Here is a 52989-nt window from a genome sequence, read left to right as displayed (position 1 = left end):
CCGGGTGCCGGTGTCGCTGAAGGTGTTCCTGACCGCCCTGGCGATCATCGACGACGTCGCCGCCGTGGTGATCATCGCCCTGTTCTACACCGGCGACCTCTCGCTGCCCTTCCTGGCCTGGGCCGCCGCCGGCGTGGCCGTGCTGGGCCTGTTCAACTGGCTTCGGGTGCAGGCGCTGTGGCCCTACCTCGTGGTCGGCGCCGTGGTCTGGCTGTTCGTGCTGAAATCCGGCCTGCACGCCACGCTGGCCGGGGTGGTGCTGGCCTTCCTGGTGCCGCTCGACCGCACCGCGGAGGACGAGGACGAGCCGCCGCTGCTGCGGCTGGAGCACAGCCTGCACGATTTCGTCGCCTTCCTGGTGGTGCCGGTCTTCGGCTTCGCCAATGCCGGCGTCTCCTTCGCCGGCGCCAGCCTGTCCTCGTTCCTGGAGCCGGTGCCGCTCGGCATCGCCGCCGGTCTGGTGCTCGGCAAGTCGCTCGGCGTCGGCGTCGCCGCCTGGGCGTCGATCCGCCTCGGGGTCGCGGCGCTGCCGGCCGGGGCGACCACGGCCCAGCTCGGCGGCGTCGCGCTGCTGGCCGGGATCGGCTTCACCATGAGCCTGTTCATCGGCGCGCTGGCCTTCGAGGATCCGGCGCTGCAGGCGGCGACCAAGATGGGCGTGCTGGCCGGCTCGCTGGTCTCGGCGGTGCTGGGCAGCCTGTGGCTGCTGGCGGTCAGCCCCCGGCAGCCGGCGCCGATGCCGGGGACGTGACCGGAGGCGTATAGACCCGGATCGCCTTCGGCAGCACCCGGAACCGCGCCGGGGTCTGGGTCGTCACCTCGCCGTCGGTGTTGACGTCGCGCGGCCGGCGGGTGCGGATCTCGACCTCGCGGCAGCGGAAGGCATGGACCTCGTCCCAGCGGCCGTGCCGCCCGGCGCGGAAGGACGGGTACATCAGCGCCAGCCACATCCAGTGGTCGACCTCGATCGAATAGACGTCGAGCAGCCCGTCATCCGGCGCCGCCTCCGTGGCGATGGTCATGCCGCCGCCGTAGAAGCGGCCGTTGCCGACCGCGACCTGGATGGTCTTGCCGCGGATCACCCGCCCGTCATCGGCCCGGATCTCGGCCGAGAAGCGCTCCAGCCGCCGCACCAGCCGCAGCGCCGCCAGGCCGTAGCCGAGGCGGCCCCAGCGCTTCTTGGTGCCGCCGTCCAGCGACTTCGCCAGCTCCACGCTCATGCCCAGGCTGGCGACGTTGAAGAAGGGCCGGCCGTTGACCTCGCCCAGATCGATGCTGCGCAGCCGGCCATCGACGATCACCTGCGCCGCGGCCGCCGGGTCGGCCGGCAGCTCCAGCGTCCGCGCCAGGTCGTTGGCGGTGCCGAGCGGCAGGATGCCGAGTGGCAGGCCGGTGTCCATCAGCGCCCGCGCGGCATGGTTCAGCGTGCCGTCGCCGCCGCCGATGATGACGCAGTCGACCGCGGCGGCATGGCGCCGGATCAGCGTATCGACATCATCGTGCAGCGGCCGCACCGGCTCGACCCCGCCTTCGGTCAGGGTGCGGATCACGGCGTCGAGGCCGGTCTCGGCCCGGCTGGCCTTCGGATTGACCAGGAACAGCGCCCGGCGCGCGATCATCGCATCGCGGCAACCGCTGCGCGGCGCTCCGGCGCGCCGGCCAGCTCGTCGATGATCGGGCAGTCCGGGTCATGGTCGCCGGGGCACTGGCGCACCAGCCTGCCCAGGCTCTCGCGGAGCGCCCCCAGCTCGCGGATCTTGGCGTCGATCTCGCCGATTCGGGCCGCGGCCACCGCCTTCACCTCGGAGGAGCAGCGCGTCGGGTCCTCGTACAGCGACAGCAGGGCGCGGCACTGCTCGATCGAGAAGCCGAACTCGCGCGACCGGCGCAGGAAGCGCAGCACCTCCACCGTATGGGGGCAGTAGTCGCGGTAATTGTTGTCGCGCCGGTCCGGCCGGACCAGCCCGATCTCCTCGTAATAGCGGATGGTCTTCGCCGGCAGGCCCGAACGCCGCGCCGCCTCGCCGATGTTCATCGCCGTCGTCTCTCCCTCGTCCCGCGCAGTGGATCAAATCGGGCGCCCGCTGCCAAGCGCCCGATCTCGCATGTCGAGGGTTCAGAACAGATTCCTGCGCAGCTTGTTCCGGGCGGCCCGGATCAGGACAGCCCTTCGCTCTGTGCCAGGACCGGCTGTTCCGCCATCGGCGCATCGGGCCGCAGCGCCATCACCTTCTTCCGCGCCAGCGCCCAGCCCACGGCGAGGCCGAGGCCGATCAGCGGCAGCGCCGCGACGGTGAAGGACCCGACCGGATAGTCCAGCGCCATCAGCACCAGAACGCCCAGGAGGAAGGCCAGGGTCAGCCAGGTGCTGACCGGAGCGCCCGGCATGCGGAAGGCGACCGGGTCGGCCTCGCCTTGCCGGATCGCGCGGCGCAGCATCAGCTGGCAGACCAGGATGAAGGCCCAGGTGCTGATGATGCCGAGCGAGGCGATGTTCAGCACGATCTCGAACACCTGCGACGGCACGATGTAGTTCAGGACCACGCCGACGGCGTAGATCGCGACCGTCACCAGGATGCCGGCATAGGGCACCTTCCTGGCGTTCATCCGCGCCACGAAGTCCGGCGCCGAGCCGCCCATCGCCAGCGAGCGCAGCACCCGTCCGGTGGAATAGAGGCCGGAGTTCAGGCTGGACAGCGCCGCGGTCAGCACGACGATGTTCATGATCGTGCCGATCCCGGGCACGCCGAGCGCGCCGAAGAAGGTGACGAACGGGCTGGTGCCGGCCCGGTACTCGGTCCAGGGCAGCAGAAGCACCAGCAGGACGACCGAGCCGACATAGAACAGCGCGATGCGCCAGATCACGCTGTTGATCGCCCGCGGCAGGATGTTGCGCGCCTCCTCGGCCTCGCCCGCGGCGGTGCCGATCAGCTCGATCCCGGCATAGGCGAAGACCACGCCCTGGATGATCACCACGGCGGGCAGGATGCCGTGCGGGAAGATGCCGCCGTTCTCGGAGACGAGCTGCAGCCCGGGCGCATGGCCGGCCACCTCCATGCCGCTGCCGAGGATGATGGTCCCGATCACCAGGAACAGCACCAGCGCCGCGACCTTGATCAGCGAGAACCAGAATTCCAGCTCGCCGAACCACCGCACCCCGACCAGGTTCATCACCGTGACGATGCCCAGCGCGCCCAGCGCGAACAGCCATTGCGGCACGTCGCCGAACGCCGGCCAGTACTTCATGTACAGGGCGACGGCGGTGATATCGACGATGCCGGTCATCGCCCAGTTCAGGAAGAACATCCAGCCGGCGACGAAGGAGGCCTGCTCGCCCAGGAACTCCCGCGCATAGGAGACGAAGCTGCCGGAGGTCGGGCGGTGCATCACCAGCTCGCCCAGCGCGCGCAGGATCAGGAAGGAAAAGAAGCCACAGACCAGATAGACCAGGGCCAGGGCGGGGCCGGCCAGCTGCAGCCGGCCGCCGGCGCCGAGGAACAGCCCGGTGCCGATGGCGCCGCCGATGGCGATCATCTGCACCTGCCGGGATTTCAGGCCTTTGTGATAGCCCTGTTCGTGGGAGTCGAGCCAGGCTCGCTTGTCTTGGGCGGGGTGGCGGGCGGCGGCGGATGCCGGCGGGGTGATCTTGGTCACTCTGTTGTCCGCTCTTGTTTCTGGGATTTTGTTCTTGCTTGTGCCGCGGGGGCCGCGGAGGGGAGCGGGACGCTAGGTGGATCCGGATGGGCTGTCAATGTACCCGGACAATATCGGCCCGGTCATTGCCGGAAATCTCAGAAATCCGGCCGGCCTTCCGAACGGAAGATCAATTTTGCGTCGAAACCGCCGGACACGAATCGGCACTGATCTTGTTCCGATCTGGACTCATCGATTGGATCCATCTGGATCTAACGGTTTCGGTCCAACGACTGCTAAATCCTTCTTATTGCGCTGCTGCTTCGGATGAAGAGCAGTGCCGGCCGGAGGACTCTGTCCGGCTATCTTCAATTTGAGAGAAATATCTTCGAATCGGCCTTGCGGCGATCCTTTAAGGAGGCGTGTTCTCCGTCTCTGCAGTTTCCGCCCAGGCAGGAGGTGGGCATGCATTCGGATCAAGATGCGAAGGACGCTTGCGTCTCTTTCGCCGGTGCGGCGGAACTGCAGCTCGAGACTGCGGGCGATCAGCCTGCGCAGGCGGGCTCCGCATCCGGCAGCGGCATCATCGCGGTCATCGACGGCCGGACGCTTGGACGGGAGGTCCTGGCCCGGGCGCTCGAAATGGCCGATGGGCGCCGCACGATCCGCTCCTTCTCCGATATCGACGAGTGGTCGATCGACGAGGCACGGTACGAGACCGCGGCGATCCTGCTCGGGATCGGCGGCGCGGCCGGCGATGATCCGAATGTCATGGACGATCTGCGCCGTCTGGCGCAGCGCCACCCCGACATCCCGGTGATCGTGACGGGCGACGGGGAAGAAGCCGTCCAGATGCTCGCAATCCTGTCGTGTGGCGCCCGCGGCTATGTCCCGACCAGCGTCAGCCTGAGCGTGGCGGTCGGAGCCCTGTCGCTCGTCATGGCCGGAGGCGTGTTCGTGCCGGCGAGCACGCTCCCGGGCACCGGCGGTCCGGACCGGAGGCGATCCGCGGATCCTGGAATACGGTTCGGTCTCACCGAGCGGCAGTGGGTGATCGCGGAGGGAATCTCCCGCGGGAAGCCGAACAAGATCATCGCCTATGAGCTGAACCTGTGCGAGAGCACGGTGAAGGTGCATATCCGCAGCATCATGAAGAAGCTGCAGGCCCGGAACCGCACCGAGGTCGCTTTCAGGCTGCATGCGGCCCGGCCGTGACCGGGCGCGCCCGTCGCATCGACATTGTGCGGCGAGCCTCCAGGCGGGATCGGCGCTAGGGCTTGAGCGATTCGGTGAGCCAGTTCCGGAACCGGGCGACGTCGGGCCGGCGCCAGCGGGCGGGGGTGGAGACCAGCCAGTAGCCGAGGCCGGCCTCGATGGTGCCGGGCAGGGCCCGGACCAACCGGCCGGACTGCAGCGCGTCCTCCACCACCAGTGGCCAGGCCATCCAGACGCCGTGGCCGGCCAGGGCGGCCTCGACCGCCAGCGACGCGTCGGGGAAGCGCCGGCGCGGATGGGCGGCCAGGGCGCCGGGGCCGCCGGCGGCCAGCCAGTCGTCCCAGCCGAACAGGCTCTGCTCGTCCTCGATCAGCGGCACCGCGGCCGCCCGGTCCGGGTCGTCCAGGGTCGCGGCGACCGAAGGGGCCGCGACCGCCAGCAGCGGCTGCGGCGCCAGCAACTCCGCCTTCAGGCCGGGCCAGCGGCCGCGGCCGAAGCGGATGCCGAGATCGACATCCTCGCGGTCGAACTCGACGAGCCGGCTGGTGGTGACCAGCCGCACCTCCAGATCGGGGTGGCGGGCGGCCAGCCCGACCAGCCGGGGCACCAGCCATTTCGCGGCGAAGGCCAGGCCGCAGGTGACGGTCACGGTGCCGCGTTCCCGCGCCGTCGCCTCCTCGACCGCCGCGGCGATGCGCTGGAAGCCCTCGCTGAGCCCCGGCAGCAGGCGGCGGCCGGCCGCGGTCGGCGCCAGCCCCGCCTCGCCGCGCTCGAACAGGCCGAGGCCGAGCTGCCGCTCCAGGGCTCGCAGCCGATGGCTGACCGCGCTCGGGGTCACGCCCAGCGCCGCGGCGGCGCGGGACAGCGAACCGAGCCGGCCCACCGCCTCGGCCGCCTGCAGCGCGTTCAGGGAAGGCAGGGCCATCGCGGCCTCCTGAGATTTCCTCAACAGCGATTGAAGACATCTCGATTGGATAGGGGCGGGCTGCAACCGAATTATGCCTCGACACTGCTGAAGTCAGCTCAACCGGACCCACCGATGACCGCTCCGCGCACCCTGCTCTTCACCCTGGTCGATGTCTTCGCCGAGGAACCCCTGGCCGGCAATCCGCTGGCCGTGGTGCCGGAGGCGGACGGGCTGGACGAGGCCCTGCTGCGCCGGATCGCGCGCGAGCTGAACCAGTCCGAAACGACCTTCCTGCTGCCGCCGACGACGCCCGGCGCCGCTTCCCGGCTGCGCTCCTTCACCCCGGCGGGGGCCGAGGTCTCCGGCGCCGGCCACAATTCGCTCGGCGCCTGGTGGTGGCTGGCGGAATCGGGCCGGCTCGGCCCGCTCGGCGACGGGCTGGCTCTGGCGCAGCAGCTCGGCGGCCGGGTGCTGCCGGTGGCGGTGGCGGCGCGGGCGGGGCGGCTGGAGGCGATCGGCCTGATCCAGGGCGACCCGCAGGCCCTGGCGGAGCATCCCGACCCGGCCGCCCTGGCGGCGGCGCTGGGCCTGCGCGGCGAGGATCTGCGTCCCGGGGCCTGCGTGGTCTCGACCGGCGCGCCGCATCTGCTGGTCCAGGCCCGCGACCGCGGCGCGGTGGCGGCGGCCAATCCCGATGCCGCCCGTCTGCTGGCGGAGCTGCGCCGGGTCGCGGCCCAGGGCTGCTACTTCTACAGCCTCGACCCGATCGATCCCGCGGCCGTCGCCCATGCCCGCTTCTTCAACCCGACCGTCGGGCTGTGGGAGGATCCGGCGACCGGCAGCGCCGCCGGCCCGCTGGCCTGGCTGCTCGCCGAACGCGGCGTGGCGCCGGCTTCGGGCGAAGTGATCATCGAGCAGGGCCACGCACTCGGCCGGCCCAGCCGCATCGCCGTCCGGCTCGGGGAGGGCCGGGTCGAGCTGCGCGGCCGCTGCGTCACCGTCGGCGGCGGCACGCTGCGCCTCTGACGCCTATCGGAAAGGACGAACCATGATCGGAACGCGCATCTTCACCGGCTCGCCATATGAGGACCGGGCCGGCTACGCCCGCGCCGTGGTGGCGGACGGCTGGGTCTTCGTCTCCGGCACCACCGGCTTCGACCCGGCGGATTTCTCCTTCCCGGAGGATGTCGAGAGCCAGTGCGAGAACTGCTTCCGCAACATCGCCTGGGCGCTCGGCCGGGCCGGGGCCGGGCTCGAGCACCTGGTGCGGGTGGTGATCTATGTCGCCAGCCAGGCGGAGTTCGAGCGCATCGTGCCGATCATCCGCCGCCACTGCGACGCGGCGCGGCCGGCCAACACCACGATCTTCGCCCAGATGGTGCAGCCGCGTATGCGGGTCGAGATCGAGGCGACGGCGCGGCTGCCGCAGGCGGAGGGCGGCTGACCTCTCAGCCTCGAGGGGCGTGCTTGTTCAGGATCCGCTGCAGCGTGCGGCGGTGCATCTTCAGCCGCCGCGCCGTCTCGGACACGTTGCGGTCGCACTGCTCGAACACGCGCTGGATGTGCTCCCACCGCACCCGGTCGGCCGACATCGGGTTCTCCGGCGGCGGCGGCAGCTTCTCGCCGGGGTTCAACAGGGCCGCCTCGATCTGGTCGGCGTCGGTCGGCTTGGCGAGGTAGTCGACGGCGCCGGCCTTCACCGCGGCCACCGCGGTGGCGATGTTGCCGTAACCCGTCAGCATGATCACCCGGCTGTCCGGCCGCGCCTCGTGCAGCACCGGCACGATGTCGAGCCCGTTGCCGTCGCCCAGCCTGAGGTCCAGCACCGCGAAGGCGGGGGCGACGCGGCGGGCCAGGTCGATGCCGGTGGCCAGGCCGTCGGCCGTCACCACCTCGAAGCCCCGCTTCTCCATGGCGCGGGCCAGGCGGGTGCGGAAGGCGACGTCGTCATCGACGATCAAGAGGCTCTTGGCCGCATCGCGCGCCGGCAGCGGCGCCGGCTGGTCGGGGGTCGAGGTGGCAGGGGAGATGGTCATGCCCAGGTCCTTTCTTTCCTCTCAAATTTGTGTCGCGGCCACGCAACTGCAATAACCGCGCCCCCTTGCGGGCCATTCGAGAAGGACAATTGGGCCCCGCTGTGCTCCAGCAGCGTGGCCGCGATGAAGATGCCGAGCCCCATATGGTCGCTGTCCTCGCCGCGACCGGAGACATAGGGCTCGCCGAGCCGGCCCAGCAGGGCCTGCGGGAAGCCCGGACCGTCGTCGACGATCCGCAGCACCACCGTCTTCGGCCCGTATTCGGCGCTGATCTCGACCTTGCTGCGGGCGAATTGCAGCGCGTTCTGGATCAGGTTGCCCAGGCCGTGGATCAGCTCCGGCGTCCGCCGCAGCATCAGCGGCTGGCCCGGCGGGCCTTCGGCGGCGGTGATGGCGAGGCGGCGGTTGTCGGCGTGCAGATAGGTCTCGGCCGCCGCCCCCGCAAGCGCCGGCAGGGTCATCAGCCGGAACGGGTCCCCGTCGTCCGGCTCCGGCCGCCGCGCCAGCTCGGTGAGGATGTCGCGGCAGCGGTTCACCTCCTGCTCCAGGAGGGCGATGTCCTCGGCCATCGGGCTGTCGGCCGGCACGTCGCGCCGCATCTCCCGCGCGATCAGGGTGATGGTGCCGAGCGGCGTGCCCAGCTGATGCGCCGCCGCCGCCGCCAGGCCGCCCAGCAGCGAGATCCGCTGCTCGCGCTCCAGCGCCATCTGGGTGGCGGCCAGGGCGTCCGACACCTGCCGGGCGTCGGCGGCGACCTGCCAGACGTAATGGGCGATGAAGATGATGGCGATGCCCATCGCCAGGCCGACGCCGAGATGGTAGGGCGAGCCGCTGGAGGGCATGCCGCCCGGCAGCGGATAGTGCCAGAAGGCCAGCAGCACCACGCCGGCAATGGCCAGGCCGGTCAGCGTCACCGTGCTGCGGTAGCTCAGCAGGGTGGCCGAGACCGTCAGCGGCGCCAGCATCAGCACCACGAAGGGATTCAGCAGCCCGCCGGTGAGGAACAGCAGCGCCACCAGCTGGCACATGTCGTAGCCGAGATAGAGCGCCGCGTCCCGCTCCACCAGGCGCATCCGCCACTTGCCCTGGACCATGGCGGCGACGTTCAGCGCCACCGAGATGGCGACGATCGCCAGCGCCGGCCACAGCGGCAGGGCGTAGCCCAGCCAGTAGTGCACGAACAGGATGGTGGCGGCCTGGCCGGCGACGGCGACCCAGCGGATCTTGATCAGGGTGATCTGGCTGATGCGGGCGCGCAGGCGCCGGCCGGGCACCGCATCCGGCGCCTCCGGCAGCGGCCGCGTCAGGGCGTCGGCTTCCGCAGCCGGGCCGGTGCCGGCCCGCTGATCGCTTCCAGGCCTCTGGTCAATTTTGGACTGGCCGTCCATTCTCGCTCCATGCTCTCCGACGGCGTCATCATAGCGGAGCGCCTGACCAAGCGCTTCCATCGCGGTGCCGCGCCCGCGGTCGACGGCATCTCCTTCGCGGTGCCGCGCGGCGCCACCGTGGCCCTGCTCGGCGGCAACGGGGCGGGCAAGACCACCACGATCTCGATGCTGCTCGGCCTGCTGCTGCCGTCCGGCGGCCGCATCACCGTGCTGGGCCACGACATGGCACGGGATCGCTGGGCCGTCCTGCCCCGGATGAACTTCTCGAGTCCCTATGTCGATCTGCCGCACCGGCTGACGGTGCGCGAGAACCTGGCGGTCTATGCCCGGCTCTACGGCGTGCGCGACCGACGCCGCCGCATCGGCGAGCTGGCGGAGATGCTGGACCTGGCCGGATTCATCGACCGACCGTCCGGTAAATTGTCCGCCGGGCAGAAGACCCGGGTGGCGTTGGCCAAGGCGCTGGTCAACACGCCCGAGCTGCTGCTGCTCGACGAGCCGACCGCCTCGCTCGACCCCGACACCGGCGACTGGGTGCGCGGCATGCTCGAGCGTTACCGGGCCGAGCGCGGGGCGACCATCCTGCTGGCCAGCCACAACATGGCCGAGGTCGAGCGGCTGTGCGACCAGGTGCTGATGATGAAGGCCGGGAAGATCGTCGACCAGGGCTCGCCGGACCACCTCATCGCCAAATACGGCCGCACCGATCTGGAGGAGGTGTTCCTCGACATCGCCCGCAGCCGCGGCGCGCTGGGCCAGGCGGCGCAATGACCGGAACCCCCGCCTCTCCGCCCGCCGTGCACGGCTCGGCCGCGGGCCGCATCGCCGCGGTGATGCTGCGCCATCTCTACATCCTGCGCGGATCGGTGCCGCGGGTGATCGAGCTGATCTACTGGCCGACGGTGCAGATGGTGGTCTGGGGCCTGATCACCGAGAGCCTGGCGCCGGCGATGAACTGGCAGGCCCAGGCCGCGGGGGTGCTGATCTCGGCGGTGCTGCTGTGGGACCTCCTGTTCCGGGCCCAGCTCGGCATGTCGATCTCCTTCCTCGAGGAGATGTGGAGCCGCAATCTCGGCCACCTCTTCGTCAGCCCGCTGCGGCCGTGGGAATGGGTGGCGTCGCTGATGGCGATGAGCCTGATCCGCACCCTGATCGGGGTGGTGCCGGCGGCGCTGCTGGCGATCCTGCTCTATCACTGGAACATCTTCTCGCTCGGCCTGCCGCCGCTGGCCTTCTTCGTCAACCTGATCGTCACCGGCTGGGCCATCGCGCTCGTCGTGCTGGCGCTGATCCTGCGCTACGGCATGGGGGCCGAGGGGCTGGCCTGGGCCATCGTCTTCGCCATCTCGCCGATCAGCGCGATCTACTACCCGGTCTCGGTGCTGCCCGGCTGGCTGCAGGGCGTGGCCCTGGCGCTGCCCCCGGCCCATGTGTTCGAGGGCATGCGCGGCCTCTTGCACGGCCAGGGCTTCGCCATGGGCCATTTCCTGGCCGCGATCGGCCTCAACGTGGTCTGGCTCGCGCTCGGCTGCGCCGCCTTCCTCTGGGGCTTCCGCACCGCCCGCAGCCGCGGCTCGCTGCTGCAGCAGGGGGAGTAAGGGGGCGATCGGCCGGGCGCGCTACACCGCCAGCCCGAGGCCGGCCCTGGCGATCCGGCAGGCGTCGTCGCCCGGCGCGCAGTCGCGGCAGACCACCGGCCGGTCGGCATAGACCGCACAACGGGTGGAGCGGCCGATCTCGCCTTCCAGGGCGGTGCAGCGGTCGCCGTCGCAGCGCATCCGGGCATCGTCGCGGTAGCGGCGGGGAACGCGCTCGATCTCGGCCGCGCTTTCGGTCCAGAATCGCGGCCAATCGCGGGAGAAGGCGCAGCAGGCGCCGCAGGCCCGGCAGTCGAACGCCGCGGCCCCGGCGCGGGACGTCTCGCCCATCCCGACCCCGATCAGGCGCTGCGCCGCTTGCGCGGGGTGCGCTCCAGGGTGTCGGCGCCGCGCGGCACGTCGGAGAGATCGGCCTCGGGCACCATGCGTTCCTCGGTCCCGAGCACGCTGCGCACCCGGTACAGCCGGCCGGAGGATTCGCTCGGGTAATGCGCCACCACCGTATAGGCGCCGGCGATCGCGGAGCTGGGGCTGGGCCGCCGCCAGATGTAGACGGTGCTGCCCACGGCATATCGGTTGTCGGTCATTCCTGCATTTCTGCGCCCGGCGGGGGCGCGGTGAGGGTCGGCCCGTCCATCGCGCCGCGGCCGGAACCGACGGAACGCGTGTGACCGCAGGTGCGCTCCGTCACTACGGGCACTCTGCGCATCGGGCGCTCAATAAATCCTGAGGAAAGGCAGCATAAGGCGAATTCCGGCTTTTGTCTGCAAAAATCGTCCTGCGCAGTGCCTTCAGGTATATCTCAAGATGCCGTCACCGGCTGCAGCATTTTGATTTTTTCGCCATGCCCTGGAAATTTGCATCTGCAGGACCATGGATGATCATTTCGAAATATTGTCTGGCCAAGCTGGGACGGCCGGGCCATGCTGGTGCTCGAACCGATAAGGACATCTCGACATGACGGCAGGTGAAATCCGCCTCTCGGCGCTGGGCAAGGATGCGGGGTCCGCGAAGGTGGCGGAGCGCCAGGCCCGCGAGGCGCGCGAGGATGCCGAACGCTATGCGCGGCGCGGCAACATGACCATGCACGCGATCTCGCTGCAGGCCGCCAAGGAGCTCGAGGCGGCGGTCGCGGCCCATCGCGCCCCGGCGCCGAAGGAGCGCGGCTGACGGACGGGAAGGGGCCGGCCGCCGCGGCCGGCCGAAGGAGACGGATGGCGTTCTACAAGCTGTATCCGCGCGACTGGAGCGATGAGAGCTGGCGCGGCGAGACCCGGTCGGTGCTGATCGTCCGGGCCGGAAGCGAGGCGGAGGCGCGCGCCACGGCCAGCGCCTGGGACCGGCCCTCCGACCATGCCGAGCAGGCGCGGTGGGCGCAGCGCTGGATCTCGCCCGAGGTGACCCGCTGCAGGGAGCTGGCCGGGGATGGCGAGCCGGAGGTCCTCCTGGCCGGGCGGCGACGCCGGCCGTGACCTCCCGGACGCGTCCCTAACCCTCCGCCAGCACCCTCCGGGCCACCGCCAGGTCGATGTTGCCGCCGGTCAGGATCAGGCCGACGCGCCTGCCCTGCATCCGTTCGCGCTCCTGCAGCAGCGCCGCCAGGGCGGCCGCGCCCGCGCCCTCGGCCAGGTTGTGGGTGTCGGTCCAGTAGGCGCGCAGGGCGGCGGCGACCTCCTCGTCGGTCACCCGGACGATCCGGTCGGCGCCGGCGCGGACGATGGCGAAGGCCTCCGGGTCCGGCACCCGGCAGGCCATGCCGTCGGCGAAGGTGCGGGCGGTCTCGGTCGTCACCACCCGTCCGGCCTCGACCGACAGCGCCACCGCCGGCGCCTCGGTCGAGACCACGCCCACGATCCGGGTGCTCAGCCCCAGCAGGTCGCGGGTGCGGATCAGGCCGCAGATGCCCGACCCCATGCCGATCGGCACATAGACGGTGTCGAGATCCGCCACCGCCCGGAACAGCTCCAGCGCATAGGTGGCGGCGCCGCGCATCAGGTCGGGATGGAAGGCGGGCGCCATCTCCAGCCCGCGCTCTTCGGCCAGGTGCCTGGCATGGGCATAGGCCTCGTCGAAATCGCGGCCGTGCTCCACCAGCTCCGCCCCGAAGGCGCGCATGGCGGCGTTCTTCTCGACCGAGTTGCCGTGCGGCACCACCACGGTGACGGCGATGCCGGTGCCGCGCGCGGCGAAGGGCAGGCTCTGGCCGTGATTGCCGCGCGTCGCCGTGACGATGCCGCGGATCTCCGGCCGGCGGCGGCGCAGCGAGTCGATGAAGACCAGCCCGTTGCGCGCCTTGTAGGCGCCGATCGGGGTGTGGTTCTCGTGCTTGACCCAGACCTCGCAGCCGGCGCGCGCGGCCAGCAGCGGCCAGGCGAATTGCGGGGTCGGCGGCATGGCCGCGTGCACCACGCGGGCGGCGGCCTCGAGGTCGGTCAGGTCGAACATGGTCGGCGCTCCGGATCGGGGCAGGATTGACGCCAGCATCGGCGGCGCCGATTGTGTGGGTCAACGAAGACATTGTGTGGCAGACAAGAATGTGGGTCCCGAGCCTGGAGAGGCGCGGCCCGGTCCGCTACCTCGCCATCGTCGAGGCGCTGGCCGAGGCCATCGCCACCGGCGACCTGCGCCCCGGCGAAAGGCTGCCGACGCATCGCGACCTGGCCTGGCGGCTCGGCCTCAATGTCAGCACGGTGACGCAGGCCTATCGCGAGGCGGCGCGGCGGCACCTGGTCTCGGGCGAGGTCGGGCGCGGCACCTATGTCCTGGCGGCCAGCCGCGAGGCGGCGCTGTTCGGCCTCAAGGCGGCCGGCATGGCAGAAGGCGGGCCGCAGCCGATCGATCTGTCGACCAATGTCCCGGCGGCCCACCCGGACAGCGCCGACCTCGCCGTCGCCCTGGCCGCGGTCGCCGCCGAGGGCCGGGCCGATGCGGGGCTGGCCTATCATCCGCCGGCGCTGCTGCAGCGGGCGCGGATCGCCGGCGCCGCCTGGCTGGCGGCCCGCGGCCTGCATCTGCGTCCGGCCGAGGTGGCGCCCTGCGCCGGGGCGCAGGCGGCGCTGACCGCGGTGCTGCTGCAGCTCCGCGCCTCCGGCGACCCCGTGCTGGTGGAGGAGCTGGCCTTCCCCGGCCTCAAGGCGGCGGCGCGCTGGCTGCGCCTGCCGCTGCACGGCGTCGCCATGGACGGCGAGGGTGTGCTGCCCGACGCGCTCGACCGCGCCGCCCGCGCCACCGGCGCCCGGGTCGTTGTGCTGGTGCCGAACCTGCAGAACCCGACCGGCGCGGTGATGGGCCCGGCGCGGCAGGCGGAGGTGGCGGAGGTCGTCCGCCGCCACGGCCTGTGGCTGGTCGAGGACGACGCCTATGGCGCCCTGGCCGGCCGGCCGCCTTTGGCGGCGCTGGTGCCGGAACGCGGCATTCTGGTCACCAGCCTGTCCAAGACCGTGGCGCCCGGCCTGCGCTTCGGCCTGGTCGCCGGCGCCTGCGAGCCCGCGCGCAGCCTGGCGGACCAGATCCATGCCACCAGCTGGCCGCTGGCGCCGCTGATGGGCGAGGTCGCCTGCCGCTGGATCGAGGACGGCACCGCCGCCCGCCGCCTGGCCTGGCAGCGGGCCGAGACGGCGGCCCGGCACGCCCAGGCGCGCCGCGCCCTGCCCGGGCTGGTCCCGCCGAACCGCGCCCCGAGCCCGCATCTCTGGCTGCCGCTGTCCGGCGACGCCGGCGCGGCCGCCGCCCGCTGCCTCGCGGCCGGGGTGGAGGTGGTCGCCGCCGAGGTCTTCGCGGTGACGCGGGAGGCGCCGCGGGGCCTGCGCCTCAGCCTCGGCGCCGCCCGCAGCCGGGCCGCGCTGGCGGAGGCGCTGGTCCGGCTGCGGGCGGCGCTGGGTCCTCAGAAGGGCAGCAGCGAATCCCTCAACGTGTCCCGGAGCGAGAACACCGTGCCCTCGTCGCGATAGGGGATCTGGCGGCCGGCGCTCAGGAACACGCCCTCGACCCGCCATTTCAGCTCGCCGCGGCGGCCGATCGTGGCCAGCTGATCGACCAGGCCGAGGCCGGAGCCGCGCAGCGGCACCGCGACCTCGCGCTCGCCATGGGCCGTCAGCGCGAAGGGGCGGTCGCTGCGGCCGTTGCCGAACTCGCGCCCGTTCAGCTCGATCGCCGCGGTCATGGCGTCGACCTGCATCCCGGTGCCGGCCTCCTCCTCGACCCGCAGCAGCGCCTCCCAGCGCTGCTCGAACATCGTGGCGTCCACGGGCCGCAGATCGACGATGCGGACCCGGGGCGGCGGCGGCCCGAGCAGCGGCGCGGCGCAGGCGGCCAGCACTCCGGCCGGCAGGAGGGCGAGGAGGCGTCGGCGGGATTGGTGTCGGCTCATGGTCTCCGAGGCTCGGTGGCGAATCTGTCAGCGACATGGCATCGGCAGCGGGGCTCGGCTAGCCTCGGCCGAGCTTGGTTTCGCTTGGGGGGAGGCATCATGGCACCGACGGACCGTCCGTCCTGCATCGCGCATTGGACCGAGATCGAAGGGCCGGACAACCACACCTACCGCGGCGACGACGAGCGGCTCAGCATCGGCGCGCCGTTCGGCCGGCATTTCGGCCTGACCCGCATCGGCATCCATCACGAGCGGCTGCCGCCCGGGCGCCGCACCTCCTACCCGCATGCCGAGAGCCATGAGGAGGAGTTCGTCTACGTCATCGAGGGCACGCCCGACGTCTGGCTCGACGGCGTTCTGCACCGCCTCGGGCCCGGCGACGCGGTCGGCTTCCCGGCCGGCACCGGCCTATGCCACACCTTCATCAACAACACCGAAGCCGAGGTGCGGCTGCTGGTGGTCGGCGAGACGCCGAAGCGCGAGAACCGCATCTACTATCCGCGCAACCCGGAGCAGCGGGCGACCCGGCCCGACTGGTGGCACGACGTGCCGCCGCGCCCGATGGGCGGCCATGATGGCCTGCCGGACAAGGTCCGCGACTGGAAGGCGAGCAAGGAGTAGGCTGACAGTTTCGATTCACGGTACGGCGACGTTCACCGTGTGGATCGCGTTGCGCGCCCCCTCTTGCGGCTGCGTCGTCCCGTCGACGTCGAAGGCGCGGGCGCAAAGCTGTATGGCGCCGCGATCGGCCGGCCGCCACGGCAGCGAAAAGCGCTGCCAGGCCCAGCCGTGCCGTGGCTCGAGGATTGCCCGCCGGTAGCTCGCGCCGCCGTCGACGCTGACCTCGACACGCTCGATGCCGCGGAAGGACCAGCTCCAGCCCCAGATCTCGGTGGATTCGCCCGCCGCAATCACCGCGTCGGGCGCCGGCGCCACGATGACCGCCTCCGGCGCGATCGCCCAGACCGGACGCTGCGCCGGCATGCCGGCGGCGATCTCGGCCGTGTCGCTCGCGTCGCTGTAGAGGGTGGTCGTGAAAAGGCCGTCCGCCCGATGCTCGGCGAGGTGCAGCCGCCACAGCCATTTGACGCTGTTGGTGCCATAGTAGCCGGGGACGACGAGCCGCGCCGGAAACCCGTGCTCGGCCGGCAGCGGCGCGTCGTTGAGCTCGTAGGCGATGAGGACGCCGCCGGCCCACAGCCGCTCGAGCGGCAGGTCCTTGAGATACCAGTCGCAGGCGGCTCCCGCGAAATCGCCGCCGTCGAGCCCGCAGGACCAGAGGAAGCGCGCCCTTCGATCGATGCCGATCTCGTCGAGCAGCGCGGCGAGATAGACGCCGCCCCAGCGCACATTGGCGACGCGGCGGGTCGGCACCCGCGGCTCGAAGGGGCTGCCGCAGCATTGATGCACCGCCTCCACCACCGTCTTCGGTCGGGCCTTCAGATCGTCCAGGCCGAGCGTAAGGGACCGGCCGACCAGCCCGTCGATTCGGAGCGACCATGACTCGGGCTCGATGCGGGGAATGCCGAGATGGGCGATGACGGCAAGGTCGGCCGTGGCGGTCACGGGCGCCGTCATCTCATGCGGCCGGAGCTTGATCCGGCGGACGCCCTCCGCAGGCTCCATCGGCGGCCGCGCCGGCGCGGCGACATGGCTCGAAGGGGTGTGATCGCGGTTCAGGGGCATGGCTCGCCTGCTTCAGATGATGCGAGTTGCCCGAATTGTACTCTGCGATCGGCGAACCCGGTGTGACCTCGGTCTCTCGGGCGGTCGCCGCGGCGTCCGCTCACCCCATCGGCGGCTGCTCGCGCACCTCGATGCTGCCCATTGCCGCCATCGGCGACGTCGTTGCGATCGCGACCGCCTCGTCCATGTCGCGGGCCTCGATCAGGATGAAGCCGCCGAGATGCTCCTTGGTCTCGGCATAGGGGCCGTCGGTGACCGAGGTCGTGTCGCCGCGGCGCCGCACGATCCGGCCGGTCTCCGGCTCGGCCAGCGGGCCGCAGGCGATGAGGTGGCCGCTGCGGCGGAGCTCGTCGTCATAAACCATGCAGCGGCGCGTCAGGTCGCGGCTCTCCTTGGGCGACAGCGGGCCGATCAGGGCGGGGTCGACATGGACGATCAGCAGATAGCGCATCCCGGGCCTCCATTGCTTCGCTGCCTGGTCGTCCGGCCGGCGCAGAAATCGACGCCGCCTATTCCGGCAGCCCCGCCCGGCGCAGCGCGTCGAGGTAGCGCGCCATCACCTCCGGCGGCTTCCAGGGCACGCCGGCGCGGGTGTTGGCGATGGTGGTGCCGGGCGCCACGGCCAGCAGGCCGGCCAGCGCCGCCTTCGCCTGGTCGGCCCGGCCCAGCGCCGACAGGGCGGCCGTCAGCAGCCGGTGGGCCACCGGGGAGCCTGGGTACAGGTGGATCGCCCGGCGCGCCTCCTCGGCCGCCGTCTCGTCGTCGCCCTCGGCGAAGGCGGCGAGGCCGAGAAAGGCGTGGCACCAGTGGTTGGCGGGGTCGCGCGGGCTCAGCCGCAGCGCCGTGTGCAGCGCCTGCCGCGCCTTTCCGCTGTCGCCCGACAGGGCGTAGTGGCCGCCGCCCAGCATATAGGCGAAGGCCAAGTTGGGGTTGACCGCCAGCGCCGTCTCCAGCCGCCGCCCGGCCTCGTCGAAGCGGCGCAGGAACAGGGCGACCATGCCCAGCACCGTCTGCGCCTCGGCATCGCGCGGGTCCAGGTCCACCGCCTGGCGCGCCATCGCGTCGGCCGCGGCCAGCGACCGGCCGGGATCGGCGCTGCGCCCGAACAGAACATCCCAGACGTCGCACATGGCCTGGATGGAGCGGGCCCGGGCCAGGCCGGGGTCGAGGGCGATCGCCTGGGCGGCGAAGGTGCGGGCCTGGGCGCCGTCCTCCGGCGTCAGGCGCCAGGTGTGCCAGGCGGCGCGCATGACGCAGTCCCAGGCGTCCATCGCGGCCGGGTCCAGCCGCCGGGCGCGGCGCATCTCGGCGCCGATCAGCTCCGGCGCCACCACGCCGACGATGCTGTCGGTGATCTCGTCCTGCACCGCGAACAGGTCGTCGATCCGGCGGTCGTAGCGCTCGGCCCAGACATGGGCGCCGGTCGCGGCATCGATCAGTTGGGCGGTGATCCGCATCCGGTCGCCGCCCTTGCGCACGCTGCCCTCCAGCACGTAGCGGACGCCCAGCTCCGCCCCTACCTGCTTCACGTCGACCGCCCGGCCCTTGTAGGTGAAGGAGGAGTTGCGGGCGATCACCAGGAAGCCGTGGTGCCGCGACAGGCCGGTGATGATGTCCTCGGCGATGCCGTCGGCGAAGTATTCCTGGTCGCGCTCGGCGCTCATGTCCTGGAACGGCAGCACCGCGATCGACGGCCTGGCCGGGGCGCCGGCGGCCCCGGGCGCCATCTCGGCGCCGCCCGCCGGTTCCAGCCGCACCCGGTACACCCGCACCGGCTTCTGGATGTTCTTCAGGTGCTGCTGGCCCAGGTCGTCGAAGGCCAGGTCCAGCTTGCCGATCACCTGGTCGAACACGCTGGCGGTGATCGAGATGCCGCCGGGCTCGGCCATGCCCTCCAGCCGGGCGGCGATGTTGACGCCGTCGCCCAGGATGTCGTCGCCGTCGATGACGATGTCGCCCAGATTGATCCCGGCGCGGTACTGGATGCGGCGCTCCGGCGGCTGCCCGGCCTCGGCCTCGGCGACCTCGCGCTGGATCCGGACCGCGCTCTCCAGCGCGTCGACGACGCTGCCGAACTCGACCAGCATGCCGTCGCCGGTGGTCTTGACCACGCGGCCGCCATGGCTGCGCAGCGCCGGCTCGATCAGGTCACGGCGATGCGCCTTCTGCCGGGCGATGGTGCCGGCCTCGTCGGCCTCGACATGCCGGGAATATCCCACCATGTCGATCGCCAGGACGGCGGCAAGCCTGCGGGTCACGCGATCGGTGCTCAAGACGGTCTCAGCCTGGTGCGCGCCGCCCGAACCTTACCGCCCGGCCCCCTAATCCGCCACCCCGTCCCGGCCTTCGATCGCCATCAGGGTGGCGGTGAGAAGCGCGACCAGCTTCTCGCTGCCCGCCGTCTCGGCGAAGACCTCCGTCTGCGCCACGGTCAGCGTCCGGCCGGCCTTGACGACGCGCCCGCGCGCCAGGATGCGCTCGCCGGCCGCAGGGGCCAGGAGGTTGATCTTGAACTCGGTGGTCAGCACCCCCGCCCCCGGCGGCATGAGGGTGAGCGCGGCGTAGCCCGCGGCGGTGTCGGCGATGGCCGACACCGCGCCGGCATGGACGAAACCGTGCTGCTGCGACACCGAAGGGCTCGCCGGCAGCGCGATCTCGACCGCCCCCGGTGCGATGTTCCGGATCGACGCGCCGAGGGTGCGCATCAGCCCCTGCTTGTCGAAGCTCGCCTGAATGCGGACCTGGAAGGCCGGGTCCTTCGGGATCGGAGGGCTCAAGACGGTTCTGCCTTTCAGCTCTTGTCGCTGACCCCCGCCTCGGCGAAGGTCGCCATGCCCTCGTGGCAGGCCAGGGCGCCGCGCACCAGGCCGATCGCCAGCGCCGCGCCGGATCCCTCGCCGAGCCGCATGCCGAGGTCCAGCAGCGCGCTGCGGCCCAGCTTCTCCAGCAGCTTCCGGTGCCCCGGCTCGGCCGAGACATGGGCGATCTGGCAATGGTCCAGCGCATGGCGGTCGGCGGCCCACAGCACCGCCGCGGCGGCGGTGCAGGCGTAGCCGTCCAGCAGCACCGGGATTCGCGCCATCCGCGCCGCCAGCACCGCGCCGGTGATCGCCGCCAGCTCCAGTCCGCCGAGATGGCGCAGCATCTCGAACGGGTCGGTCATGGCGGCGCGGTGGGCGGCGACGCCCTTGGCCACCACCTCGGCCTTGCGCCTCAGGCCGGCGGCATCGACCCCGGTGCCGGGGCCGACCCACTCCGCCGGGTCGCCGCCGAACAGGGCGCAGGCCAGGGCGGCGCCGGAGGTCGTGTTGCCGATCCCCATCTCGCCCAGGCACAGCAGGTCGATGCCCGGCTCCACCGCCATCATGCCGTAGGCCATGGCGCGGACGCAGTCGGCCTCGCTCATCGCCGGGGCGATGGTGAAGTCGGCGGTCGGGTGCTCCAGGTCCAGCTCATAGACCCGCAGGTCGCTGTCGGCGACCTGGCACAGCTGGTTCACCGCGGCGCCGCCGGCGATGAAGTTCTTCACCATCTGCGCCGTCACCGCGACCGGGTAGGCGGAGACGCCCTGGGCGACGGCGACGCCGTGATTGCCGGCGAACACCGCGACGCGCGGCCGCCGCAGCTGCGGCGGGTGGCGGCCCTGCCACACCGCCACCCATTCCGCCAGATCCTCCAGCCGGCCCAGCGACCCGGGCGGCTTGGTCAGCTGGCGGTCGCGCTCGCGCACCGCCGTCCCGGCCTCGAGGTCCGGGCCCGGCAGATGGCGCAGCAGGGCGCGGATCTCGTCGAGGGTGTCGGGCAGGGGCGTCTGGGTCTGGGGCATGGCCGGCGTCCGTTTGCGGAAGCGCGGACCCTGCCATCAAAGCGGTGCGGCGTCAAAACCCGGGCCGCTCACTCCGCCGCCCTGGGCGCCTGCAGCCGCCTGACGAATCCGGCGACCAGGTCCCGCAGGCCGGCATCGTCCAGCAGGTCCAGCGCCTCCTCGGGGCCGCACCACCGGGTCTCACGCTCGTGGCGCTCGGGCCAGGACCTGTGCTGCCGCTCGACCTTCAGGGGGAAGACGCCGACCTCGCAGGGCACGCTCACCCCCTCCTCCAGCCACTTGTCGTAGACGAAGCTGCCGATCGGCTTCGGCCCGACCGCGCCGCGCACCCCAGCCTCCTCATAGGCCTCGCGGGCGGCGGATTTGGACGGCTTCAGGCCTTTGATCGGCCAGCCCTTCGGGATGATCCAGCGCCGCGTCTCGCGCGAGGTGACGAGCAGGATCTCGACCCCGCCGTCCGGCCCGACCCGGTAGGGCAGGGCCCCGTGCTGCACGCGGACGGCTTTCCTCTTGCCCGGCATCGCCTTCCTCCGCACCGCGCCCGGCCTTGATCGGCCCGGCCAAATCGGGAACCATCCGAATGTTCCCGCCGTTCCGATCATCCGGCCTCGACGCGGCCCGCCCGATCCAAGCCTATGTGAAGACAAGAACGGAGGCGATTGCCTTTCGAGGCCCGAGGATGGTCCGAGGATGAGCTTTCCCGTCACCCTGATCGACCTGGCCGGCTACATCGCCCTGCTGCTGTGGGGCACGCATATGGTGCAGACGGGGATCCAGCGCACCTTCGGCCCGAAGCTGCACGCCATCCTGGGCAGCGCGTTGAAGAACCGGTTCCGGGCCTTCCTCGCCGGCATCGGCGTCACCGCGGTGCTGCAGAGCAGCACGGCCACCGGGCTGATGGTGGCGGGCTTCGCCGCCGGCGGCCTGGTCGAGCTGATGCCGGCCCTGGCGGTGATGCTGGGCGCCAATGTCGGCACCACGCTGATCGTGCAGGTCCTGTCCTTCGACGTGGCCGCCGCCGCGCCGGCCCTGATCCTGATCGGCTTCCTGCTGTTCCGCCGCGACAGCAGCACCCCGACGCACGATCTCGGCCGGGTCTTCATCGGCCTCGGCCTGATGCTGATCGCGCTGCACCAGCTCCTGACGCTGGTGGCGCCCTATGAGGACGCGCCCGGCCTGCGCCAGCTGCTGGGCGCGATCTCGAGCGAGCCCGTGCTCGACGTGCTGCTGGCCGCCGCCTTCACCTGGGCCGTGCATTCCTCCGTCGCCACCGTGCTCCTGGTGATGTCGCTCGCGGCCAACGGCGCGGTGCCGCCGGAAGCGGCCTTCGCCCTGGTCCTGGGGGCCAATCTCGGCACCGCGATCAACCCGGTGCTCGAAGGGGTGTCGGGCGACGATCCCGCCGCCCGGCGGCTGCCGATGGGCAACCTCGTCAACCGCGCCATCGGCGTGGTCGTGGCGCTGGCCCTTCTCGGGCCGATCGGCCGGCTGATGGCGATGATCGACACCGACCCCGCCCGCGCCGTGGCCGATTTCCACACGCTGTTCAACCTGGCGCTGGCGGTCGTCTTCTTCCCGCTGCTCACGCCCTATGCGGCGCTGCTGCAGCGCCTGCTGCCGCGCCGCGTCGACCCGGCCGACCCGTCGCGGCCGCTCTATCTCGACGCAGCGGCACGGGAGACGCCGATCGTCGCCCTGGGCGGCGCGGCGCGCGAGGCGCTGCGCCTGGCCGACGTGCTGGAGTCGATGCTGCACGGCGCCCGCGACGCGCTGCACAAGGGCGACCGCAGGCTGATCGCCGAGACGCGGCGGATGGACGACGTGCTCGACCACCTCAACACCGCGATCAAGACCTATCTCACCTCGCTCGATCCTGACTCGCTCAGCGAGTCCGATCACCGCCGGCTCGACGAGATCCTGAACTTCGCGATGAACATGGAGCAGGCGGGCGACGTGGTTGACAGCAACCTGCTGCCGCATGCGGCGAAGCGGCTGAAGCGCGGCCTGATGTTCTCGCCCGAGGGGGAGGCGGAGCTGCTGGCGATGATGGAGCGCCTCGTCACCAATCTGCGCACCGCCGCCTCGCTGTTCATGACCGACGACCGCCGCGCCGCGCGCCTCCTGGTCGACGAGAAGGTGGCGTTCCGCGACCTCGAGGCGGCGGCGACGCAATCGCATTTCGAGCGGCTGCGCGCCGGCCGCCGCGACACGGCCGAGACCAGCGCCCTGCATCTCGACGTGCTGCGCGACCTGAAGCGGATCAACGGCCACATCGTGGCGGCGGCGGCCTATCCGGTGCTGGAGCGCGCGGGCGAGCTGCTGCCCAGCCGGGTCGCGAACGGCAACGGCGACGGCGCCTGATGGCGGCCGATGGGGGTTCTGATACCGGCCATCCTCGACTACCCGACGGCATCGCCCGAATCCCTTTCACCCTCCCGCCGCTTTCGGCGTCGGGCCCCTCCCTCTCCCCGAGGAGAGGGGAATCGACGCGCCGTCTGACTTGCGGCCTGTGGGAGAGCCCACGGCCCGGCACCAGGCCTCCAGCTCCGCCGCCACGGCCTGGGGCAGCCGGCGGCCGCGCTCGAAGCCCCACCACAGCAGGGCGCCCTGCCATTGCGCCGCCATCAGCCGGCCGAGATCCGGCCGCGGGCCGGAGCCGTCGGCCAGGCGCCGGCCCAGCGCGTCCGCCAGCGCCTCGCCCCAGGTGGCGCCGCGGCGGCGCAGCGCCGGGTCGCGCAGGTCCTCGCGCAGCACCAGCAGCCCCTCGGCATAGTCGTCGCCCTCGCCGTAGTCGCCGGACAGCGCCACCAGCAGCTCGACCGCCCCGGCCGGGCCTGGCGGCGCCGCGGCGTCGGCGGCTTCGGTGCGGGCGTCCAGCAGGTCCCAGGCGCGCAGCAGCGCCGCCTGGATCATCGCCGCCTTGCTGCCGAAGCGCTGCACCAGCGTCGCGGCCGACAGTCCGGTCTCGGTCGCCACCGCGGCGAAGGTCACGCCCTCCGGCCCGGCCCGGCGGATGACCGCAAGGACGCCGTCGAGCAGGGCTTCGTCGGGGATGGTGCGGGGCCGGGGCATGGACTCGTCTTCGTAAGTGAACGGCTGTTTATATAAGCGCAGAGCTCGACCTCGCCGAAGCCCGATCACGATGATTTTTACCCGGGCGGAATTGACGATCCATTTTCACCCGGGTATAAAGCGGCGTTCCATCATCCGCAGGGAGGGGCGCCGTGACCCCGAACACCGATCCCTCCATCCCGACCTGCACCGCCTTCCAGGGCGTCCGCCGCATCGCCTCGGGGCCGCTGGCCGAGGTGGCCCTGGCGGCGAAGCGGGCTGCCGAGCAGGATGACGCCGCTCCGGTCCTGGTCTTCGACGACGCCACCAGCCGGCCGGTCGAGCTCGACCTGCGCGGCAGCGAGGCCGAGGTGCTGGCCCGCCTGCCGCGGGTGGAGGAGGCTGCGGCGGAGCGCGAAGCTCCGCGCGGCCCCGGCCGGCCGAAGCTCGGCGTCGTCGCCCGCGAGGTGACGCTGCTGCCGCGGCACTGGGACTGGCTGGCCCGCCAGCCCGGCGGCGCCTCGGTGACGCTGCGCCGCCTGGTGGAGGAGGCGCGGCGGGCCGGCGAGGGGCAGGACCGCGTCCGCCGGGCGCAGGAATCGGCCTATCGTTTCATGGCGGCGATGGCCGGCGACCGGCCCGGCTTCGAGGAGGCGGCGCGCGCCCTGTTCGCGCCGGACCGCGACCGCTTCGCTGTGCTGACCGAGGCCTGGCCGACCGACATCCGCGACCATGCGCGGCGCCTGGCCGCCGCCGCTTTCGACGCCGGGAAGACGGCCTGAAGGGGATCATCATGTCGGACGCGATCGAGCGCGGTGCGGATGCCGCTGCGGCCCCGCCGCCCCTGTGGAAGGCGTTCCTGCTGTTCCTCGGGCCGATGATGCTCAGCAACGTGCTGCAGGGGCTGTCCGGCACGGTCAACAACATCTATCTCGGCCAGATGATCGGGGTCGGCGCGCTCGCCGCCGTCTCGGCGTTCTTCCCGATCCTGTTCTTCTTCATCTCCTTCATCATCGGCCTCGGCGCCGGCGCCTCGGTGCTGATCGGCCAGGCCTGGGGCGCGCGGGAGCCGGAGAAGGTCAAGGCGGTGGCCGGCACTGCGCTCACGGTCACCATCCTGGCCGGCCTCGTCGTCGCGCTGTTCGGCGGCGCCTTCACCCGGTCGCTGCTGGCCGCGGTCGGCACGCCGGCCGACATCCTGGCCGACGCCACCGAATATGCCCGGATCATGCTGATCGCCATGCCGGGGCTGTTCGTCTTCATCCTGATGACCTCGATGATGCGCGGCGTCGGCGACACGGTGACGCCGCTCCTGGTCCTGGCGCTGCAGACCGTGATCGGCCTCATCCTGACCCCGGCGCTGATCCGCGGCTGGGCCGGGCTGCCGCAGGTCGGGGTGCTCAGCGGCGCCTACGCGTCGATCGTCTCCTTCCTCGCCGCCCTCGTCTGGCTCGGCTTCCATCTCCGCCGTCGCGGCCATGCCCTGGCGCCGGACGCGGTGTTGCTGCGCCATCTCTGGATCGACCGCCGCATCCTCGCCGGCGTGCTGCGCATCGGCCTGCCCTCGGGCGTGCAGCTGGTGCTGGTGTCGCTGGCCGAGGTCGCGGTGCTGTCCTTCGTCAACGGCTTCGGCTCCGACGCCACCGCCGCCTATGGCGCGGTCAACCAGGTGGTCAGCTACGTCCAGTTCCCGGCGATCTCGATCGCCATCACCGCCTCGATCTTCGGCGCCCAGGCGATCGGCGGCGGCCATGTCGACCGGCTCGGCGCCATCACCCGCACCGGTCTGCTGCTGAACCTCGCCGTCACCGGCGGGCTGGTGGCGCTCTGCTACCTGTTCTCGCGCACGCTGATGGGCCTGTTCCTGACCAGCCCGCCGGTGATCGACCTGGCGCAGGACCTGCTGCACATCACGCTGTGGAGCTACATCGTCTTCGGCGTCGCCGGCGTGGTCGCCGCGGTGATGCGGGCCAGCGGCACGGTGCTGGCGCCGACGGCGATCTCGCTCTTCGCCATCCTCGGCGTCGAGGTGCCGGTGGCCTGGCTGCTCAGCCATCAGATCGGCATCGACGGCATCTGGATCGCCTATCCGGTCGCCTTCATCGTGATGGCGCTGGGCCAGATCGTCTTCTACCGCCTGGTGTGGCGGAAGCGGGCGATCCGGCGGCTGATCTGACGGCCGCTTGCCCGGCGCCGCGCGACCCGCTAACCGGTTCGCATGGACGACCTCCAGCGCGACCTGCGCATCGCCGCCTGCTTCCTGACCCGGCTGCCTGTCCGCTGGCCGCAGGACGCGCCGGCCGACGCGCTGGCCCGGTCGATGCGGATCTTCCCGCTGGCCGGGGCGGGCATCGGCGCCGCCGCCGGCCTGGTCTGGGCGCTGGCGCTCTGGCTCGGCGCGCCGCCGCTGGTCGCGGCGCTGCTGGCGCTGGCGGCGCAGATGCTGCTGACCGGGGCGCTGCACGAGGACGGGCTGGCCGACGTCGCCGACGGCTTCGGCGCCGGGCGCGACCGCGAGCGCACGCTGGAGATCATGCGCGACAGCCGCATCGGCAGCTACGGCACCCTGGCCCTGGTGCTGTCGGTCGGGCTGCGCGCTGTGGCCCTGGCGGCGGTCGTGGCACCCTGGGCCGGCGTGGCGGCCCTGGCCGCGGCCGGGGCGGTGTCGCGGGCCACGGCCCCGGCGCTGCTGGCCTGGCTGCCGCCGGCCCGGACCGACGGGCTCGGCGCCGGCGCCGGCCGGCCGCCGCCGGAAGCGGTCTTCACCGCCCTCGGCCTCGCCTTCTGCTTCGCCCTGCTGCTGCTCGGGCTGCGGCACGGGCTGGCAGCGCTGGCCCTGGCGGCGCTGGCCGCCTGGGCGCTGGCCGGGCTGGCGCGGCGGCGCATCGGCGGCCAGACCGGCGACGTGCTCGGCGCCGCGCAGCAGCTGGCGGAGGTCGTGGTGCTGTGCGCCGCGGCGGCGGCATGAGCGCGACCCGCTGGTGGTGGATCCGCCACGCCCCGGTGGTGAACCCGGACAAGCTGCTCTACGGCCGGCTCGACCTGCCGGCCGACACCGCCGATGCGGCTGCGGCCGCGGGCCTCGCCGCCCGGCTGCCGCGCGGGGCGGCGTGGCTGTGCACGCCGCTGCGGCGCACCGCCGACACCGCGGCGGCCCTGCTGGCGGCGATGGGGGAGGCGGCCGAGCCCGCGGTCGAGCCGGCGCTGATCGAGCAGGATTTCGGCGCCTGGCAGGGCCGGCCGAGCCGCGAGGTCTACGGGTCGCTGCCGCAGGACGACCCGTTCTGGTCGGACCCGGCCGGCCATGCCCCGCCCGGCGGCGAAAGCTTCGACGCGGTGCTGCGCCGGGTGCAGCCGGCGATCCGGCGCCTGTCCGACATCCATGCCGGCCGCGACGTCGTCGCCGTCGCCCATGCCGGAACCATCCGCGCCGCGGCGACTCTGGCGCTGGATCTCGACGGCAACCGCGCGCTGCGGCTCGCCGTCGACATGCTGTCGCTGACCCGGATCGACCGCATCCGGCCCGCCTCCGGCGACGAGGCCTGGCGGGTGGTCACCCTGAACTGGCGGCCGGGAACGTAAAAATGTATTGATTGTTGTGCGCTACACCGCGATTCTTCATGTGGAATCTGAGGAGGGGCCTGGCCATGATCGACCGCCGCAAGTTCCTTCGCCTGACGGGCGCGTCGGCCGCCGGGCTGACCCTGTCGGGCGCCCTTGCCGGCTGCGGCTCGAACACGGCGACGCCGGGCGACGCGCAGCTGCTGGTCGACGAGAGCCGGATCGCGCTGCAGACGCTGCTCGCCTCGCCGGAGCTGACGCAGCTGCCGCGCTACATCCGCGGCGCCAAGGCCGTGCTGATCGCGCCGGAGCTGCTGCGCGGCGGCTTCATCGTCGGCGGCCGCGGCGGCAATGCCGTGATGCTGGTCCGGCTGCCGGACGGGAACTGGAGCTACCCGGCCTTCTACGGCATCGGCGGCGGCAGCCTCGGCCTGCAGATCGGCGGCCAGGTCTCGCAGCTGGTGCTGACGATCATGACCGACAAGGGCCTGCGGGCGGTGGAGCAGAGCAGCTTCACCGTCGGCGCCGACCTGTCGGGCTCGCTGTTCACCCTCGGCGCCGGCGTCGGCGCCTCGACCGGGCTGAACACCAACGCCGACATGTACGCCTTCTCGCAGAACAAGGGCCTGTTCGCCGGCGGCACGCTGGACGGCACCGTGATCAGCGAGGACCAGGGCATGAACGACGCCTATTACGGCTTCGGCACCCCGGCCCGGATCGTCTTCCAGGGGCAGAGGAGCAACCCGGGCGCGGAATCCTTGCGCAGCCTGCTGCCTCGTTGAGGCCGCCGAGGCATCACCTTTTCCTGTCGTGCCCGGGCGGGTCCTCGGGTCAAGCCCGAGGACGGGCATCCAGAAGGTCTCGACGCTTCCTGGATTGCCGGGTCAAGCCCGGCAATGACAAGAGGAGGAGTGGCGCGGAGGGATCACCCGTAGCGCTGCTCCCGCCACGGGTCGCCTTCGTTGTGATAGCCGCGCTCCTCCCAGAAGCCCGGGCGGTCGGCGGCGGTGAACTCGATCCGCTTCACCCATTTGGCGCTCTTCCAGAAGTACCAGCGCGGCATGATCACGCGCAGCGGCCCGCCATGCTCCACCGGAATCGGCTCGCCGTCGTGATGGGTGGCCAGCAGCACGTCCTCCTCGGCGAAGGCGTCGAGGGCGACGTTGGTGGTGTAGGTGTCGTAGCTGTGGAAGATCACATGCCTGGCCTCGGGTTTCGGCCGCACCACCGACAGCAGGTGCCGGGCCGAGACGCCGCGCCAGCGGTTGTCGAAGCGCGACCAGGCGGTGACGCAGTGGATGTCCGAGACGTCCTCGAACTCCGGCTGGGTCAGGACGTCGTCCCAGCGCCACACCGTCGGGGCCTCGACCAGCCCGTCGATGGTCAGCCGCCATTTGTCCAGCGGGATCTCCGGCTGCACGCCGAGATCGAGCACCGGCCAGTTCTCGACCAGGCGCTGGCCCGGCGGCAGCCGGTCCCGCTCCGGATCGGCGCCGGAACCATGGGCGGCGCCGGTCAGCAGCCGGCCCTCGCGCGCCCAGCGCCGCTTGCTCTCGACCAGCTTCGGCCGGACCGAGCCGAGGTCGCCGTCATCCGCCATGATCGCATTCCCTTCCCGGGCCGCCGCGCCCGTCTGCCGTTCCGCGTGAGGACGTTTCCAAGATGGCCTCGACGGATGGGTTGATCCAGAGGGCCAGGAAGGGAAGGATCGGATCGGCCGTCCAGCGCGACGCCGATCCGGACCGCCGCCCGTCCACAACTGGCCCGAGCCGATGATCCGCCTTCTCCGCCCGCTGCTCCTTCTCCTTCTGCTGCTCGCGCCCGGCCTCGCTGCCGCCCAGGTGCCGGGAACCCCCACCACCGCCTCGGAGACCGCGGCCGATCGGCCGGCGGATCCCGAACGGGTCAAGGCGCTGATCGCCACGCTGCAGGACGACAAGCAGCGGGCCGAGCTGATCGACCGCCTGCAGCTGCTGCTGCAGGCCCAGGCGCCGCAGCCGGAGGAGCGCAGCGCGCTGCAGACGGTGGGCAGCCAGGCCCTGGTCGTGGTCTCGGACAAGGTGCAGGACGTCACCGGCGCCGTCGCGGCGATCGGCGGCACCCTGGCGCGGCTGCCGGAGCTGGCGACCTGGACCCGGGACCAGCTCTCCGATCCGGCGGCGCGGTCGCGCTGGGGGGCGGTCTTCCTCAACGTGGTCGGCGTGATCGTCGCCGGCGTCGCCGCCGGCTGGCTGGTCCGGCTGCTGCTGCGCCGGCCCTTCGCGGCGCTGGACGGCAGGACGCCGGCCACGCTCTGGGGCAAGATCCCGCTGCTGCTGGCCCAGGCGGTGCTCGATTTCCTGCCGCTGATCGCCTTCGTGCTCGGCGCCTACGCCATGGCGGTGGTGCTGGACCCGCCCTGGTTCGTCCGCACCGTGGTTCTGGCGCTGGTCAACGCCGCGATCATCAGCGGCCTGGCCCTGATGCTGATCCGCCTGGCGCTGACGCCGGAACATCCGCATCTGCGGCTGCTGCGGATCGGCGACGAGACCGCCGGCTACCTCTATGTCTGGGCCAAGCGGCTGATCTACCTCCTGGTCTTCGGCTATCTCGCGGTCTCCACCGCCGTGGTGCTGGGGCTTCCCGGCGGCAGCCTGGCCGCGCTCAAATACCTGATCGGCCTGGCCGTCGCCGCGATGGTGGTGGTGCTGATCCTGCAGAACCGGCAGCCGGTCGCCGACTGGCTGCGCGGGCGCCGCCGCCGGGCCGCGGAGAGCGAGGAGGCCGGGGTGACCCGCGCCGTCGGCTCCGCCCGGCGGCGCTTCGCCGAGGTCTGGCACCTCGTCGCCATCGCCTATGTCGTCGTCACCTTCGCGATCTGGGCGCTCGGCATCAATGGCGGCTTCGCCTTCATCATCCGGGCCACGCTGCTGACCGTGCTGGTCCTGGCCGTGGCGCGGCTCGTCTCCAGCTACGGGCCGCGGCTGATCCACCGCGCCTTCTCGATCGGGCCGGAGCTCAGGGCCCGCTTCCCCGGTCTCGAGCACCGCGCCAACCGCTATCTGCCGGTGCTGGACAATGCGCTCAGGGTGGTGGTCGTCCTGGTCGGCGTCCTGGTGCTGCTGGAGGTCTGGCAGCTCGGCGGCATCGCCTGGATGGAGACCGAGACCGGCCGCTCCGTCCTGGCCAGCGGCGGCGCCATCCTGCTGGTGATCGTGGCGGCGCTGGTGGCGTGGGAGGTGGTCAGCCAGCTGATCGAGTACCACCTGAATCGGCACGATGCCGAAGGACGGCTGGTGCAGCGCAGCGCCCGCGCCCGCACGCTGCTGCCGCTGCTGCGCAACGCCTTCATGGTGCTGCTGATCACCGTCGTGGTGCTGATGGTGCTGTCGGAGGTCGGGATCAACATCGCACCGCTGCTGGCCGGCGCCGGCGTGGTCGGCCTCGCCATCGGCTTCGGCGCCCAGACCCTGGTCAAGGACGTCATCACCGGCGTCTTCATCCTGTTCGAGGACACGCTGGCAGTCGGCGACGTGGTCCAGATCGGCTCGGACAGCGGCGTGGTCGAGGCCATGACCATCCGCACCATCCGGCTGCGCGACGAGACCGGGGCGGTGCACACGCTGCCGTTCAGCTCGGTCACGTCGATCGTCAACATGACGAAGGACTTCTCCTTCGCCGTGTTCAACGTCGGCATCGGCTACGACCAGGATGTCGACCGGGTGATCGACGTGCTGCGCGATCTCGGCCGCGAGATGCAGCTGGATCCGGAATGGGCGCCGAACATCCTGGCGCCGATCGAGATCATCGGCCTCGACAAGTTCGGCGACAGCGCCGTGACCATCAAGGCGCGGATCAAGACGCCGCCGAGCAAGCAATGGGGCGTGATGCGGGAGTTCAACCGCCGCATGAAGCGGCGCTTCGACGAGCTCGGGATCGACATCCCGTTCCCGCACCGCATGGTGCTGACCCGCAGCCTCGACAAGCCGGATGGCGACGCCGCGGCCGCCGCTCAGGGCGCGTCGTCGTGAGGATCGTAGTGGGAATCGTGCTTCTTGCGGGCGAGATGCATCAGCCCGAGGTTCAGGGCGATGATGCCGACCACGGCGATGCCGAGCGCGATCCAGCCGTGGATGCTCATCTCCATCGCCGTCCTCCTGTTGCTGCAATGCGGCGCATTTTCGGATGCCAAGCGCCGCGTCGATCTGTAATCTCTCTAAATCCGCCAATGGTTCCGCGGCTAGAGAGGGCTTGAGCCATGACGCTCGAGGAGAGGTGCATCTCCGCCGGCCTGAAGATGACCGATCAGCGTCGCGTCATTCTGCAGGTTCTGACCGAATCGCTCGACCACCCGTCGGTCGAGACCGTTTACCACCGCGCACGCGAGATCGACCCGTCGATCAGCATCGCGACCGTATACCGCACCCTGCATCTGCTCGATGAGCTGAACCTGGTGCAGCGGCACGATTTCAACGAGAACTACTCGCGCTTCGAGGTCAATCTCGAGCACCACCACCACCTGATCGACCTTGAAACCGGTGAGGTCATCGAGTTCAAGGATCAGGAGCTGGAGGCGCTGAAGGAGAAGATCGCGCGGCGGCTCGGCTACGAACTCGTCGATCACAGGCTCGAACTCTATGGCCGGAAAAAGAAGGCCTGAGGGCTGCGGCTTCGGCGACCAGCCCTTTTCCGACGGCCCATCGGACTGCCGCTGCCAGCAGGCGGTGACTCGCGCCTATAGCGAGCTGGTGGCACGCGGCGCGCCGCGCTCGGTGGCGCTCGAGGCGGCGATCCGCGTCTTCGTCTACCACCATCCCGAGGTCCCGGCCTTCCGCGCCCATGACACGGTGGAGACCTGGGTTTATTCCGGTCCCTTGAACTGAGCGATCTTTCCAGCGTCGAGACCTCGGGGGCGCGGGCCGGGGTGCTGCTGCAGAAGCTGCGGCTGCCGAGCGGGCTGGTTCTGCTCGCCTTCCTCGCCACCCACCTGATCAACCATGCCGCCGGCCTGATCTCGCTGGACGCGATGGAGCGCGGCCTCGGGCTGTTCATCCTGGTGTGGGAGAAGCAGCCCGGCCTGACCGTCCTCGCCGCCGCCTTCCTGATCCATTTCGCCAATGCGCTGGTGTCGATCTGGCGGCGGCACAGCTTCCGGCTGAAGTCGTGGCAGGCGGTTCAGCTCGGGCTCGGCCTCGCCGTGCCGCTGCTGCTGGCGGCGCATGTCTTCGGCACCGTGGTCGCCTTCGAACGGTTCGGCGTCGGCACGCCCTACCGCTACGTGCTGTCGGCGATGTGGACCGGGAACGGGCTGGTCGCCCTGCAGCAGACGGTGCTGGTGCTGGTCGCCTGGGTCCATGGCTGCATCGGCGTGCACTACTGGCTGCGCCTCAAGCCCTGGTATCCGAAGGCGCTGCCCTATCTCTACGCGGCCGCCCTGCTGATCCCGGCGCTGGGCCTCGCCGGCTTCGTGTCCGCCGGGCTGCAGGTCCGCGCGCTGGCGATGCAGCCGGGCTGGCTCGAGGAACTGCACCGGTCGATCAAGCTGACGCCGGAGGCGCAGGCCTTCGCCGCCCAGGGGGCGCTGTGGACACGGATCACGATCGTAGGGCTCGTCATCGCCGCCTTCGCCGGGCCGGCCCTGCGCGCGGTCCGGGCCCGCCGCGGCGGGCCCAAGCTGTACTATCGCGACACCAGGGTGCTCGACATCATCCCCGGCGCCACCGCGCTGGAGATCATCCGCGCGGCCGGCATCCCGCAGGCCATGGTCTGCGGCGGCCGCGGCCGCTGCTCGACCTGCCGCGTCCGGGTCGGGATGGGGGCCGAGCAGCTGCCGCCGCCGGGCCCCGACGAGGCCCGGGTGCTGCAGCGGATCGGCGCACCCGAAGGGGTACGGCTGGCCTGCCAGATCCGGCCGGTGGCGGATCTCGAGGTGACGCCGCTGCTGCCGCCGACCGCGACCGCCCGCGACGGTTTCCAGGGGCCCGGCCACCGCCACGGCCAGGAGCGCGAGGTCGCGGTGTTGTTCGCCGACCTGCGCGGCTTCACCCGGCTGTCGGAGCATCGCCTGCCCTATGACGTGGTGTTCCTGCTGAACCGCTACTTCGCCGCCATGGGTCAGGCGATCGAGGCGGCGGGCGGCCGGGTCGACAAGTTCATCGGCGACGGGGTGATGGCGCTGTTCGGGGTCGAGGCCGGGCGCGACGCCGGCAGCCGCCAAGCGCTCGACGCCGCCCGGCGGATGGCGGCGCGGTTGGCCGAGCTGAACGAGGCCTTGGCCTCCGACCTCAAGGAGCCGCTGCGCATGGGCATCGGCCTGCATGTCGGCCCGGCGATCGTCGGCGAGATGGGCTATGGCGGGGTCAAGGGCCTGACCGCGGTCGGCGACACGGTCAACACCGCCAGCCGGCTGGAAGGGCTGTGCAAGGGCTATGCGGCGGAGCTCGTGGTCTCGCAGGACCTGCTCGACCACGCCGGTGCCGACCTGTCGGCCTTCCGGGCCGAGCGGGTGGTGATCCGCGGCCGGCGCGAGCCGCTGTGCATCCGCGTCGTCACCCGCATCGCCGACCTGCCCACCTGACGTTCAGATCGTCACGCCCAGCAGCGTCTCCAGGAAGGCGCGCAGCGCCGCCCAGAGGGCGGCGGAGACGGCGGCGAGAAGCGCCAGTGCGCCGGTGGCGGCGGCCCAGCCGACCGAAACGGCGATGCCGTCGCGCTCGATCAGGCCGATGGCGAAGGCGGAGATCGCCAGCGCCGGCACCATGTTGCCGAACGGGATCGGCATGAACAGGATGATGGCCAGCAACAGGCAGGCGGCGCCGATGAAGCGGTCCGCCACCGGGCCGATCAGGATCGACAGCCGCGGCCGCAGAAGCCTTTCGACCTTGACCAGCCACGGCACCATGCGCCCGACCAGCCGGGCGAAATCCGCCCGCGCCACCGAACGCTGGGTGATCATCCGCGGCAGCCACAGCACCGGGCGCCCGATCATCAGCTGCGCCGTGATGAACAAGAGCGGCGCACCGAGCACCGAGGAGGTGCCGGGCGGCGTCGGTATGATGTTGGGCACGGCGAAGACCAGCATCAGCGCACCGAAGGCCCGGTCGCCGAAGGCGGTCAGGATGTCGGCGATGGCGATGCGCTCGCCGCCCTCGGCAGCCAGGTCCTGCAGCACCTGCGAGAAGCGCCGACGGCGGTTCGCCCCGGCGGGCGGTTCGACGCCGGGGTCGGGCTGAATCTCGTCGGGCTGGCGGGCGTCGGGCAACAGGGCTCGTCCGGCGTGATGGTTCAGCCTCTGGTGTTACCGATTCGGCCGTGACAAACGCAAGCGCCCGGTTGTCTCAGCCCTCCCGGGCCGCCCACAGCAGGCCGCGATGCAGGATGGTCCGCATCGACCGGTTCTCGAACTCCTCCACCCGATGGCCGAGCGAGCTGTAGAACACCCGGCCGGCGCCGTGCCGGCGCTTCCACACCACCGGCATGGTGTGCCCGGCGATCCAGGGCGCGTGCTCGCCGGTGAAGGTGGTCTCGGCCAGCACCTCGTTGTTCGGGTCGACATGCATGTAGTACTGCTCGGACCGGTAGTCGAAATCCTCGATCCCCTGCATCACCGGATCGTCCGGCCGGGTCACCCGCACCCGGTAGTCGATGATGTTGCCGGGATGGGCCACCCACTGGCCGCCGGTCATGAACTGATAGGCGACCTCGTTGCGGAAGGCGTCGCACATGCCGCCGTGGAAGCCGGCGAGGCCGACCCCGCTCTCGACCGCGGCGCAGAGGTTGGTCACCTCCTCCTTCTCCATGGTCGACATGGTGTAGATCGGCACGATCAGGTGCATGTCCTTCAGCGCCGGGTCGGCGAAGGCCTCGGTGGTGTCCTCGACGAACACCTCGAAGCCGTCGCCGCGCAGCATCCCGGCCACCACATCCGCGCATTCCTTGGGGGTGTGGCCGTTCCACCCGCCCCAGACGATCAGCGCCTGCCTCGTCATTGCTCCGTCTCCCTTTCGCGTCTCAGGCGGCCCGGCCGAAGGCGGGCTCCACCGGCATCGGCTGCGGCCGGTCGCAGCGGCTCTCGATCTCGATCGGCCGGCCCTCGCGGCCGGATCGCTCCACCGCCTCCATCACCTCCAGCACATGGAAGGCCAGCTCGGCGCTGGCGCGGTGCGGCCGGCCGGTGCGGATGGCCTGGGCCAGGTCGGCGACGCCGATGATCCGGTAGTTGCCGTCGCCATAGGCGTGCCCGGTCGCCTCGGCCTTCCACTCGGTGCGGTCGACCGAGACCAGCACCTCGCCGCCGAAGGTGTTCGGGTCGGGCACGCTCAGCGACGCCGTCTCGCCATAGATCTCGATCGGCGCATGGCGGTGGGCCGGGATGTCGAAGCTCATCACCATCGTCACCACGGCGCCGGAGGCGAAGGCCAGCGTGCCGGTGATGTGGGTCGGGGTGTCGACGGGTACCACCTGTCCGGCGCGCGGACCGCTGGCGATGCGGCGCTCGGTGTAGGCCGCGGCGACCGTGCCGGTCACCCGCGCCACCGGCCCCAGCATGTTGACCAGAGTGGTCAGGTAGTAGGGGCCCATGTCGAACAGCGGGCCGCCGCCCTTGGCGTAGTAGAAATCGGGGTTCGGGTGCCAGCGCTCATGCCCCGGCACCATCATGAAGGCGGTGCCGGCGACCGGCCGGCCGATCCGCCCGGCATCGATCAGGGCGCGGGCCGTCTGCTGCCCGGCGCCGAGGAAGGTGTCGGGGGCGCTGCCGACGCGCAGCTCCTTGGCCCTGGCGGCCTCCAGCAGGGTGCGCCCTTCGGCGACGCTGACCGCCAGCGGCTTCTCGGCATGCACATGCTTGCCGGCGGCGATCGCCTGCAGCCCGACCGGCACATGCGCCTGCGGCGTGGTCAGGTTCAGCACGATCTCGATCTCGGGATCGGCCAGCAGCTGCTCGATGCTCACGGCCGCGATGCCGAACTCGGCCGCCTTCGCCTGCGCCGCCTCCGGGTTCAGGTCGGCGCAGGCGCGCACCCGCAGGATCGGGAAATGCGCCGCCGCCTTCAGATAGGCGCCGCTGATCACGCCGCAGCCGATGATGCCGACGCCGACGGGTTTGTCGCTCATCCGGGTGTCCTCTCCGCTATCGGGGCATGCCCTGGCCGTTCCAGGGCGCTTCGTAGAGCTGCCGCAGCACCAGGCTGGCCGCGCCGCGGGCCCAGGCGTCGTCGCTCCATTCATGCAGGATGATCTCGGTGCCGCGCCGGATCGGCGGCGGCACGACCCGTTCGATCGCGGCCAGCAGGGCCGGCTCCATCAGGTCGCGGGCCTGGATCGCGCTGCCGGCCACGATCACCTTGGGTGGGCTGTGCAGCGTGATCAGGTTGCCGACGGCGAAGCCCAGGATCGCGCCGGCCTCCTCGAACAGGGCGCGGATCTCGGCCCGTCCCGCCCGCGCCATGTCGCGCAGCCGGCCGATGGCGCGCGGGTCGTCCGGCGCGATCGTGCCGGCCTCGGCGCCCAGCAGGGCGCGGGCGCGGGTGACGATGCCATGGTCGGAGACATAGGCGTCGATGCAGCCGCGCTGGCCGCAGCGGCAGGGCAGCCCGTCATCGGGCGCGTATTTGGTGTGGCCGAACTCCGTTCCCATGCCGGCGGCGCCGCGGTGCACATCGCCGTTCAGGAACAGGCCCAGCCCGACCGAATCCTCGACCGCCACCACGGCGAAGCTGTCGCTGTCGCGGCCATGGCCGAACCAGTGCTCGGCCAGGGTGACGAGGTGGACGTCGTTCTCGACCGTGGTGCGGACGCCCAGCCGCTCGCGGATCATTTCGGCGAGCGGCACGTCCGGCGCGCCCAGGATCGGGGTCCAGACGCAGATGCCGTTGCGGCCGTCGACGAAGCCGGGCAGGCCGATGCCGATGCCGCCCAGCCGGTCGAGGGCGAGGTCGGCGTCGGCGACGCAGCGGCGGATGCCGTCCTCCAGGATGTCGGCCACCACCTCCGGCGCCTGGCGGGCGACGCGGATCGGCAGCGACAGCGTCTTCACCACATCGGCCATGTAGTCGGTGACGGCGATGCTGATCTGGTGCGGCGCCAGCTTGACGCCGCAGACATGGGCGGCCTCGCGGTTCAGCTCCAGCATCACCCGCGGCCGGCCGCGGGCGGCGGTGCCGACGCCCTCGACCGCGCGGGCCAGGATCAGGTTCTCCTCGATCAGCCCGCCGGTGATGGCGGAGATGGTGGCGGGCGCCAGCTCGGTGCGCTGCACGATCTCGACCCGCGAGATCGGCCCGTAGCGCCGCACCACATCCAGCACGTGGAAGCGGTTGATCGCCCGCATCAGCTCCGGATCGGCGGTCTTCATGGCCGGGGCTGCCGCAGAAGAAGGTCGGCCGTCATTCCGTCATGATCCGAATTTTATGGTGCGGCGCACCATGACGGGAGTGCCGATGCATCCTGTGATGTGCGGCCTCGTCTCGCCTCGATTCTGCGCTTCCATCCCGTCCGACCGGCCATATTGTTTCGGTTTCTGGGCAATCATCCGATTTTTCGATCTTGACAGGCTTCACCCTAGCCGGTGTGATAAATTCGTGAAACGAAAAAATTATCCGCCGTTCCCTTTGGACCTGGCGATCAGGGGAGAAGAGGCATGGACAGGCCGAGCTTCATCGGCAGCGGCCCGACCTCGGCGGCGATGGTGGTCATGACCGTCCGGCCGATGGCAATGTCCTTCCTGATGCAGCGTCCCTTCATCGCCGGCCCGATCACGAGGGCGGTGGAGGGGCGATGACCCTCTCGACAGACGGAAAGACAGGCATGGGAACGGAAGCGAAGCTGCGTTGGGGCATTCTCGGGCCGGGACGGATCGCCCAGGCCTTTGCCGGAGGGGTGGCCCGGTCCCGCACCGGGCGGCTGGTGGCGATCGGCACGCGCAACGCGTCCAGGCCGGGCCTGGCGGAGGCCTTCCCCGGCGCCCGGATCCACGCCGGATACGAGGCGCTGCTGGCCGATCCCGAGGTCGACGCCGTCTACATCGCCACGCCGCATCCGGCCCATGTCGCCTGGGGCGTGCGCGCCGCCGCGGCCGGCAAGCATGTGCTGTGCGAGAAGCCGATGGGCATCAATGCCGCTGAAGCAGCGGTGCTGGTCGACGCGGCCCGCCGCGCCGGGGTGTTCCTGGCCGAGGGCTACATGTACCGGGCCCATCCGCAGACCAAGCGGCTGGCGGAGCTGGTGCGGGGCGGCGCGATCGGCGAGATGCGCATGATCCAGGCCAGCTTCGGCTTCGCCGCCAGGTTCAACCCCGATCACCGCCTGTTCGCCAACGACCTCGCGGGCGGCGGCATCCTCGATGTCGGCGGTTATCCGGTGTCGATCGCGCGCCTCGTCGCCGGCGCCGCCGTGGGCAAGCCCTTCCTCGATCCGGTGAGGGTCGTCGGCGCCGGGCATCTCGGCCGCACCGGGGTCGACGAATGGACGGCGGCGGTGCTGGAGTTCCCCGGCGGCGTCGTCGCCCAGGTGGCGACCGGCGTCTCCCTCGCCCTCGAGAACACGGTGCGGATCTTCGGCACCCAGGGGCGGATCGAGGTCGCGTCGCCCTGGTTCTGCAGCGGCAAGGAGGGCGGCACCGGCACCATCCTCGTCACCCGCCCCGACGGCACGGCCGAGACGGTGACGATCGAGGAGCCGGGCTGGCTCTACGCCTTCGAGGCCGACGCCGTGGGCGACGCGGTGGCGGCGGGAGAGAGGGAATCCGCCTTCATGAGCCTGGCCGACAGCCTCGGCAACCTGAAGGCGATGGACGCCTGGCGGGCGGCGATCGGCCTCGAATACGGCATCGAGACGTCGGCGCGGCGCGCCGGCACAGCGGGGGGCTGATCGTCCCCTATTCGGATCAACCCGCCGCCGATCAAGGCGGCGGGACGGGGAGGAGAAGACCATGAAGAGGATCCTGTCGGGCCTCGCGGCCCTCGCCGCCGCCGGCCTCCTGTCCGGCGCAGCCATGGCCGAGGTCACGGTGAAATGGCTGCACATCGAGAACACGCCGGACACGGTGGCCTGGATGGAGGGCGTCGCCCGCGCCTATGAGGCGGCGCATCCCGGGGTCACCATCCAGATGCAGTATCTGGAGAACGAGGCCTACAAGGCCAAGCTGCCGACCACGCTGCAATCATCCGACCGGCCGCACATCATCTACAGCTGGGGCGGCGGCGTGCTGCGCGACCAGATCAAGGCCGGGGTGATCGAGGACCTGACCGAGGCGGTGAAGGGCGAATGGGCCGACCGGATCAGCCCGGCCGCGCTCGAGGCCTTCACCGTCGACGGCCATGTCTGGGGCGTGCCGGTGCTGGCCTCGCAGGTCGGCTTCTGGTTCAACAAGCCGCTCTTCGCCAAGGCCGGGGTCAAGGCCGAGGACATCAAGAGCTGGGACGACCTGCTGGCCGCGGTGAAGACGATCAAGGCCGCCGGCATCGTGCCGCTCGCCACCGGCGGCGCCGACAAATGGCCGATCCATTTCTACTGGACCTATCTCGCCATGCGGATCGGCGGCAAGGCGGCGTTCCAGGCCGCCTACGACCAGTCCGGCGACGGCTTCGACGGCCCGGTCTTCGTCAAGGCCGGCGAGCATCTGAAGGAGCTGGCGGCGCTGGATCCGTTCGAGCCCGGCTATCTCGGGCTGACCAACCCGCAGGCCGCCGGCTATTTCGGCGACGGCAAGGCCGCGATGCACCTGATGGGCAACTGGGACTATCTGAACAGCAAGAAGAACAGCGCCTCGGGCAAGGGCATCCCGGACCAGGATCTCGGCTGGTTCCCGTTCCCGGCGGTGACGGGCGGCGCCGGCGAGCCGACCGACGTGCTGGGCGGCGTCAACGGCTGGCTGGTGACCAAGGGTGCGCCGCCGGAGGCGGTCGATTTCCTCAAGTTCCTGACCAACAAGGAGAACCAGGAGAAGGCGGCGGAGCTCGGCATCTACATCCCGGTGAACAAGGGCACGGCCGAGAAGCTGAAGAACCCGTATTTCCGGCAGATGGCGGAGAACATCGCCAGGGCCGGCTACTTCCAGGTGTTCTACGACCAGATGCTGGGCGCCAATGTCGGCCGGGTGGTGAACGACGTCACCACCGACATCGCCTCCGGCGCGACCGACCCGGAGGACGCGGCCGCCCAGGTCCAGGAAGCCTGGGAAATGCGGTGAGCTGGTTGGAGGCGATGGTGGGTTTTCGCTCTCGAGACGTTTCGCTGTGCTTCCCTTCCTTGTCCCCCCTCCCCTTGCGGGAGGGGGCTAGGGGGAGGGGTCTGCGCGCGTCCGCGCGCGAATGGTCGGAAGCGCACTCGTCGTTGAGGCCGGCCTGCCGGACTTCCTGGCCGGTTCGGGCCGAGGGAACCCCCTCCCCCTACCCCCCTCCCGCGAGGGGAGGGGGGACTCGTTTGGCGTCGGCTCTCAGGGTGGCAACCCGATGACCGTCGCCGCGACCGCCGCGGATCTCGATCGCGTCGCCGCCCGGCGGCGGCGCGACACGGCGCTGCGCACGCGGGTGGCGCCGGTGGTGCTGATGCTGGTGCCGGCCCTCGTCCTGTTCACGACCTTCGTGATCCTGCCGATGGGCGAGGCCGGCTTCTACAGCCTGTTCAAATGGAACGGCTACGGCAGCCCGCAGGATTTCGTCGGGCTCAGGAATTTCGAGCTGTTGCTGCGCAACCGCACCTTCTGGTCGGCCTTGACCAACACCGGGCTGATCATCCTGGTGTCGCTGGCGGTCCAGCTGCCGCTGGCGCTGGCCATGGCGCTGCTCCTGGCCGAGAAGCTGCGCGGCCGGGTGGCATTCCGCATGGTGTTCTTCCTGCCCTACATCCTGGCCGAGGTGGCGACCGGGCTGATCTGGCAGTTCCTCTATGACGGCCGGTACGGTGCCGTGGCCCTGATCTGGAGCTGGTTCGGCTCCGGCGCCGAGGCCCCCTTCGTCCTGGCCGACCGCGACCTGGCGATGGCGGCCGTGCTGCTGCTGGTGGTGTGGAAGTATTTCGGCTTCCACATGATGATCTACATCGCTGGCCTGCAGAACATCCCGCACGAGATCGTCGACGCGGCCCGGATCGACGGTGCCTCGTCCTGGCAGATCGTGCGCCGGATCAAGATCCCGATGCTGTTCCCGACCATCCGGCTGACGGTGTTCTTCGCCGTGGTCGGGGCGCTGCAGCTGTTCGACATGGTGATGGCGCTGACCCGGGGCGGCCCGTCCAACTCCACCCATTCGCTGGTGACGTATCTCTACACCTTCGGCCAGATGCGGATGGAGATCGGCTTCGGCAGCGCCGTCGGCGTGGTGCTGTTCCTGATCTGCGTCACCTTCTCGCTCGTCTACCGCGGCACCCTGATGCGCGGGGATTAGGAAGGCCCATGGCTGCGCCCACGCTCCGCCCCTCCCTCCTGCCGCAATATCTGGTGTTGCTGGCGGTCGCTGCGCTGGTGCTGGTGCCGCTGGTCGCGGCGGCGCTGGGCGGCTTCAAGTCGCTGGGCGAGCTGCGGGTCAACCCGCTCGGCCTGCCGTCCAGCTGGGACGGCGCGGTCTATGGGGAGATCCTGGGGTCGCGGCGGCTGTGGCGGATGCTGCTGAACTCCGCCGTCATCGCCGGCCTCACCGTCGGGCTGGTGCTGATCGTCGGGTCGATGGCGGCCTTCGTCTTCGCCCATGTCGTGTTCTTCGGCAGCCGCATGCTGCTGAACTACATGCTGCTGGGGCTGATGTTCCCGGCAGCGACGGCGATGCTGCCGCTGTTCATCCGGGTCCGCGACCTCGGCCTGCTCGACACCTATTGGGGCGTGGTGCTGCCGCAGGTCGCCTTCGGCCTCGGCATGGCGATCCTGATGCTGCGCGGCTTCTTCCGCCAGCTGCCCTATGAGCTGTGGGAGGCGGCGCGGGTCGACGGCTGCGGCTATTTCCAGTTCTACCTGCGGGTCACGCTGCCGCTGTCGCGCCCGATCCTGGCCACGGTCGCGGTCTTCGCCCTGGTGGCCAGCTGGAACAACTACCTGCTGCCGCTGATCATGTTCAACGCGCCGGAGATGTATCCCTGGCCGCTCGGGATCATGAACTACCAGGGCGAGTACTCGACCGAATGGAACAAGGTCCTGGCCTTCGTGACCCTGACGCTGGCGCCGGCGATCGTATTCTTCCTGGTGGCCCAGCGCCACATCGTCGCCGGCCTGGCCAAGGGCGCGGTGAAGGGGTAGGGCGGCCGTCTAGAGAGAATCACCTTTTCAACTGTCATGCCCGGGCTTGACCCGGGCATCCAGGGCTGTCGATGCCGCTCTGGGTGGCCCCTGGATCGCCGGGTCAAGCCCGGCGATGACAGAAAAAAGGGGAGCGAAGCAATAAATCGATCGTCCGGATCAAACCGGCCGGTCGCCGAGGATCGTTGCGCGGTGCATCACCCGCCGGTGCGGCAGGTAGTCGGCCAGGGCGTAGTGCTGGGTGCAGCGGTTGTCCCAGAAGGCGACGTCGCCCGGCTTCCAGCGCCAGCGCACGGTGAATTCCGGCCGGGCGACGTGCTCGAACAGGAAGCGCAGCACCGTGTCGCTCTCGCGGGTCGAGAAGCCGGTGATCCGAATGGTGAAGCCTTCGTTGACGAACAGGCCCTTGCGGCCGGTCACCGGATGGGTGCGCACCACCGGGTGGATCACCGGCGGGTTCTTTTCGCGCGCGATCTGCCAGCGCTCGCGCTCTTCCGGCGCGCTGAACCGCTCCGGCGGGAAGGATCTGGCGAAATCGTGCAGCGCGGTCAGGCCGGTGAGGAAGCCCTGCCAGGGCGGCGACAGCGCCTCGAAGGCGGCGATGCTGCTGGACCAGGTGGTGTCGCCGCCGGAGGGCGGCAGCTCCTTCGCCGCCAGCACCGCGCCGAGCGGCGGGGTCTCGATGAAGGTGACGTCGGTGTGCCAGTTGTCGTTGTCCGGCTGGTTGCCCGGATGGGTGTCGAGGATGATGATCTCCGGCACCTCCGCGACATGCGGGTAGACCGGATGAACGTGCAGCGGACCGAAGCGGGCGGCGAAGTCGCGCTGCGCCGCCGGGGTCAGCTCCTGGTCCTCGAAGAACAGCACATGGTGCTGCAGCAGCGCCCGGTTGATCGCGGCGATGGTGGCGTCGCCCAGCGGCTGCGCCAGGTCGATGCCGCGCACCACGGCGCCGATGGCGGGATTCAGGGGCTGGATCGAGAAGAGAGTCGACGACAGGCTGTCGGGCATGGCGGGCCTCTCTGTTTGCGGTTGGTTGTCGGATCGGTTCAAACGCGCCCGTGCCAGGGCGTCAGCCGGCGCTGCAGCAGGCGCAGCAGGACTTCCAGCAGGAAGGCGATCGCGGCGATCACCAGGATGCCCAGCACCACCACGTCGGTGACCAGGAACTGCGCCGCGCTCTGGATCATGAAGCCGAGGCCGCTGGTGGCCGCGACCAGCTCGGCCGCCACCAGGGTGGACCAGCCGACGCCGAGGCCGATGCGCACCCCGGTCAGGATCTCCGGCAGCGCGTTCGGCAGGATGACGTGGCGCAGCAGCTGCGCCCGGGTGGCGCCGAGGGCGCGGGCGGCGCGCAGCCGGTCGGGCGGCACCCCGCGCACGCCGGCGGCGGTCGAGATCGCGATCGGGGCGAAGATGGCGAGGAAGATCACCAGCACCTTCGAGGTCTCGCCGATGCCGAACCAGATCACGATCAGCGGCAGATAGGCCAGGGGCGGGATCGGCCGGTAGAACTCGATCAGCGGGTCCAGCACGCCGCGCACCACCCGGCTGGTGCCGATGGCGATGCCGACCGGCACCGCGACCAGGATGGCGAGCGCCAGGGCGGCGAAGACCCGGCCCAGGCTGGCCGCCAGATGCTGCCAAAGGGTGGCGTCGGCGAAGCCGATGGACGCCGTGGTGACGAGCTTGCCGAGCACCGCCTGCGGCGTCGGCAGGAAGAGAGGCGGGACGAGGCCGAGATTGGAGACGAGCCCCCATAGGAGGAGGAGGCCCGCCGCCGTGGCGAGGCTGATCAGCCTCGTCCCGCGCCGGCGCCGCCGCGGGATCGGCCCCCCGCTCGCAGCGGGGGAAGGCGCCGGTTTCTGGAGCGCGAGGTCCGCCAAGTCAGGCCGCCTCGCGTTCGAAGATCAGGTCCATCACCCGCTCGCGCAGGGCGATGAAGCCGGGGTCGGACTTGATCCGACGCGCCGGCTCGCCGCTACAGTAGCGGCGGCCGAAGTCCAGCCGCAGCTCCTCGACGATGCGGCCGGGCCGTGGCGACATCACGATCAGCCGGGTCGCCAGGAACAGCGCCTCCTCGATGCTGTGGGTGATCAGGAACAGGCTCTTGCCGGTCCGGTGCCACAGGTCGAGCAGCAGCTCCTGCATCCGTTCGCGCGTCAGCGCGTCGAGCGCGCCGAGCGGCTCGTCCAGCAGCAGCACCTCCGGGTCGGCGGCCAGCGCGCGGGCCAGGCCGACCCGCTGGCGCATGCCGCCCGACAGCTCCCACAGCCGCTGCCGCTCGAAGCCGTCGAGGCCGACCAGCCGCAGGATGCGGCGGGCCCGGTCGTCGCGCTCGGCCGGCGGCACGCCGCGCAGCCTGAGCGCGAAGCCGACATTGCCCAGCACGTCGAGCCAGGGGAACAGGGCGTCGTCCTGGAAGACGACGCCCCGCTCCACCCCGGGGCCGGTCACACGAACGCCGCCGAGTGTGACCGTCCCCGTCTCCGGCGTCAGGAAGCCCGCCATCAGGTTCAGCAGCGTGGTCTTGCCGCATCCCGACCGGCCGAGGGCGACGACGAACTCGCCCGGCTCGATCGCGAGGGTGAGCCGATCCAGCGCACGGATGTCGCCATCCGCGGCGGGATAGGTCACCGAGACGGCCTCCACCGCCAGAACCGACATGGGGTCCTCCTGCCGCCCTGTTCAGTTCGCCGCCGTCGTGGCGGCGACGAAGCGGGCGTCGACGTAAGCGCCGTAATCCGCCAGCGCCTGGTCGATCTTGCCCTGCTCCTTCAGAAATGCGGCCGTGGCCGCGATCGCTTCGGCCGTGCCGCCGCCCAGCAGGGCCGGCCCGGCCTGCTCGGCCTTCACCGGGAAGACGCTGCCCTGTAGCAGGGCCGGGATCTCCTCCGGCTTCGCGCCGGTCAGCCGGGCGATCTTGGCGACCTCCTCCGACTCCGCGCTCCAGGCCTTCGGGTCGGCACGATAGGCCGCGTATTCCTCCAGCGTGACGTCGGCGAAGGCCTGCACCGCCTCGGGATCCGCCGCGATCAGGTCGGCCCGGGCTATCCAGGCGTCGAAGGTCGGCGCGCCCCAGGCGGCGACCTCGGTCGAGGTGACCAGGACCTTGCCGCTCTCCTTGATCTTGCCCAGCGCCGGGTCCCAGACATAGGCGGCGTCGATGTCGCCGCGCTGCCAAGCGGCCGCGATCTCCGGCGGCCGCAGGTTCAGGACCCGGACCGAGCCGGGGCCGATGCCCCAGTGCTTCAACGCCGCCAGCAGGCTGTAATGGGTGGTCGAGACGAAGGGCACGGCGATTCTTTTGCCCGCGAGGTCGGCCGGCTTGTCGATGCCGGCGCCGTCGCGCACCACCAGCGCCTCGGAGGCGCCGATCTCGATGGCGACCAGGATGGTGCGGATCGGCAGCTCGCGGCTGGCCGCGGCGGCCAGGGGGCTCGACCCGACATAGCCGATCTGGACGGCGCCGGAGGCGATGGCGGCGACGACGTCGGCGCCGCTGTCGAATTTCCGCCATTCGACCGGGCGGCCGATCGCCTTCTCGTACAGGCCGTCGGCCTGCGCCACCTTCGACGGCTCCACCGTGCTCTGGTAGCCGATGGTCAGCGCCTCCTCGGCGCGGGCGTGGCTGCCGATGACGATGGCGGCGGCACCGGCCAACAGGGACCATCGCAGGATCTGGACGAGCATTCGGGGTAGTCCTCGAACGAATGGGCCTCGAACGGGCGGGCGCACGCACAGGGCCGGTCGCGCATCGATGCCGATCAGAGGGCGCGGATCAGACGGCCGGGGCGCCGTTATGGAATGGGCGAAAGGGAGAGACTCAGGCTTGGCCGCGACAGCCGACCGGGCAGAGGCAACGGACCGAGGGCCGGCTGCTGGGATCGCAGAAGAGAGGCATGGGCTTCGACTCCTCGAGACCACGAACCCGGTCGTGGCGCTTAGCGTTTGGTGACGCGGCGCAAGCTTCACGGAAAATTGCCGCGGCGCGATCCTGAGCAGGACCGGCGAGAATGAGGGTTTCACAGCTCGAGGAACGAAGTCAACAGAATTAACCATCAACAGAAGTGTATGGTTAAATAAATAACATTCATTCATGGTATTTATCGCAAGCGCGATTCCCCTGCGGCTCCGGCCCGTCTATGGTCCGGCCATGCCCAGCCGGACCCGCCTCAAGGCACCCCCCGCCCTTCTCGCCGTCTCCGGCCTCGACCGGCCGGTGGCGCTGCGCCGCAATGCCCGCGCGCGGCGCCTGTCGCTGCGGCTCGACCCGGCGCTCGGCGAGGTGGTCGTGGTGGCGCCACCGCGGGTGCCGGCGCAGGTGATCGCGGATTTCGTCAACCGCCACGCCGACTGGGTGCGCCGCCGCCGCGCCGCCATGCCGGGCCGGACCCCGTTCCTGCCCGGCGCCGAGGTCCCGATCCTCGGCGTCCTGCATAAAATCATACATGACCCCGCGGCCGGCCGCACCGTGCGAATCGGGCCTGGCGAGCTGCGGATCGGCGGCCCGGTCGAGCATGTCGGCGCCCGCCTCGCCGCCTGGCTGAAGTCGGAGGCGCGGCGCCAGCTCCTCGCCCGCAGCCGGGCGATGGCGCTGAAGCTCGGCGTCGCCGTTACCGCGGTGACGGTGCGCGACACCCGCAGCCGCTGGGGCAGCTGCGCCTCCAGCGGCCGGCTCAGCTATTCCTGGCGCCTGCTGCTGGCGCCCGAACCGGTGCTGGACTACGTGGTCGCGCACGAGGTCGCGCATCTGGTCGAGATGAACCATTCCTCGCGCTTCTGGGCCGTGGTCGACCGGCTGCATCCGGACGTCGCCCGCTGCCGGGCGTGGCTGAAGGCCAAGGGACAGGACCTGCATCTCTATGGCTGACCGTGCCGTCGGAACGGGGGGCATGCAGCCCTCCGCCATCATCGCCGTCGTCCTGACGCTGCTGACCGGCTTCGGGCCGATGTCGACGGACCTGTACCTGCCGTCGCTGCCGGCGCTGGTCGCCGCCTTCGACAGCGACGTGGCCACGGTGCAGCTCACCCTCAGCGTCTTCCTGGTCGGATTCGCCGTGGCGCAGCTGGTCTACGGTCCGGTCTCCGACCGCTTCGGCCGGCGCCCGGCGATCCTGGCCGGCGTCGCCCTGTTCACCGCCGCCAGCATCGCCTGCGCGCTCGCCACCTCGATCGAGATGCTGATCCTGTGCCGGTTCCTGCAGGCGCTCGGCGCCTGCTGCGGCCCGGTGCTGGGCCGCGCCGTCGTGCGCGACCTGTACGGTCCGGACCGCGCGGCCCGCATCCTCGCCTATATGTCGATGGCGATGGCGCTGGCGCCGGCGATCGGACCGATCATCGGCGGCGTCCTGCAGGAGGCCTTCGGCTGGCGGGCAAATTTCTGGGTGCTGGTCGGCTTCGGCGCCCTGATGCTGGCCTCGGTGCTGGCGCTGCTGGGCGAGAGCAACCGGCACCGCGACCCGCTGGCCACCAGCCCGACCCGCCTGGCCCGCAACTACGGCTCGCTGCTGCGCCACCGCCGCTATCTCGGCTATGTCCTGATCGTCGCCTGCGGCTACAGCGCGATCTTCACCTTCATCTCCGGCTCGTCCTTCGTGCTGTCCGGCATGCTCGGGCTGTCGCCGCCGGTCTACGGCGCCTGCTTCGGCGCGGTCGTCGCCGGCTACATGCTCGGCAGCTTCGGTTCGGGCCGGCTGACGCTCCGGCTCGGCATCGACCGGATGATCGCGGCGGGCACGCTGGTGATGCTGGCCGGCGCCGCGGCGATGGCGGGGCTGGCCGCCGCCGGCGTCTTCGCCGTCTGGGCGGTGGTCGCGCCCTTCTTCCTGGTCATGATCGGCGTCGGCCTCACCCTGCCCAACGCCATCGCCGGCGCGATCGGGCCGTTCCCGACCATGGCCGGCACCGCCTCGGCGCTGATGGGCTTCATCCAGATGACGCTGGCGGCGCTGGTCGGCATCGCCATCGGCCACGCCACCCGCAGCGACGCGCTGCCGATGGCGCTGGCCGTGCTGCTGACGACGCTCGGCGCGCTGGCGGCGTTCCGGCTGCTGGTCAGGGCTTCGAGCGGACGGCCAGCCGGAACGGCTTGATCTCGATGTCGCGCCACACCCCGCCGGTGACATAGGGGTCGGCGGCGATGATGGCGTCCAGCGCCGCCCGGTCCGGCGCCTCGTAGATCACGGCGGAGCCGACCATCCGGCCCTCGTCGTCCAGGATCGCGCCGCCGGCGACGATGACGCCGTCCTCCGCCTGCTTGCGGGCGCCGACCAGATGCTGCTCGCGCACCGCCAGGCGGCGCGCCGGGGCCTCGGCATCGGTGCCGTCCTTCGCGATCACCAGGAACTGCATCGCATCCTCCCCTTCGGTTCAGGCGCAGCATAGCGGCGTTCGGCCCGGTCGCAACCGGCCCGGCGATCTGCTACCCAGAAGCAGGACATCCGGGAGGAGGACGGCATGAAGGTCGAGGGGCTGGCGGCGGTGGTCACCGGGGCGGGGTCGGGCATGGGGGCGGCGACCTCCCGGGCCCTGGCGGCGGCCGGGGCGAAGGTGGCGCTGCTCGACCTCAACCGCGACGCGGCGGAGGCGGTGGCGCGCGAGATCGGCGGCCTGGCCGTCGCCTGCGACGTCGGCGACGGCGAGTCGGTGGCCGCGGCGCTGGAGCAGGCGCGGGCGGCGCACGGCACGGCGCGGATCGCTGTGGCCTGCGCCGGCATCGCCCCGGGGGCACGGCTGGTCGGCCGAGACGGGCCGCACGACCCGGCGCTGTTCGAGCGGGTGATCCGCGTCAACCTCCTCGGCACCTTCCACCTGTTGCGCCTGACTGCCGCGGCGATGGCGGCGGAGGATCCGCTGCCGGAGGCGGCCAGCGCCTCGGGCGAGCGCGGCCTGTTCGTCGCCACCGCCTCGGTCGCCGCCTATGAGGGCCAGGTCGGCCAGGTCGCCTATTCCGCCTCCAAGGGCGGGGTGGTCGGGCTGACCCTGCCGGCGGCGCGCGAGCTGGCGAAGAGCGGCATCCGGGTGATGACCGTGGCGCCGGGGCTGATCGGCACGCCGATGATCGAGGCGATGCCGAGCCAAGTGCAGGACAGTCTGATCGCCACCACCCTCTTCCCGCAGCGCCTGGGCCGGCCGGAGGAGTTCGCCCAGCTCGTCCTCCACATCGCCGCCAACGAGATGCTGAACGGCTCGGTCATCCGCCTCGACGGCGCCGTGCGGCTGGCGCCGCGATGAGCACGTTTCGGAAACCCGGCTTCACCGAGCCGCCGTCGATCGACGACCTGATCGAGCTGGCGGAGGAGGGGTTCGAACGCATCCCGGCGCGGCTGCGGGCCATGGTCCGCGGCGTCGCCATCCAGGTCGTCGACTTCCCGGACGACGAGACGCTGGACGAGATGGGGCTGGAGAGCCCGTTCGACCTGCTGGGCCTCTACACCGGCACGCCGTTCGGCCAGAAGACCTTCGCGATCGCGACCAGGCCGGACATGATCTTCCTCTACCGCCGCCCGATCCTCGACTACTGGTGCGAGACCGGCGAGGATCTCGGCCATGTCGTCCGCCACGTGCTGATCCACGAGATCGGCCACCATTTCGGCTTCTCCGACGAGGACATGGAGGCGCTGGAGCGCGAGGCGGATCAGGAGGGCTGAGGTCTCACCGCGGATCAGGAGGGCTGAGGTCTCACCCCTCCAGCAGGTGGCCGAAGGCGCGCAGGGGGCGGACGCGGTCGCAGACGATCTTGACGATCGCCAGCATCGGCACCGCCAGGATGGCGCCGGGGACGCCCCACATCCAGTACCAGAAGATCAGCGCCAGGATCACCGCCACCGGGTTGATGGTGAAGCGCCGCGCCAGCACGGTCGGGGTGATCCATTCGCCCTCGGCGATATGGATGGCGAGGTAGAGCAGGCCGGGCAGCGCCGCGGTCCAGGCCGGCCCCTCGGCCACCAGCCCGACCAGCAGGAACAGCACGATTCCCAGGATCGGCCCCAGGATCGGGACGAAGTTCAGGCAGAAGGCGACAGCGCCCCACAGCACCGGCGCCGGGATGCCGCAGGCCCACATCACCAGCCCGGTGGCGACGCCGACCAGGGCGTTGATCACAGTCACGGTCAGGAGATAGGAGGACAGGTCGCGTTCGATCTGCAGCGAGATCGACACCGCCTCCCGCTTCTCGACGAAGGTCGGCAGGATCTCGACGAAGCGGCGCAGGAAGGTCTCGCCGAACACCAGCAGATAGAACAGGACCAGCAGCGTCGCGAACAGATGCGACGCGATCAGGCCGGTGCCGGCGAAGACCGCGGTGACGATGTCGGTCGGATGCTCCAGCAGCGTACCGGCGTCGCCGAAGCGCACGCCCATGTTCTCGAGCCGGGACACGAAGGTCTGCAGCGGCTCGGCCAGGGAGGCGAACTTCGCCCGCAACGCCGGCCATTCGTTCGGCAGGTTGCCGGCCCATTCCGCGGCCGGGCTGGTCAGCAGCGTGCCGACGCCGATGACGATCAGCAGCAGCAGCGCGATCGCCGCCAGCGATGCGATGGCCCGCGGGATGCTCAGCCGTTCCAGCACGCGCACCATCGGCTGCAGCAGCAGCTTCAGCACCACCGCCAGCACGACCGGCAGCACGATGTCGCGCGCGATCGACAGCGCGGCGAGCACGGCCAGGAGGCAGAGGATGCCGAGGAACACCGCCTTCGGATCGTCCGGCAGCGGCATCTCCGGGATATGGCCGTTGCCGTTCCGGCTGTTCGGCGCCGGGGCTTCGGTCGGCGCCTTCGGCTGGTCGAGGTTCATCTGGGGTCGATCCTGCGGCGAATCCGAGAACGGCGCAGGGATCGTCACCGTTCCCCCGCCAGCGCGGCAGCGGTCCTAACCCGCAGCACCGGCAGAAGTTCTGCCTCGAACCAGGGATTGCGCCTCAACCAAGCGGTGTTGCGCCAGCTCGGATGCGGCAGCGGCAGGAACTCGGGCAGGTGGTCGCGCCAGGCCGCGACCGTTTCCGCCACGCTCGGACGGCGGCGGGGGCCGAGATAGAAGGCCTGGGCCAAGCCGCCGATCAGCAGGGTCAGCCGGATCTCGGGCATCAGCGGCCGCAGCCGCGGATGCCAGGTCTCGGCGCAGATCCGCGGCGGCGGATAGTCGCCGCCCTTCGGGTTCGTGCCGGGAAAGCACAGCCCCATCGACACCAGCGCCACCCGGCTCTCGTCGTAGAAGGCGTCGCGGTCGAGGCCGAGCCATTGCCGCAGCCGGTCGCCGCTGGCGTCGGTCCAGGACAGGCCGGAGGCGTGCACCCGCGCGCCCGGCGCCTGGCCGACGACGAGCAGCCGCGCGGTCGTGGCCGCGCGCAGCACCGGACGCGGCGCATGCGGCAGCCGGCCGGCGCAGAGGCGGCAGGTCCGCGCCGCCGCCAGGACCTCGCCGAGGGCCTCGGTCATCGCTTCATCAGGGCCCGGCCGGAGAGCAGCGTGTCGACGAACCCGGGCACCAGCCGCGTCGCCGGGCCGTGGCGGCGGATCTCGAACAGGTCGGAGACCTGGCCCGGCTCCAGGTTCAGCTCGACCGTCAGGGCGCCGGCGTCCAGCGCCTGGTGGACGAAGGCCGCGGCGGGGTAGACGGTGCCGGAGGTGCCGATCGACACGAACAGCCGGCAGCCGGCCAGCGCCGCTTCGATCTCCGCCATCGCCAGCGGCATCTCGCCGAACCAGACCACGTCGGGCCGCATCCCGCCGGCCTCGCCGCAGGACGGGCAGGGGGTGTCGACCGACAGGTCGCCGGCCCAGGCGCAGCCGTGATCGCAGAACAGGCAGCGGACACGGCCCAGCTCGCCATGCATGTGGATCAGGCGGCGGCTGCCGGCGCGCTCGTGCAGGTCGTCGACATTCTGGGTGACCAGCAGCACCGGGCCGGGCCAGTCGCGCTCCAGCCGGACCAGCGCCGCATGCGCCGCATTGGGCTGGACCGACGGGTCGGCCAGGGTGCGGCGGCGGGCGTTGTAGAAGCCGTGCACCAGCTCCGGATCGCGGGCGAAGGCCTCGGGCGTCGCCACATCCTCCAGCCGGTACCGGGTCCACACGCCGCCGGCGTCGCGGAAGGTGTCGAGGCCGCTCTCCTTCGAGATGCCGGCCCCGGTCAGGATCACGATCGGATCGCCGGGCTCGATGCGTTTCATGCCGGGATCATGGCGACGGTGCGGTCCCGGCTCAACGGCCCTTGTCGCCGCGCCTCGGCCCCCAATCTGTTGCCTATGACCACCGCCGCCGCACTCCCCGCCCCGCTGCCCCTGCCGTCCGAGGCCATGGCCGAGCTGGCCGAGGCGAAGAGGGTGCTCGATCACGACTCGCTGGTGGCGCGCCTGTCCGCCATGGCCGGGACGCCGGTCGAGGCGCTGAAGCGCAACCTGCCCGCCGGGGTGCAGAAGGTGCTGGACGGCGCTGTCCGCCGCGCCATCGCCACGGCGCTGAAGGCGGCGCTGCGCAGCGGTCCCGGCCGCCGGGTGCCGCGGGAATCCGAAT

Annotated in this window: 61 protein-coding genes (2 of these 61 only partly in view); 30 read left to right on the top strand and 31 right to left on the bottom strand. The window is 71.3% G+C overall.

All coding sequences use genetic code 11. The features are described 5' to 3' along the window. Positions 1-751, top strand: the 3' portion of a protein-coding gene (gene nhaA / locus G537_RS0107300; RefSeq protein WP_026869548.1) for a Na+/H+ antiporter NhaA. 473 nt of this gene lie to the left of the window's left edge; only the last 751 of its 1224 coding nucleotides appear in the window; its start codon lies beyond the left edge, outside the window; the stop codon is at positions 749-751. Here the strand turns inward: nhaA and G537_RS36855 are convergent. From G537_RS36855 to ansP, 3 genes are all read right to left on the bottom strand, one after another. Then, positions 714-1619 (bottom strand): lipid kinase, encoded by a 906-nt coding sequence (locus G537_RS36855; RefSeq protein WP_034850761.1) that lies wholly within the window; start codon positions 1617-1619, stop codon positions 714-716. The genes nhaA and G537_RS36855 overlap by 38 nt on opposite strands. Continuing rightward, the gene (gene cueR, locus G537_RS36850) at positions 1616-2035 is read right to left on the bottom strand and encodes a Cu(I)-responsive transcriptional regulator (RefSeq protein WP_034850760.1); all 420 of its coding nucleotides are present in this window, start codon (positions 2033-2035) and stop codon (positions 1616-1618) included. Before cueR ends, G537_RS36855 begins: the two co-directional genes overlap by 4 nt. Positions 2036-2157: 122 nt before the next feature. Then, complete coding sequence (ansP, locus tag G537_RS0107285) at positions 2158-3654, bottom strand: L-asparagine permease (protein WP_026869547.1); 1497 nt, start codon at positions 3652-3654, stop codon at positions 2158-2160. Between the two features lie 444 nt (positions 3655-4098). On the opposite strand from ansP, the gene G537_RS36845 reads away from it, so the two are divergent. Next, entirely contained in the window at positions 4099-4848 is a 750-nt protein-coding gene (locus G537_RS36845; protein WP_051248065.1) for a response regulator transcription factor, read from the top strand. A 55-nt stretch (positions 4849-4903) separates the two neighbouring features. Here the strand turns inward: G537_RS36845 and G537_RS0107275 are convergent, their stop codons facing one another. Further along, positions 4904-5773 (bottom strand): LysR substrate-binding domain-containing protein, encoded by an 870-nt coding sequence (locus G537_RS0107275; protein ID WP_026869546.1) that lies wholly within the window; start codon positions 5771-5773, stop codon positions 4904-4906. 114 nt (positions 5774-5887) lie between these two features. Between G537_RS0107275 and G537_RS0107270 the strand changes: the two genes are divergently transcribed. Then, positions 5888-6781: a PhzF family phenazine biosynthesis protein gene (locus tag G537_RS0107270; protein WP_026869545.1), complete on the top strand. Its 894-nt coding sequence runs from the start codon at positions 5888-5890 to the stop codon at positions 6779-6781. Between the two features lie 22 nt (positions 6782-6803). After that, entirely contained in the window at positions 6804-7199 is a 396-nt protein-coding gene (locus G537_RS0107265) for a RidA family protein (RefSeq protein ID WP_026869544.1), read from the top strand. A 4-nt stretch (positions 7200-7203) separates the two neighbouring features. On the opposite strand, the gene G537_RS0107260 is transcribed toward G537_RS0107265, so the two are convergent. Then, entirely contained in the window at positions 7204-7791 is a 588-nt protein-coding gene (locus tag G537_RS0107260; protein WP_081688635.1) for an ActR/PrrA/RegA family redox response regulator transcription factor, read from the bottom strand. Further along, complete coding sequence (locus G537_RS0107255; RefSeq protein WP_081688634.1) at positions 7788-9179, bottom strand: ActS/PrrB/RegB family redox-sensitive histidine kinase; 1392 nt, start codon at positions 9177-9179, stop codon at positions 7788-7790. The genes G537_RS0107260 and G537_RS0107255 overlap by 4 nt, the downstream gene beginning before the upstream one ends. Positions 9180-9188: 9 nt before the next feature. Between G537_RS0107255 and G537_RS0107250 the strand changes: the two genes are divergently transcribed. Further along, entirely contained in the window at positions 9189-9950 is a 762-nt protein-coding gene (locus G537_RS0107250; RefSeq protein ID WP_026869541.1) for an ABC transporter ATP-binding protein, read from the top strand. Next, complete coding sequence (locus G537_RS0107245) at positions 9947-10777, top strand: ABC transporter permease (protein ID WP_034850759.1); 831 nt, start codon at positions 9947-9949, stop codon at positions 10775-10777. Before G537_RS0107250 ends, G537_RS0107245 begins: the two co-directional genes overlap by 4 nt. Positions 10778-10798: 21 nt before the next feature. Here the strand turns inward: G537_RS0107245 and G537_RS0107240 are convergent, their stop codons facing one another. Together G537_RS0107240 and G537_RS0107235 are read right to left on the bottom strand one after the other, a co-directional pair. Further along, positions 10799-11107 (bottom strand): YkgJ family cysteine cluster protein, encoded by a 309-nt coding sequence (locus G537_RS0107240; protein ID WP_026869539.1) that lies wholly within the window; start codon positions 11105-11107, stop codon positions 10799-10801. Positions 11108-11118: 11 nt separating this feature from the next. Beyond that, entirely contained in the window at positions 11119-11364 is a 246-nt protein-coding gene (locus tag G537_RS0107235) for a hypothetical protein (RefSeq protein WP_026869538.1), read from the bottom strand. 370 nt (positions 11365-11734) lie between these two features. Between G537_RS0107235 and G537_RS0107230 the strand changes: the two genes are divergently transcribed. Further along, entirely contained in the window at positions 11735-11947 is a 213-nt protein-coding gene (locus G537_RS0107230) for a hypothetical protein (RefSeq protein ID WP_026869537.1), read from the top strand. A gap of 44 nt (positions 11948-11991) precedes the next feature. After that, positions 11992-12249 carry a hypothetical protein gene (locus tag G537_RS0107225; RefSeq protein ID WP_026869536.1) on the top strand — a complete coding sequence of 86 codons (258 nt, stop codon included), beginning with the start codon at positions 11992-11994 and terminating at the stop codon, positions 12247-12249. 16 nt (positions 12250-12265) lie between these two features. Here G537_RS0107225 and G537_RS0107220 read toward each other — a convergent pair whose 3' ends face one another. Further along, positions 12266-13222 carry a threonine dehydratase gene (locus G537_RS0107220; protein ID WP_026869535.1) on the bottom strand — a complete coding sequence of 319 codons (957 nt, stop codon included), beginning with the start codon at positions 13220-13222 and terminating at the stop codon, positions 12266-12268. 89 nt (positions 13223-13311) lie between these two features. Here G537_RS0107220 and G537_RS0107215 point away from each other — a divergent pair, with 89 nt between their 5' ends. Then, a complete protein-coding gene (locus G537_RS0107215) occupies positions 13312-14727 on the top strand; it encodes an aminotransferase-like domain-containing protein (protein ID WP_026869534.1) in 1416 nt (471 codons plus the stop codon). Here G537_RS0107215 and G537_RS0107210 read toward each other — a convergent pair. Further along, the gene (locus tag G537_RS0107210) at positions 14661-15146 is read right to left on the bottom strand and encodes an LEA/WHy family protein (protein ID WP_081688633.1); all 486 of its coding nucleotides are present in this window, start codon (positions 15144-15146) and stop codon (positions 14661-14663) included. The two genes, G537_RS0107215 and G537_RS0107210, sit on opposite strands and share 67 nt — an antisense overlap. A 99-nt stretch (positions 15147-15245) precedes the next feature. Between G537_RS0107210 and G537_RS0107205 the strand changes: the two genes are divergently transcribed. Further along, complete coding sequence (locus G537_RS0107205; RefSeq protein WP_026869532.1) at positions 15246-15767, top strand: cupin domain-containing protein; 522 nt, start codon at positions 15246-15248, stop codon at positions 15765-15767. Between the two features lie 15 nt (positions 15768-15782). On the opposite strand, the gene G537_RS0107200 is transcribed toward G537_RS0107205, so the two are convergent. The 6 genes from G537_RS0107200 to G537_RS36840 all read right to left on the bottom strand — a co-directional run bounded on the left by G537_RS0107200 (position 15783) and on the right by G537_RS36840 (position 21179). Continuing rightward, on the bottom strand, positions 15783-16832 hold the full coding sequence (locus G537_RS0107200) for a molybdopterin-dependent oxidoreductase (protein WP_051248063.1): 1050 nt from the start codon (positions 16830-16832) through the stop codon (positions 15783-15785). A gap of 100 nt (positions 16833-16932) precedes the next feature. Next, entirely contained in the window at positions 16933-17283 is a 351-nt protein-coding gene (locus tag G537_RS0107195) for a YciI family protein (protein ID WP_026869530.1), read from the bottom strand. Between the two features lie 58 nt (positions 17284-17341). After that, positions 17342-19105 (bottom strand): adenylate/guanylate cyclase domain-containing protein, encoded by a 1764-nt coding sequence (locus tag G537_RS0107190; protein WP_026869529.1) that lies wholly within the window; start codon positions 19103-19105, stop codon positions 17342-17344. Between the two features lie 48 nt (positions 19106-19153). Continuing rightward, a complete protein-coding gene (locus G537_RS0107185) occupies positions 19154-19609 on the bottom strand; it encodes a PaaI family thioesterase (RefSeq protein ID WP_026869528.1) in 456 nt (151 codons plus the stop codon). A gap of 14 nt (positions 19610-19623) precedes the next feature. Then, complete coding sequence (gene cobT, locus G537_RS0107180) at positions 19624-20658, bottom strand: nicotinate-nucleotide--dimethylbenzimidazole phosphoribosyltransferase (protein WP_026869527.1); 1035 nt, start codon at positions 20656-20658, stop codon at positions 19624-19626. 68 nt (positions 20659-20726) lie between these two features. Further along, positions 20727-21179, bottom strand: coding sequence for an NUDIX hydrolase (locus G537_RS36840; protein WP_051248061.1), 453 nt, complete (start codon positions 21177-21179; stop codon positions 20727-20729). Between the two features lie 169 nt (positions 21180-21348). Here G537_RS36840 and G537_RS0107170 point away from each other — a divergent pair, with 169 nt between their 5' ends. After that, positions 21349-23019, top strand: coding sequence for a Na/Pi cotransporter family protein (locus G537_RS0107170; protein ID WP_026869526.1), 1671 nt, complete (start codon positions 21349-21351; stop codon positions 23017-23019). Between the two features lie 66 nt (positions 23020-23085). On the opposite strand, the gene G537_RS36835 is transcribed toward G537_RS0107170, so the two are convergent. Then, entirely contained in the window at positions 23086-23730 is a 645-nt protein-coding gene (locus G537_RS36835; RefSeq protein ID WP_064742081.1) for a TetR/AcrR family transcriptional regulator, read from the bottom strand. Between the two features lie 152 nt (positions 23731-23882). On the opposite strand from G537_RS36835, the gene G537_RS0107160 reads away from it, so the two are divergent. The 5 genes from G537_RS0107160 to G537_RS36830 all read left to right on the top strand — a co-directional run bounded on the left by G537_RS0107160 (position 23883) and on the right by G537_RS36830 (position 28052). Further along, on the top strand, positions 23883-24491 hold the full coding sequence (locus G537_RS0107160; RefSeq protein WP_026869525.1) for a DUF2239 family protein: 609 nt from the start codon (positions 23883-23885) through the stop codon (positions 24489-24491). 11 nt (positions 24492-24502) lie between these two features. Next, positions 24503-25885: an MATE family efflux transporter gene (locus G537_RS0107155; protein WP_051248059.1), complete on the top strand. Its 1383-nt coding sequence runs from the start codon at positions 24503-24505 to the stop codon at positions 25883-25885. Between the two features lie 42 nt (positions 25886-25927). Continuing rightward, a complete protein-coding gene (gene cobS / locus G537_RS0107150) occupies positions 25928-26677 on the top strand; it encodes an adenosylcobinamide-GDP ribazoletransferase (protein ID WP_026869523.1) in 750 nt (249 codons plus the stop codon). After that, positions 26674-27291: a histidine phosphatase family protein gene (locus G537_RS0107145; protein ID WP_026869522.1), complete on the top strand. Its 618-nt coding sequence runs from the start codon at positions 26674-26676 to the stop codon at positions 27289-27291. The genes cobS and G537_RS0107145 overlap by 4 nt, the downstream gene beginning before the upstream one ends. Positions 27292-27356: 65 nt before the next feature. Beyond that, positions 27357-28052: a lipid-binding SYLF domain-containing protein gene (locus G537_RS36830; protein WP_051248057.1), complete on the top strand. Its 696-nt coding sequence runs from the start codon at positions 27357-27359 to the stop codon at positions 28050-28052. A 143-nt stretch (positions 28053-28195) separates the two neighbouring features. Here the strand turns inward: G537_RS36830 and G537_RS0107135 are convergent, their stop codons facing one another. Next, entirely contained in the window at positions 28196-28870 is a 675-nt protein-coding gene (locus G537_RS0107135) for a sulfite oxidase-like oxidoreductase (protein ID WP_026869521.1), read from the bottom strand. 172 nt (positions 28871-29042) lie between these two features. Between G537_RS0107135 and G537_RS0107130 the strand changes: the two genes are divergently transcribed. Then, positions 29043-31280: a mechanosensitive ion channel domain-containing protein gene (locus tag G537_RS0107130; protein WP_026869520.1), complete on the top strand. Its 2238-nt coding sequence runs from the start codon at positions 29043-29045 to the stop codon at positions 31278-31280. Here the strand turns inward: G537_RS0107130 and G537_RS45380 are convergent. Continuing rightward, positions 31262-31396: a hypothetical protein gene (locus G537_RS45380; protein WP_281171448.1), complete on the bottom strand. Its 135-nt coding sequence runs from the start codon at positions 31394-31396 to the stop codon at positions 31262-31264. The two genes, G537_RS0107130 and G537_RS45380, sit on opposite strands and share 19 nt — an antisense overlap. A 111-nt stretch (positions 31397-31507) precedes the next feature. Here G537_RS45380 and G537_RS0107120 point away from each other — a divergent pair, with 111 nt between their 5' ends. The 3 genes from G537_RS0107120 to G537_RS0107110 all read left to right on the top strand — a co-directional run bounded on the left by G537_RS0107120 (position 31508) and on the right by G537_RS0107110 (position 33826). Continuing rightward, the gene (locus G537_RS0107120; protein ID WP_026869519.1) at positions 31508-31909 is read left to right on the top strand and encodes a Fur family transcriptional regulator; all 402 of its coding nucleotides are present in this window, start codon (positions 31508-31510) and stop codon (positions 31907-31909) included. Between the two features lie 64 nt (positions 31910-31973). Further along, entirely contained in the window at positions 31974-32132 is a 159-nt protein-coding gene (locus G537_RS36825) for a hypothetical protein (RefSeq protein WP_211230309.1), read from the top strand. A 41-nt stretch (positions 32133-32173) separates the two neighbouring features. Continuing rightward, complete coding sequence (locus G537_RS0107110; RefSeq protein WP_026869518.1) at positions 32174-33826, top strand: adenylate/guanylate cyclase domain-containing protein; 1653 nt, start codon at positions 32174-32176, stop codon at positions 33824-33826. A gap of 3 nt (positions 33827-33829) precedes the next feature. Here G537_RS0107110 and G537_RS0107105 read toward each other — a convergent pair whose 3' ends face one another. The 4 genes from G537_RS0107105 to G537_RS0107090 all read right to left on the bottom strand — a co-directional run bounded on the left by G537_RS0107105 (position 33830) and on the right by G537_RS0107090 (position 37603). After that, positions 33830-34510 carry an exopolysaccharide biosynthesis protein gene (locus G537_RS0107105; RefSeq protein WP_211230308.1) on the bottom strand — a complete coding sequence of 227 codons (681 nt, stop codon included), beginning with the start codon at positions 34508-34510 and terminating at the stop codon, positions 33830-33832. Positions 34511-34586: 76 nt separating this feature from the next. Continuing rightward, positions 34587-35237: a ThuA domain-containing protein gene (locus G537_RS0107100; RefSeq protein WP_026869516.1), complete on the bottom strand. Its 651-nt coding sequence runs from the start codon at positions 35235-35237 to the stop codon at positions 34587-34589. A 22-nt stretch (positions 35238-35259) separates the two neighbouring features. Next, positions 35260-36363: a Gfo/Idh/MocA family protein gene (locus G537_RS0107095; RefSeq protein ID WP_026869515.1), complete on the bottom strand. Its 1104-nt coding sequence runs from the start codon at positions 36361-36363 to the stop codon at positions 35260-35262. 16 nt (positions 36364-36379) lie between these two features. Then, positions 36380-37603, bottom strand: a complete 1224-nt coding sequence (locus G537_RS0107090; protein WP_026869514.1) for an ROK family protein — start codon at positions 37601-37603, stop codon at positions 36380-36382. A 285-nt stretch (positions 37604-37888) separates the two neighbouring features. Between G537_RS0107090 and G537_RS43570 the strand changes: the two genes are divergently transcribed. The 5 genes from G537_RS43570 (at position 37889) to G537_RS0107065 (ending at position 42475) form a co-directional block, all read left to right on the top strand. Beyond that, positions 37889-38029: a hypothetical protein gene (locus G537_RS43570; RefSeq protein ID WP_155888533.1), complete on the top strand. Its 141-nt coding sequence runs from the start codon at positions 37889-37891 to the stop codon at positions 38027-38029. Positions 38030-38055: 26 nt separating this feature from the next. After that, on the top strand, positions 38056-39117 hold the full coding sequence (locus tag G537_RS36820; protein WP_051248055.1) for a Gfo/Idh/MocA family protein: 1062 nt from the start codon (positions 38056-38058) through the stop codon (positions 39115-39117). Positions 39118-39178: 61 nt separating this feature from the next. Continuing rightward, the gene (locus G537_RS0107075; protein ID WP_026869513.1) at positions 39179-40438 is read left to right on the top strand and encodes an ABC transporter substrate-binding protein; all 1260 of its coding nucleotides are present in this window, start codon (positions 39179-39181) and stop codon (positions 40436-40438) included. A 262-nt stretch (positions 40439-40700) separates the two neighbouring features. Next, positions 40701-41633 (top strand): carbohydrate ABC transporter permease, encoded by a 933-nt coding sequence (locus G537_RS0107070; protein WP_026869512.1) that lies wholly within the window; start codon positions 40701-40703, stop codon positions 41631-41633. Between the two features lie 8 nt (positions 41634-41641). After that, a complete protein-coding gene (locus tag G537_RS0107065) occupies positions 41642-42475 on the top strand; it encodes a carbohydrate ABC transporter permease (protein WP_026869511.1) in 834 nt (277 codons plus the stop codon). A 159-nt stretch (positions 42476-42634) separates the two neighbouring features. Here the strand turns inward: G537_RS0107065 and tauD are convergent, their stop codons facing one another. Genes tauD through tauA form a run of 4 tightly spaced genes read right to left on the bottom strand, consistent with a single transcriptional unit; the run spans position 42635 to position 46168 of the window. Then, on the bottom strand, positions 42635-43486 hold the full coding sequence (gene tauD, locus G537_RS0107060) for a taurine dioxygenase (RefSeq protein WP_034850757.1): 852 nt from the start codon (positions 43484-43486) through the stop codon (positions 42635-42637). A 38-nt stretch (positions 43487-43524) separates the two neighbouring features. Beyond that, positions 43525-44361, bottom strand: a complete 837-nt coding sequence (tauC, locus tag G537_RS0107055; RefSeq protein WP_026869509.1) for a taurine ABC transporter permease TauC — start codon at positions 44359-44361, stop codon at positions 43525-43527. Position 44362: 1 nt separating this feature from the next. Then, on the bottom strand, positions 44363-45142 hold the full coding sequence (gene tauB / locus G537_RS0107050) for a taurine ABC transporter ATP-binding subunit (protein WP_026869508.1): 780 nt from the start codon (positions 45140-45142) through the stop codon (positions 44363-44365). Positions 45143-45163: 21 nt separating this feature from the next. Continuing rightward, positions 45164-46168, bottom strand: coding sequence for a taurine ABC transporter substrate-binding protein (gene tauA, locus G537_RS0107045; RefSeq protein WP_026869507.1), 1005 nt, complete (start codon positions 46166-46168; stop codon positions 45164-45166). 463 nt (positions 46169-46631) lie between these two features. Between tauA and G537_RS0107040 the strand changes: the two genes are divergently transcribed. Together G537_RS0107040 and G537_RS0107035 are read left to right on the top strand one after the other, a co-directional pair. Beyond that, positions 46632-47348 carry a M48 family metallopeptidase gene (locus G537_RS0107040; protein ID WP_026869506.1) on the top strand — a complete coding sequence of 239 codons (717 nt, stop codon included), beginning with the start codon at positions 46632-46634 and terminating at the stop codon, positions 47346-47348. 22 nt (positions 47349-47370) lie between these two features. Next, complete coding sequence (locus G537_RS0107035) at positions 47371-48570, top strand: multidrug effflux MFS transporter (protein WP_026869505.1); 1200 nt, start codon at positions 47371-47373, stop codon at positions 48568-48570. Here G537_RS0107035 and G537_RS0107030 read toward each other — a convergent pair. Further along, on the bottom strand, positions 48533-48829 hold the full coding sequence (locus G537_RS0107030; RefSeq protein ID WP_026869504.1) for a YciI family protein: 297 nt from the start codon (positions 48827-48829) through the stop codon (positions 48533-48535). The two genes, G537_RS0107035 and G537_RS0107030, sit on opposite strands and share 38 nt — an antisense overlap. A 105-nt stretch (positions 48830-48934) precedes the next feature. Between G537_RS0107030 and G537_RS0107025 the strand changes: the two genes are divergently transcribed. Further along, positions 48935-49711 carry an SDR family NAD(P)-dependent oxidoreductase gene (locus G537_RS0107025; RefSeq protein WP_026869503.1) on the top strand — a complete coding sequence of 259 codons (777 nt, stop codon included), beginning with the start codon at positions 48935-48937 and terminating at the stop codon, positions 49709-49711. Further along, entirely contained in the window at positions 49708-50127 is a 420-nt protein-coding gene (locus G537_RS0107020) for a metallopeptidase family protein (protein WP_026869502.1), read from the top strand. The genes G537_RS0107025 and G537_RS0107020 overlap by 4 nt, the downstream gene beginning before the upstream one ends. A gap of 31 nt (positions 50128-50158) precedes the next feature. Here the strand turns inward: G537_RS0107020 and G537_RS36815 are convergent, their stop codons facing one another. Genes G537_RS36815 through G537_RS0107005 form a run of 3 tightly spaced genes read right to left on the bottom strand, consistent with a single transcriptional unit; the run spans position 50159 to position 52646 of the window. Then, entirely contained in the window at positions 50159-51271 is a 1113-nt protein-coding gene (locus G537_RS36815) for an AI-2E family transporter (protein ID WP_051248051.1), read from the bottom strand. Positions 51272-51315: 44 nt separating this feature from the next. Beyond that, positions 51316-51912, bottom strand: a complete 597-nt coding sequence (locus G537_RS0107010) for a uracil-DNA glycosylase family protein (RefSeq protein ID WP_026869501.1) — start codon at positions 51910-51912, stop codon at positions 51316-51318. Next, entirely contained in the window at positions 51909-52646 is a 738-nt protein-coding gene (locus G537_RS0107005) for an NAD-dependent deacylase (protein WP_026869500.1), read from the bottom strand. The genes G537_RS0107010 and G537_RS0107005 overlap by 4 nt, the downstream gene beginning before the upstream one ends. A gap of 75 nt (positions 52647-52721) precedes the next feature. Between G537_RS0107005 and G537_RS0107000 the strand changes: the two genes are divergently transcribed. Continuing rightward, positions 52722-52989, top strand: partial view of an EcsC family protein gene (locus G537_RS0107000; RefSeq protein WP_051248049.1) — the 5' end (the start) only. 563 nt of this gene lie beyond the right edge of the window; only the first 268 of its 831 coding nucleotides appear in the window; it begins with the start codon at positions 52722-52724; its stop codon lies beyond the right edge, outside the window.

The organism is Inquilinus limosus DSM 16000, from assembly GCF_000423185.1.
Lineage (GTDB): Bacteria > Pseudomonadota > Alphaproteobacteria > DSM-16000 > Inquilinaceae > Inquilinus > Inquilinus limosus.
Note: the sequence above shows the minus strand (reverse complement) of the source record. Positions and strands in the feature narration are given on the sequence as shown.

Bases quoted from the DNA above. Each gene is read 5' to 3' on its own strand.
- G537_RS0107020 (WP_026869502.1), top strand. From the start codon at position 49,708: ATGAGCACGTTTCGGAAACCCGGCTTCACCGAGCCGCCGTCGATCGAC.
- tauA (WP_026869507.1), bottom strand. From the start codon at position 46,168: ATGCTCGTCCAGATCCTGCGATGGTCCCTGTTGGCCGGTGCCGCCGCC.
- G537_RS0107270 (WP_026869545.1), top strand. From the start codon at position 5,888: ATGACCGCTCCGCGCACCCTGCTCTTCACCCTGGTCGATGTCTTCGCC.
- G537_RS0107235 (WP_026869538.1), bottom strand. From the start codon at position 11,364: ATGACCGACAACCGATATGCCGTGGGCAGCACCGTCTACATCTGGCGG.
- G537_RS0107075 (WP_026869513.1), top strand. From the start codon at position 39,179: ATGAAGAGGATCCTGTCGGGCCTCGCGGCCCTCGCCGCCGCCGGCCTC.
- G537_RS36815 (WP_051248051.1), bottom strand. From the start codon at position 51,271: ATGAACCTCGACCAGCCGAAGGCGCCGACCGAAGCCCCGGCGCCGAAC.
- G537_RS36830 (WP_051248057.1), top strand. From the start codon at position 27,357: ATGATCGACCGCCGCAAGTTCCTTCGCCTGACGGGCGCGTCGGCCGCC.
- cobT (WP_026869527.1), bottom strand. From the start codon at position 20,658: ATGCCCCAGACCCAGACGCCCCTGCCCGACACCCTCGACGAGATCCGC.
- tauD (WP_034850757.1), bottom strand. From the start codon at position 43,486: ATGCCCGACAGCCTGTCGTCGACTCTCTTCTCGATCCAGCCCCTGAAT.
- G537_RS0107205 (WP_026869532.1), top strand. From the start codon at position 15,246: ATGGCACCGACGGACCGTCCGTCCTGCATCGCGCATTGGACCGAGATC.
- G537_RS0107275 (WP_026869546.1), bottom strand. From the start codon at position 5,773: ATGGCCCTGCCTTCCCTGAACGCGCTGCAGGCGGCCGAGGCGGTGGGC.
- G537_RS0107135 (WP_026869521.1), bottom strand. From the start codon at position 28,870: ATGGCGGATGACGGCGACCTCGGCTCGGTCCGGCCGAAGCTGGTCGAG.
- G537_RS0107255 (WP_081688634.1), bottom strand. From the start codon at position 9,179: ATGGACGGCCAGTCCAAAATTGACCAGAGGCCTGGAAGCGATCAGCGG.
- G537_RS0107100 (WP_026869516.1), bottom strand. From the start codon at position 35,237: ATGACGAGGCAGGCGCTGATCGTCTGGGGCGGGTGGAACGGCCACACC.
- cueR (WP_034850760.1), bottom strand. From the start codon at position 2,035: ATGAACATCGGCGAGGCGGCGCGGCGTTCGGGCCTGCCGGCGAAGACC.
- G537_RS0107005 (WP_026869500.1), bottom strand. From the start codon at position 52,646: ATGAAACGCATCGAGCCCGGCGATCCGATCGTGATCCTGACCGGGGCC.
- G537_RS0107065 (WP_026869511.1), top strand. From the start codon at position 41,642: ATGGCTGCGCCCACGCTCCGCCCCTCCCTCCTGCCGCAATATCTGGTG.
- G537_RS0107010 (WP_026869501.1), bottom strand. From the start codon at position 51,912: ATGACCGAGGCCCTCGGCGAGGTCCTGGCGGCGGCGCGGACCTGCCGC.
- G537_RS43570 (WP_155888533.1), top strand. From the start codon at position 37,889: ATGGACAGGCCGAGCTTCATCGGCAGCGGCCCGACCTCGGCGGCGATG.
- G537_RS0107035 (WP_026869505.1), top strand. From the start codon at position 47,371: ATGCAGCCCTCCGCCATCATCGCCGTCGTCCTGACGCTGCTGACCGGC.
- G537_RS45380 (WP_281171448.1), bottom strand. From the start codon at position 31,396: ATGGAGATGAGCATCCACGGCTGGATCGCGCTCGGCATCGCCGTGGTC.
- tauB (WP_026869508.1), bottom strand. From the start codon at position 45,142: ATGTCGGTTCTGGCGGTGGAGGCCGTCTCGGTGACCTATCCCGCCGCG.
- G537_RS0107030 (WP_026869504.1), bottom strand. From the start codon at position 48,829: ATGCAGTTCCTGGTGATCGCGAAGGACGGCACCGATGCCGAGGCCCCG.
- G537_RS0107145 (WP_026869522.1), top strand. From the start codon at position 26,674: ATGAGCGCGACCCGCTGGTGGTGGATCCGCCACGCCCCGGTGGTGAAC.
- G537_RS0107120 (WP_026869519.1), top strand. From the start codon at position 31,508: ATGACGCTCGAGGAGAGGTGCATCTCCGCCGGCCTGAAGATGACCGAT.
- G537_RS0107215 (WP_026869534.1), top strand. From the start codon at position 13,312: ATGTGGGTCCCGAGCCTGGAGAGGCGCGGCCCGGTCCGCTACCTCGCC.
- G537_RS0107155 (WP_051248059.1), top strand. From the start codon at position 24,503: ATGTCGGACGCGATCGAGCGCGGTGCGGATGCCGCTGCGGCCCCGCCG.
- G537_RS0107170 (WP_026869526.1), top strand. From the start codon at position 21,349: ATGAGCTTTCCCGTCACCCTGATCGACCTGGCCGGCTACATCGCCCTG.
- G537_RS36835 (WP_064742081.1), bottom strand. From the start codon at position 23,730: ATGCCCCGGCCCCGCACCATCCCCGACGAAGCCCTGCTCGACGGCGTC.
- G537_RS0107260 (WP_081688635.1), bottom strand. From the start codon at position 7,791: ATGACCATCTCCCCTGCCACCTCGACCCCCGACCAGCCGGCGCCGCTG.
- G537_RS36855 (WP_034850761.1), bottom strand. From the start codon at position 1,619: ATGATCGCGCGCCGGGCGCTGTTCCTGGTCAATCCGAAGGCCAGCCGG.
- G537_RS36845 (WP_051248065.1), top strand. From the start codon at position 4,099: ATGCATTCGGATCAAGATGCGAAGGACGCTTGCGTCTCTTTCGCCGGT.
- cobS (WP_026869523.1), top strand. From the start codon at position 25,928: ATGGACGACCTCCAGCGCGACCTGCGCATCGCCGCCTGCTTCCTGACC.
- G537_RS36820 (WP_051248055.1), top strand. From the start codon at position 38,056: ATGGGAACGGAAGCGAAGCTGCGTTGGGGCATTCTCGGGCCGGGACGG.
- G537_RS0107220 (WP_026869535.1), bottom strand. From the start codon at position 13,222: ATGTTCGACCTGACCGACCTCGAGGCCGCCGCCCGCGTGGTGCACGCG.
- G537_RS0107090 (WP_026869514.1), bottom strand. From the start codon at position 37,603: ATGAAGACCGCCGATCCGGAGCTGATGCGGGCGATCAACCGCTTCCAC.
- G537_RS0107095 (WP_026869515.1), bottom strand. From the start codon at position 36,363: ATGAGCGACAAACCCGTCGGCGTCGGCATCATCGGCTGCGGCGTGATC.
- G537_RS0107210 (WP_081688633.1), bottom strand. From the start codon at position 15,146: ATGAGCCGACACCAATCCCGCCGACGCCTCCTCGCCCTCCTGCCGGCC.
- G537_RS0107225 (WP_026869536.1), top strand. From the start codon at position 11,992: ATGGCGTTCTACAAGCTGTATCCGCGCGACTGGAGCGATGAGAGCTGG.
- G537_RS0107265 (WP_026869544.1), top strand. From the start codon at position 6,804: ATGATCGGAACGCGCATCTTCACCGGCTCGCCATATGAGGACCGGGCC.
- G537_RS0107230 (WP_026869537.1), top strand. From the start codon at position 11,735: ATGACGGCAGGTGAAATCCGCCTCTCGGCGCTGGGCAAGGATGCGGGG.
- G537_RS0107040 (WP_026869506.1), top strand. From the start codon at position 46,632: ATGCCCAGCCGGACCCGCCTCAAGGCACCCCCCGCCCTTCTCGCCGTC.
- G537_RS0107200 (WP_051248063.1), bottom strand. From the start codon at position 16,832: ATGCCCCTGAACCGCGATCACACCCCTTCGAGCCATGTCGCCGCGCCG.
- G537_RS0107130 (WP_026869520.1), top strand. From the start codon at position 29,043: ATGATCCGCCTTCTCCGCCCGCTGCTCCTTCTCCTTCTGCTGCTCGCG.
- G537_RS0107250 (WP_026869541.1), top strand. From the start codon at position 9,189: ATGCTCTCCGACGGCGTCATCATAGCGGAGCGCCTGACCAAGCGCTTC.
- G537_RS0107245 (WP_034850759.1), top strand. From the start codon at position 9,947: ATGACCGGAACCCCCGCCTCTCCGCCCGCCGTGCACGGCTCGGCCGCG.
- G537_RS0107240 (WP_026869539.1), bottom strand. From the start codon at position 11,107: ATGGGCGAGACGTCCCGCGCCGGGGCCGCGGCGTTCGACTGCCGGGCC.
- G537_RS0107025 (WP_026869503.1), top strand. From the start codon at position 48,935: ATGAAGGTCGAGGGGCTGGCGGCGGTGGTCACCGGGGCGGGGTCGGGC.
- G537_RS0107070 (WP_026869512.1), top strand. From the start codon at position 40,701: ATGACCGTCGCCGCGACCGCCGCGGATCTCGATCGCGTCGCCGCCCGG.
- G537_RS36840 (WP_051248061.1), bottom strand. From the start codon at position 21,179: ATGCCGGGCAAGAGGAAAGCCGTCCGCGTGCAGCACGGGGCCCTGCCC.
- G537_RS0107195 (WP_026869530.1), bottom strand. From the start codon at position 17,283: ATGCGCTATCTGCTGATCGTCCATGTCGACCCCGCCCTGATCGGCCCG.